Genomic DNA, 57,400 nt, shown 5'->3' with positions numbered 1-57,400 from the left:
GACGCCCGGGCGTGGTGCACCCAGTTCTTCACCTGGTACAACGAAGAGCATCGGCACTCCGGGATCGGCCTGCACACGCCCTACGACGTGCACTTCGGTCTCGCCGAGCAGCTCCGCGAGATGCGTGCCGACGTCCTCCAGACGGTCTACGCGAAGCACCCCGAACGCTTCGTCCGCAAACCACCCGAGCCTCCCAAGCTCCCCGCAGCGGCCTGGATCAACCAGCCGGCACCAGACGGCCCACTGATCCCAGCACAGCGTTAGAACGATCTACCTGCCTTGATCGCTTTGACAGGTTCCGCGACGGGGCTCGCGCCGCAGAGGGCAGCGAAGGACGCCTCACTGGTGAGGCGGTTGTGGTTTTCTCCCGCAGCGATGAGGAGAGCTGCCGCGCTGTCGGGGCCCACTCCGAAGACCTTGAGAAGGTCGGAGTTGAGAGCACGGATCGTGAGAGTGATCTGCTTCTTGAGGGCGGTGATCTGCTCGGACAGGTGGCGGATACGCACCGTCAGGAGCTGCAGGGCCTGGTGCACCACGCCGTGCTCGGGGTTGAGCTCGGCACAGGCGGCGAAGAGCGCCGGGTTGCGCAGCGGTTCCAGCTGTTCACGCAGCTGCGAGTGCTTGGAGTCGAGCCAGGGCAAACTGCTCGCAAGCCGCTGGTCGGCACGCCGCACGTCCACCGTGGCTGTCAGCAATGCGCTCATAGTGCGCTTCCTTTCCATGCAGAGATCTCCATAATGTTCAACACTCAACGTCCACGTTACGTCAGAGTCACATGAATATTCAAGTTATTAGGTGAGTGGGTACGGGGCTTGCCCGTCGACGTCGCCACCGTGGCTCACTCAGGAGGGTCGGACCGCGCCATGGCGCCATCCGGCGCTCCTGAGGCCCTACGTCTGCGGCCTTGTCCGAATCGGTGATCCAGGCATCCAATCGCGACAGGCCAGGCTGGTACGCTCTCGAAATGACCACTCCCGACAAGTCTCAGCAGGTGGACGAGCATGCTGACTTGTGGCTCACGCCGGCCGAACTGGCGTCGTGGATGTCGGTGGTCCGCCTGGTCTCCAGGCTTCCCTGGGCCATCGACGCTCAGCTGCAGCGCGACGCGGAGCTGAGCATGGTCGAATATATGGCCCTGGCCATGCTGGCCGAGGCCTCCGAGTGGACCCTGCGCATGAGCACACTGGCCGAGCACACCAACTCGTCGCTGTCCCGGCTGTCGCACATGGTGAAACGACTGGAAAGTCGTGGCTACGTCAGGCGTGAACCGGACCCGAGCGACGGACGCTTCACCAACGCCATCCTCCTGCCCGACGGTATGAGGAAGTTGGAATCGGCCGCGCCCGGCCATGTGGCCCATGTCCGTCACCTCGTGGTGGACAACCTGTCCAGCGAGCGCCTGCGTCGGCTCGGCCAGGACGCTGAGCGCATCCTGCAGCGCATCGACTCGCCCGCACGCTGAGCGCACCGCGCACACCGCATGCGCCTTCTTTGGGGATTTCGCGGCGGTGGTGCCGACCCGGCGGGAGCGTGCGTGGCCCCCAAGGCGAGGGCCACTGAGGTGCGCCCCATGTCCGCGATCGGCTCGGCCCGGCGGGCGCGTGTGCGGTCAAGCTGCTCAACTCTCCACGTCGACAGTTTTGCGACTCAATCACTTGAGCGTTAAAGTAGTTGAGCGTGAGGAAGCCGCACTCGTCACTCGCGCGAACCAGGAGAGCCCAAAATGCACCGCAGCGAGAACGCGAGCTTCTTCAGTTCTACGTCACCGGCAATGTGGTCATCGTGCAGCTGCGCCCGCAGGGCACTCGCCTTGGCCCGCTGGAGCTCCCCAGTGGCACCATGCCTGCGACCGGGGAGAGCGGTAGCCGTTGTCGTAGTGAGAAGTTCGCCTGCCAGTCGAACCAAGGTTCCCGCCCGGGTGGTCTTCCGGGCCCCGGGCATGAGGGCGGGGCCTCCTGCAAAGCTCACAGGCGCGTGCGTACAGCTGCGGCGACGGGGTTCGTAGGTGCGGATCCATCCGAGCGGCAGGGAGCGTGTGATTGCCTCGCGCATCTGTAGGGGAGCGCCGACGGCCCCAGGCGGGTGGCAGTTGACCTAATTCCCCATCGGCAGCACCGGCTTCCCAAGCGGTACGGTCGGTCGGCAGCGATCCGATCGGCGGCACTGTCTCGTCAAGGATCGCGAACGACCTTCGCGTCTCTGCACGGACAGAGTCAGCCCCGTCCGGGCCAGGACGGCCAGAATCTCCATGGCCTCGGCGACGTATCGGCAAAGCCCGATCAGGCGGAGTCACCGCCTCCGACCTGCGGATTCCAGGGGTCTCCTGCACCACCTGGCGAGACGACACCACGGTCGGACCGTCTGACCGGACCGATACCGCGAAGCAGGGACACGATGGATGCAGAGGTAGCACCCGCTGAGGGAGGGCGCCTCGGGCCCACGGCGAACCGGAGGAGAGACGATGGACGAGCACGTGGCCTTCATCCCAGAGCCCCTCAGATCTCGGCTCTCTCGGATGTCGCGACGAGCGAGGTCGTCGTCCTGGACCGGCAGGTGACGCGCGCCGAGATGGCGGAGTGCGTGCTCGGCCGTGTCCCCGGGGTGGTCTCCGTGGCCGGCCACTCTCTCGGCGGCTGGGTCGCCCAGGAGATCGCCGCCAGGGCCCCCGAGGGCGTGAGCGCTCTCTTCCAGTGGCTTTGAAGGGTCGCGCCAGGAGATGGTGCTCTCACGAGTGAGTCGGCGGGCCATGAGGTCGCTCATGGCGAGGTGGATCATGGGTTCGGAGCGGTGAGGGCGGGTTTCGTCGTAGCGGACCAGACGGCGGTTGAGCATCAGCCGGCCGTAGGTCCGCTCTACCGGCCAGCGTTTCGGGATGGGTGTGAATCCCCTGGGCCCGGGGGTGTGTTGGACGCTCCGCACCCCGGTGCGGTTCACATGCAAGACCGCGTTCATGATCTCGCGCAGCTCGTGTCCGGGCGGCCGTCCGATGTCCAGGGCATGACGGCGCCGCTCGGTCCGCCAGGCCGTGCGGACCGGCTCGGTCAACTCCCCGCGGGCATCGGGTCAGGTCCTCGTACTACGGGCGATGCGATACAGCACGTTGGTACGCAGTGGTCCTGCGGGCGCGGTGGGGTCGTCGAAGTCGTCGGCCGGGTCCCGGGTCATGCCGATCCGGCGCATCACCGCCTGTGAACGGAGGTTGGTGGCCGTGGTCACAGCGAGGATCTCGGGAAGCTCAAGAGTGTCGAAGCCGTGGGCCAGGGCTGTCCGCGCGGCCTCGGTGGCGTAGCCCTGTCCCCAGGCCGAGCGGGCGAGCCTCCAGCCGATCTCCACTCCGGTGAACGGCATGCCGTCATCGACCTGGTCCAAGCCCGCGAAGCCTATGAACTCTCCCGTGGCCTGCACCTCAACCGCCCACCACCCGTATCCTCGCTGGTCGAACTCGGCCTGGAACCGCGCCACGGAGTCATCGCTCTGTTCGCGGGTAAGTAGGTCGCCCAAGTGCTCCCGAACTTCGGGATCGGCATTCATCGCCGCCCATGGTTCAACGTCGGAGTCACGCCATCGGCGGAGGGTGAGTCGATCGGTGCGCAGTTCGGACATGCTGCCCAGCCAACGTGAACTCTGACCTGGAGGCAATCCCTTTTTCCCGCACCCAGGGACGCACCCCTCTCCAGGCGCCCGACCGCCTGAGACCGCGAATCAGCCGGGCGCGGTGCGGTGGGCGGTGTCCCTCGCCGTGACATCCACCACGTCGGGGTCAGCGGCGTCGTGTACACGAGAACGGGCATCAGGTGCACATTGCGTGATGACGGTGCCGGCTTGAGGAGACGGGCCTGCCCCCGAGGAGGAGACCGCTCGGCCTCGGAGGCAGCTCGCGTTACGCGGCGAGTTCCTTGCTGATGCGGTCCAGCATGAACGCCGAGGACTCCCGGGCGCGTTCCTCCCAAGCGAAGACGCAGGCGGTGGCGACGCCGTCGAAGTTCAGTTCGCGGAGCGTGCCGAAGAAGGCGTCCCAGTCGACCTCGCCTTGGCCGATGTCGAGGTGTTGGTGGACGCGGGTTGTGGTGCCGGGCGGGTTGAGGATGTAGCGCAGGCCGGACGATCCCTTGTGGTTGAAAGAGTCCGCGATGTGCACGTGCTGGAGCTTGTCGCCCGCGTGGCGCATCATCGCTGCGACGTCCGCACCACCGTCCGACGCTCCGGAGAGGTGGAAGGAGTGCGGGGCACAGTAGAGGTAGTTCACCCAGGTCTTGTTGACGGCGCGTACGAGGTCGACCGCCGATGTGTTCTCCTCACAGAAGTCGTCCGGGTGCGCCTCCAGGTTGAGGGCGATGCCCTCGCTTTCGAAGACGGGCAGCAGTTCCTCCATGGAACGCCAGAAGGCTGCCTCGCTCTCGGCGGCTCGCTCGGGGCGGCCGTTGAACTCCGAGTTCACCAATGGGCATTCGAGCTCGGCGGTGATCTCGATCATCCGCTTCCAGTAGCGGACGGCAGCCTGCCGCTCGGTCTCGTCGGGTGAGGACCACTTGTAGAGCGGAAGCACGGAGGAGAGCTGGACGCCGTGCCTGCGCAGCGAGTTCTTCAAGTCGGCCACGCGCTCGTCGTCCGCCCGTGGGTGAAGGAAGAACGGCATGAAGTCGTCTCGCGGGGACAGCTCTATGTACTGGTAGCCGAGGTCGGCGACCGTCCGCACCATCTCGTCGAGCGGCAGGGCGCGGAACATGTACGGGTCGAGGGCGATCTTCATGCGGTGCCTCCGTAAAGGGTGGGGCGGGGCTTCATGTCCACGGTGACGACGGCGCCGTCGTATTCCAGGGACCGGACCGCCGCGTCGGTGATGACGGTGGCGGCGTAGCCGTCCCAGGCGGACGGGCCGGTGGGCTCGCCGTCGGTCCCGATGGCCGCGACCCATTCGCGGAACTCGGTGTCGAAGGCATCCGTGAAACGGGCCTTCCAGTCATCCATGACGGCGGTGGTGTGCCGTCCTGCGGTGCGGATGGCGACGGCGGCCGGGTCGGGCAGGCGGGTGAGGCCCCTCTCGCCGACGGTCTCGCACTGAATGTCGTAGCCGTACTGGCAGTTGACGAAGACCTCCAGATCGATTCGGACGCCGTTCGCGGTCTCGAAGAGCATGATCTGAGGGTCCTTCAGGTGCTCGAAGCGGTGGCTCGTGGCGCGTGGGGTGATCACCTGAGCGGAGACGATCTCGTCGTCGAGCAGCCAGCGCAACACGTCGATTTCGTGCACGGCCGTGTCCTGGGCGGCCATGGCGGAGGTGTACGACTCGGGGACGTCGGCGTTGCGGTGGGCGCAGTGCACCATCAACGGGGCACCGAGGGCGCCGGAGGCGATGACCTGCTTCATCTGGCGGTAGCCCGCGTCGAATCGGCGCATGAAGCCGACCTGCACGAGGCGGCGGCCGTGGGCGCGCTCGGCCTCGAGGATGCGCATACAGTCCTCAGCGGTTGTGGCGAGGGGCTTCTCACAGAAGACGGGCTTGCCTGCGGCGAGGGCGTTCAGGACGTGCTCGGCATGGGTTGGACCCCAGGAGGTGACGAGGACGGCGTCCACGTCGGGAGAGTTGGTCAGCTCGGCGCCGGTCGGCAGCGCCATCGCGCCCACACGGGCGGCCACCTCGGCTGCCCGGGCCTGGTCAAGGTCGGTCACGGCGGTGACGGCGGCGCCGGTGACGACCTCGGTGAGCCGTCGTATGTGGTCCTGGCCGATCATTCCGGCGCCGATGACGCCTACCCGTACGGTCATGGTCGTTTTTCCTTCGAGGGTCAGGAGAAGCGTGTGCGGAGTTCGGCTTGGAGGGTTTCGAGGGTGCGGCCCCTGGTTTCGGGGACGTAGAGCTTGACGAAGACGAGGGAGAGGACACCCGCCACGACAAAGAGGAAGAAGGTGTGGGAGATACCGATCCCGGAGACCAGGGACGGGAAGACCAGGCCGATCGCGAAGTTGGTCAGCCACAGCACCACGGCCGCGATGCCCATCCCGAGTCCATGCATCCGCATCGGGAAGATCTCCGACAGCATCAGCCAGGTCACCGGCGAGATCGCGCCCTGTTGGAAGGCGAGGAAGGTGACGGTCATCGCCAGCACGGCGAACGCACGGCCCGTGCCTTCCGGCAACGCCAGCGAGAACACGCCGATCAGCAACAGGGCGCAGGTGGTGCCGACCTGACCGGTCATCAGCATGGGGCGGCGGTTGACGCGACCCAGGAGCCAGATGCCGACGAAGGTGGCCAGCACCGAGATCACACCGTTGGCGATGTTCGCCGTCAGCGCGCTGTCGGCGGTGAAGCCGGCGTCAGTGAGGATCTGGGTGCCGTAGTACATGATCGTGTTGACGCCGGTGATCTGTTGCACGATCGCGATGCCGAAGCCGATGAACATCAGTCGGCGCACCCAGGGAGTGGCCTTCATGTCCCTCCAGCCACCGAGCTTTTCCTGCTCGTCCTTGACGGCGAGCGCGGACACCTCGCTCAGTTCGGCCTGGGCCCGGGCCTCGGACCTGACCTGCCTGAGTACTTCGAAGGCCTCGTTGAAGCGGCTCTGGGAAGCAAGCCAGCGGGGGCTGTCCGGCATGACCAGCATGCCGAACCAGAGCACGACGGCCGGGATCGTGGCGATCGCGAGCATCCAGCGCCAGACACCGCCGGACTCACCACCCACGTCGGCGATGATCGCGTTGGAGGTGAAGGCGAGCAACTGACCGCTGACGACCATGAGTTCGTTGTGGGTGACCAGTGCGCCGCGTCGCTCCGCGGGCGAGATCTCCGCGAGGTAGACGGGTACGGTCACCGACGCGCCGCCGACCGCGAGGCCGAGTACGAACCGCGCGACCACCATGACCGCGGTGGTCGGGGCCAGCGTGCAGCCGAGTGCGCCGACGAAGAACAGCACGGCCAGCGTCAGGATGCTGCGCCGCCTGCCCCGCGCGTCCGAGAGCCGGCCGCCGGCCACGGCCCCGAGGGCGGCGCCCAGCAGCAGCGAGCTGGTGACCATGCCCTCGGTGACCGGGGTCAGTCCCAGGTCGTCGGTCATGTACGGCAAGGCACCGTTGATGACGCCGGTGTCGTAGCCGAAGAGGAGTCCGCCGAAGGTGGCGATGACGGTGATGACCCGGAGCCTTCGTCGTACCGCGGCCGGTGCGTCGTCGGTGATCCGGGGTGGGGTGGTGAGTGCCGTTGCCGTGCCGTCCCTGACATCCATGGCGCCTCCTAGCAGGTGGTCTTCGGTCGTCGGGTTCCGGAGAGGCCGCAACCGGCCAGGTGTTCACGGGTGCGTACGGCGATGGGCAGCGGCACATCGGGAGCGCACGGGTACAGGTCCTGCTCGACGATCACGAACAACTCGGCTTCGAGTTTTGCGAGTTCGGCCACCACATCGGCCGGGCTCGGCACGCCCTCCGGCGGGGACACGCACACCCCGCGTTGTACGGCCTCGCCGAACGAGAGGTTCTCCTTGGCCACCTGGACGAGGACCGCCGGGTCCATCTGCTTGATGTGCACATAGCCGACGCGTTCCCCGAAGCGGCGAATCAGGTCCAGGTTGTCGCCACCGCCGTATGCCACATGGCCGGTGTCCAGGCAGAGATTGGTGTACCGGCTGTCGGACTCGTTCAGCAGCCGCTCGATCTCGGGCTGGGTCTGGATGTGGCTGTCGGCGTGCGGGTGGATCACAAGCCGTACGTCGTAGTCATCGAGCAGGAGTCGGCCGAGACGGTCGGCGGCCCGGCCGAAGCCCGCCCACTGCGCGGCGGTCAGCTCGGGCGGCTCAGTGAACCCGCCGGTCTTCTCGTCCCGGTACATGGGCGGGATCAGGACCAGATGGTGGGCGCCCGCGGCGGCGGTCAGCGTGGCCACTTGCCTTACGTGGGCGAGCATCTCGTCCCAGGCTTCCGGCCGGTGCAGCGCGCCGAAGGCGGTGCCGCCGGAGACCTGGAGCCCACGGGCGTCGAGTTCGGCCTTCAGCCGCTGCGGGTCGGTGGGGAGGAAACCGTAGGGGCCGAGCTCAAGCCACTCGTAGCCGGCCTGCGCGAGTTCGTCGAGGAAGCGCGGGTACGTCACCTGGTGCTCGTCCTCGGGGAACCAGACGCCCCAGGAGTCGGGGGCCGAGCCCAGGCAGAGGTTGCCCGCGGTGGTGCGGAGTGGGGATGGCGCCGTTGCCATGGCGTGTCCTTGGGGGAGAGGGATGGGGACGGGGGATTTTGCGCGGGTCTTCTGTGTGTGGTCGGGGTCCTGCCGGAACATCGGTTGCCGGTTGCCGGTTGCCGGTTGCCGGTTGCCGGTCGAGGCCGAGGCCGAGGCCGAGGTGGAGGTCGAGGTCGGGAGATGGCTTCACCGTCTTCCCGGGGGCCGTCGTCCCCGCCTTCGCCCGAGGCGGGCTCCGCGAGGGTGGCGGAGCGGCTCGGCTCCTCGCTTCACTGTCGTTCCTCTCACTCCGGGGATCCCTGTAAGCGGTGCGGGAAACGGATCTTCTCGCGCGCTCTACTAGCGCGCTCTAGTCCGAGTACGATGGCTCCTGTCCAAATGTCATGTCAATAGCTTGTTGCTGGGAGATTTCGCGACTGCCCGTAGGGTGGGCGCCGTCGAAGGGTGGGTACGCAGGTGGACGCGTCGGGCAAGCAGCGGCCTACGATGACGGACGTCGCTGAGAAGGCGGGTGTCTCCCGTGCGCTGGTCTCGATCATCTTCAGGAATCAGCCCGGCGCGAGTCCGGAGACCCGTGAGCGGGTGCTGCGCGTCGCCGACGAGATCGGCTACCGCCCGGACAGCGCGGCCCGGCTGCTGGCCCGCGGCCGCAGTCGCACGCTAGGCGTGATGTTCACTGTCCACCAGACGTTCCACTCGGACCTGATCGAGGGCATCTACCCCGAGGCCGAACGGCTCGGCTACGACGTCGTCCTCTCCGCGAGCTCCCAGGGCCGCAGTGAGGCCAAGGCCGTGGAGGCTCTGCTCAGCCACCGTTGTGAGGCGCTGATCCTGCTCGGTCCGGAGGCGGAGCCGGCGTACCTGGAGGAACTCGGTCACCGTACGGCGACCGTCTCGGTCAGTCGCCGGGTCCCTCGCGCCCGTGTCGACTTCGTGCACAGCGCCGAGGCGAAGGGCATACGGCAGGCCATGGAACACCTGGTCGAGCAGGGCCACCGCCGTATCGTGCACATCGACGGCGGCCGGGGTCCCGGCTCGGTCGAACGCCGTCGCGCCTACCGGGCCGCGATGCGCCACCATGGGTTGGAGTCGGAGCTGCGGGTGATCCCCGGCGACCACACGGAGCGGTCAGGCATCGAGACCGGCAGGGTGCTCCTGGCGGAGCGCGACGGCGGGCAGCCGCTGCCGACAGCGGTTCTCGCGGGCAACGACCGGTGCGCGATGGGTTTGCTGATGGCTCTGGCGCGGGCAGGCGTCGACGTTCCGCGCGACATGTCCGTCATCGGTTACGACGACAGCCATCTCTCCCACTTGATGCCGATCGGCCTGACGACGGTTCGCCAGAATGCGGTCCTGATGGCCGAGCACGCGGTGCGGTTCGCCGTGGAACGGCTGGAGGACGAGGGCCTGGAGCCTCGAGAGGCGGTGCTGGACCCGAAGCTCGTGGTGCGTGGTACGAGCGGGCCGGTTCCGCCGGAACTGCCCTGAGGGGTAAAGGCGGCGTCGGACCGCGGTGTGATTGCGTCTGCCATGCAGGGTGACCCGGGCGCATGCCGTGGGCTTCGGCGTACGCGGCGGTGCCTCCCTCGCCGCCGAGGACTGACCGATGCGGCGAAGGGAGGCTCGGTCGCTGTGCCCACAGCGCCGGTCGGATGCTGCTATCGCGTGCCGTTCTGAGCGAACTTGGCGACGATGCCGACGTTCTCCTTGGTGACGAAGGCAGGTCCGGTGAGCACGGGCGCGGTGCCGCCTCCGCTGACGTTTCCGTTGGTCTTGTACAGCCACAGGGCGTCGACGGCGAGGTAGCCCTGGAGATACGGCTGCTGGTCGACCGCGAACTCGACCGATCCGCTCTGGACGGCCTTCACCAGGTCCTTGTTGAGGTCGAAGGTGGCGATCTTGGCTTTGCTACCGGCGTCCTGCGCCGACTGCACGGCCGTCAGTGCGAACGGGGCGCCGAGTGTGACCACTTGGTCGATGGAGGAGTCCTGCCGGAGCTTGGCCGTGATCGTCGCCTTCACGGACGGCATGTCGGTGCCGTTGACGTAGAGGGGGTCCGTCTTGCCGGTGAATCCCTTCTTCAGCCCGGCGCAGCGGGCCTCCAACGCGACCTGCCCCTGCTCCTGGATGACACAGAGAGCGTGCTTGGCGCCGAGCCGGCTCAGTCGCCGGCCGAAGGCCTGGCCGGCGATGTTCTCGTCCTGGCCGAAGTACTCGAGCATGTTGAGCCGCTGCCAGTCGTCCAAGCCGGAGTTGAAGCCCACGACCGGTATGCCGGCTGATTCGGCCTTGGCCACCACCGACTTCAGGGCGCCGGGCTTGGCCGCGGTGAGCGCGATGCCGTCGACCTTCTGGTCGATGGCGTTCTGCACGAGGTTGGCCTGGTTGCCCGCGTTGGGGTCGCTGGAGTAGACGAGCTTGACGTTGTCCTTGGCGGCCGCGGCCTGGGCACCCTTGCGGATCAGGTCCCAGAAGGTGTCACCCGGGGCGGCGTGGGTGATCATGGCCACGGTCATGCGTGGGGTGTCGGCCTTGCCCACGGAGGCGGCCGCGCCGCCTTCCTCGGACTTCTTGCCGCCCGAGCTGCTGGAGCAGCCGGCGGCGATGAGCGTGCAGGTGAGAACAACACCGGCCAAGGCGGCTGTTCGGTGGTTTCTGCGCATGTTCGTTGCACCTCTCTGTACGGGGTCAGGGCGGGTTCTGGCTGGGGGCGTCGATGGCCGGCGGCCTGACTCGATGGCTTTCGATGACGAGGAGGGGGCCGGTTCGGTCCTGCTCGGTCCGGCTCGGCGGCCGCGGTTGGTGTGTGTCGGCGGAACGTGGAGCGGTGGGGTGGCGGCGGTCATGGGTGCGGACCGCTGGCCGTTCGCGACTAGAGCGCTTTATTAGCGCGCTCTAGTGGCACGTACTATGGAGCGCTCCTCAAGTCGTGTCAACAGGTTTGTCAGGACGTTCCGACATGTGGCGGGGGCTGGATACGGCGGTGGGTGGCCCTGGGTGGTCGTCGATCTCAAGGGAGCCGCCTCGGAGACCGCAGGTGCGCTTGTTGGCCAAGTGGCCAGTCTGGACCGGGGTTTGAGGGGGTGTGAGATCGAGGTCGTCCGGTTGTCGGCCGGCCTCCGGTGACCGGACGGGCGCCGTCGCGTCCCCACTTCGCTCTTCAGGGGCTCCTCGTAGGTGCGGAACCTTGGCCGGAGCTTGGAGTCGGAGGACCGGCGTCCGCTGTGACCGGCCGGTCGCCGCTCGGCCGTGTCGCCGTCCCGCCCGTCCCGTAGACGGCGGTAGGCCGCACGAACACCACATGGCTTTGGCCAGATTGGACGTCTGACGGGTGTTCGAACCCGGCGATACTCAGGGCTGGGCAATCCGTCCCAATCCCCACATCCACCGGAGGTCTCTCATGCCCCAGACCAGTGTTGCCACCATCGCCGTGCTCGATGCCTGGCTGGCGGGCGCCGAGAGCGCGTACGGCCAGACCAACCCCGCGGGGCCCCTCTACGTCGGCGGCGCCGCCGCCGAGGCCGCGCTCACCGACCCGAGTGACTCCCTCTACGGCTTCTGTTCCAGCCCGAGTGGGTCACACGGCAGCTGGTGTTGCTGAACGCCTGTGGTGACTCCAAGGCCCTTTGTGGAGGGCCTGCCCGGAGTGCCATTTCCGGGGCGCGCTTTTTGACCGACTCTCCTGCGGAGTGTGCCTCTTCCCGGACACCCCTGCGGGGTGCGGTTCATAAAGCAGGAGCGTAGGGAACCGCGCGCCAGGCCACGACGCGTCCGCACCCGGGAACGCGCCGCACCCTGCCGAGCTCGTAGCCGCCCGCCCCTGTGCGCGTCAGGGATGCGGCGGTTTCCCGCTCGGTCGGTTGCTGCCGGGTGCGGATGTGTCCGGGCTGGTCGCACGGTTCCCTGCGCGACTTCGGAACGACCGGAAGAAGCGAGTTCATGGCGGAGCGGGAGGGTGGACGGTGAGTGGATCGGCGCCGGAAAAGCCGGAAAGGCCGGAGAAGAGGGACGAGGCGGAGTGGTTCGCCCAACCCGTACGCACCATCGCCCGCCCGTGGCGGGAACAGCTGGCCCGGCGGCTGGCCGGCGTGGACGCCCTGGGCCGGGAGGAGCGGGAAGTGGTATTGGAAGCCGGCCACACCGCCCTGCTCAAGTCCCTGCACGCGAAGCTGTCCCGGCTGTTCCTGATCGAACTGCACGCGCTGCGCATCGCAGCGGGCGGCGCACGGCACGCCGAAGGCGCGGCGGCGGGATCCGACACGCAGACGTGGACCGCGTTCCTGGAGCGGGCCGCGGAGGAGGGCTATCTCGACCGGCTGGCCGGCCGATACCCGAACGTCGGCCCGAGGATCGCGTCGGTGGCACGGTTGTCGGTGGCGGCGACGGTCGGCTTCGCGGAACGGCTCGCCGCGGACCGCGAACTGCTGCGACCGCTGCTGGGGGGCTCCGCGGGGGAGATGCGGGCCGTCGCGTTCGGGGCGGGCGACACCCATCGGGGCGGCCTGACGGTCAGCCGAGTCGACTTCGCCGGGGGGAGCGTCATGTACAAACCCCGGCCGTCCGAGGCCGACGTGGCGCTCGGCGCGCTGTTGGACGAGCTCTACGCGGACTTCCCCGGTGCCCCGTCGCCGGACGAGCGCATCCGGGTGCCGAGGACGCGAGTGCGCGAGGGCTACGGCTGGGCCGAGTTCGTCCGCCACCGCTACTGCGCGGGAGAGGCCGAACTCGCCGCGTTCTACCGGAACGTCGGTCACTGGCTGGCCGTCCTCCGCTTCACCGGCGGCACCGACATGCACGCCGAGAACATGATCGCCGCGGGCCCGGTGCCGGTGATCGTGGATGCCGAGACGCTCTTCGACGCCCCCGCGCCCTTCCCGCCCAGCGGCCGGGGCGACGCGGTCGACGTGGCCGCGGCGGCCATCCGCCGTACGGTGCTGCGTACCGGACTGCTACCCGTACGCGGGACCGGCTTCGCACTCGGCGGGGTGGACATCTCCGGCGTCGGGTCGCTTCCCGGCCAGCAGCCGCTGATCCCGAACCCGGTCATCGCGGACGGCGGCACCGCGGCAGCCCGTTTCGAGGTGGACCTGGTGGCGATGCCCACCGCGGGCAACCACCCCAGCCCCACTCCTGTGTTGAGCGCGTACTGGGACCGGATCCTGGCCGGCTTCCGCGAGATGACCGCGCACCTGCGCCGGCCCGGGACCGACCCGTACCGGCTGCTGCGCCGCTTCGAAGGCGCCCAGGCGCGGCGGATCCTGCGGCCCACGCAGGCGTACGTCGACATCGGCCGGATGCTGTGGCACCCGGCGTCGCTCCACGACGAGTCGACGGCGGTCGAACGGGCCCGGGACATCCTTCGGCGCAACGCCGAGGTGCTGCCCGGCGCGCCGACCGACCGTGCTGCCATCGACGGCGAGATCGCGGACCTGTTGGCCGGTGACGTGCCGATGTTCACCTTCACCGTGGACGTCGCCGCCGTACGGAACACCGTCGAGGACTGGCGCACAGCCGACCTGGCGCTGGAGGAGTCGGTGATCCAGGACGCGCTGGTGGGCGCGTACCTCAATGAGCGTTCGCTGCCCACGCGGGTGCAGGTCGCCGCCCGCGACCCGCACGCCCGGGACCGGGAGCGGCGCCGACGCGACCTGGCCGCGCAGATGGTACGGCGGCTGTGCGACGGGGCGGTGCGCGGTGAGGACGGTACGGTCACCTGGATCAGCCCTGTCTTCAGCCCCGCGGGATGGTCCATCAGGGTGCTGCCCGCCGACCTCTACACCGGGCAGGGCGGGGTGGCGCTGACGCTCGCGGAGTACGTGACCGAGGTGCGGGCCGGGCGGGCGGACGAGGTGCCGGGCGTCGCCGAGACGTTCGAGGGGGCACTACGAGTCCTGGTCGGCACCGAGGACCGGACGCCGACGCCGTCACCCGGCGCGTTCAGCGGCGCCGCGTCGCAGGTGTGGACGTGGCTGGCGCTGCACCGGGTGCTCGGTGAGGAGTGGCTGCTGGAGCGGGCCGCCGCGAGGGCCCTGCTGCTCGCGGAGGGCCGACTGGTCGAGGACGACATCGAGGTGGACCTCCTCAACGGGGCGGCCGGCGGAGTCGTCCCCCTGCTCAACCTGGCCGCGGCGACCGGACAGGACCGCTGGCTCGGCGCCGCCGCGCACATAGGCCGCCGACTGAGCAGACTGGCCACCATCGACGCCGGCGGCGCCCGCTGGACGACCCGGCTCAACCCCGAGGGCATCGGCGGCTTCGCCCACGGCGCCACCGGCATCGGCTGGGCGCTGACCCGGCTCGCCCTCAGCGACGCGGGTTCCGCGGCCGAACGGCGCGACTGGACCCACCTCGCCGAACGGGCCTTCGCCTATCAGGAGTCCCTCTACCAACCCGAGCACGGCAACTGGCTCGACGTCCGCATCGGCGCAGAGGAGGACTTCTTCACCAGCTGGTGCCACGGCAGCGCGGGGGTCGGCGTCGCCATGCTCGATCTCCACCGGCGCACGGGCGCTCCCGCCCACCTCGACATGGCCCACCGGGCCGCACGCGCCAGCGCAGCCGAGGGCTTCGGCTGGAGCCATACGTTGTGCCACGGCGGCCTGGGCCTCTGGGAGTTCCTCACGTCGCTGAACTTCGGCGACCCCTCCGACCTCGACGCCGAGATCCTCACCGGCCTCGAACAACGCGGCCCGGTCGGCGGCCTGGCCCGCGAAGCGTTCTCACCCAGCCTCATGTCCGGCCTCTCAGGAGTCCTCCACACCCTCCTCCGCATGCACCCCTCGGCCACCCTGCCCAATCCCCTTCTCCTCGACTGACCCGACCAGCCGCGCTCCGTGAACCCGAGCGGCCGGCCGCTCCGTTGACGCCCCGGACGTCGTTGACGTGCGGGGCGCGAGCAGCAGAACCCGCCGAGGCCGGTCGGCTCCCGGAGAACGCTGGGCAAGCCCGCTGGGGTTCTCCTCCCGATCCAGTCGCACCTGCGCCGGCCGCACATCAGACCAACCGTCCCAGCCAGGATCCGAGAACCGCGTAGTCGTGATCAGTCAGACCACGGCGGGGATCGACCCGGTGGAGCAGGGCGTCTGCCGGGTGGTGAGCGGCGACCCAGGCCCGATCGGTGTCGGTTACCTCGTCATCGGCCCAGGCGAACGGGCGCCCCGCCGCCCATTCGACAAGGGTGCGGGTCTTCCAGTGCAGTCCGTTCCGCTCGTCCTCATCATCGACGTCGGACGGTTCTGGCCAGATCACCACAGCCAGCGGCGGCAGACCGAGGCGGGGGGCGATGCACTCGTTCGCGTCAGCCATCCACGTCGTGGCCCAGACCACCTCGCACGGCAGCGCCGCCAGCCGAGGCCCGTGCTCTGGATCGAGGCGGGTCAAGAGCGGATTCGCATCGGCAGCAAGCGGTTCACTGCGGGTGGTATGAACCGGATACTGCTCGGGCGCCGCGCCGAACGGGATGAGCGGTCCGTCGACATCGAGAAACAGCAGTGGACGCTGCGGAGAGCCAGTCACTCCAGCACGATAGCGACAGATCACCACGGGGACCGTCTCGATCACGGCTCATGGTTCGCCGTGACCTTGCAGGACGGTTTGCTCACGGTCAGCAAGGACCGGATCGAAGGAGGAGCCGGGGCGTCGCGGCGCTCGCCGCTTCGGCTGACACGAAGGCGCTGTTCGACGGGATGCGTATCAAGCGGACATCCAGCGCGCCGGTACGTGCCTTCGAGTGCTGCGGCGTCACTGCCACGACGACCGTGCGGCCGTGTCGGACGGCTTGTCGGGATGCGTGAGGGCGTGGCGGGATAGAAGCTCTGTGTTGGTCGAGCTTCGGAGGCTGTGATGATCGTCCCGTTCGGGGTCCGTGATTTTCTGGACCGTGCCGTCGCTGTGTATGCCGACCGGGTCGGCGTCGTTGACGAGCCGGACCAACCGGCCGAGGTCTGGGAAGGGCTGACATACCGGCGGGTGGGCGAGTTGGCGCGGGCTCAGGCTGCCGGGCTGGATGCGCTGGGTGTGCCGCCGGGTGCTCGGGTGGCGGTGGTCTCGCCGAACAGCGCGCGGCTTTTGACGTCGTTCTTCGGTGTGAGCGGGTTCGGAAGGGTGCTCGTCCCGGTCAACTTCCGCCTGACCGCGGACGAGGTGAGCTACATCGTCGCTCACTCAGGGGCTGATGTGCTCCTTGTCGACCCCGAGCTGACGGAGCGTCTGGCCGGTGTCGGTTGCAGGCACCGCTTCACGCTCGGGGCCGTCGCCGACGCCGAGCTGTACCGATTCGACGCTGCCCCGCGGGCCTGGGAGCCGGACGAGAACGCCACCGCGACCATCAACTACACCAGTGGTACGACGGCCCGGCCCAAGGGGGTACAGATCACCCATCGCAACATCTGGGTGAACGCGGTCACTTTCGCGTTGCACGCAGGGGTGACGGACCGGGATGTGTATCTGCACACGTTGCCGATGTTCCATGCCAACGGCTGGGGCATGCCGTTCGCGATGTCGGCCCTGGGCGTGCGGCAGATCGTGCTGCGCAAGGTGGACGGGGCCGAGATCCTGCGCCGGGTGGCCGAGCACGGTGTGACGGTGATGTGCGCGGCGCCCGCGGTGGTGGGGGCGGTGCTGGCAGCCGCCGAGTCCTGGGAGGGGGAGATTCCGGGCCGTGACCGGGTGCGGATCATTGTTGCGGGTGCTCCGCCGCCGACCCGGACGGTCGCACGTGTCGAGTCGGAGCTGGGGTGGGAGTTCATTCAGATCTACGGCCTCACCGAGACCTCGCCGCTGCTCACCGTCAACCGGGCCCGTGCCGAGTGGGACGGCCTCGACACCGCGGAGCGGGCGGAGAAGCTGGTCCGGGCGGGTGCCCCCGCGCTGGGCGTGACGCTCCGCACGGACGACGAGGGGGAGGTGCTCGCACGCTCGAACGTCGTTCTGGAGGGATATTGGGAGCAGCCGGAGGAGTCTGCGCGGGCGTTGTCCGGGGGGTGGTTCCATACGGGGGACGGCGGGTCGATCGGCGAGTACGGCCATCTGACGATCAGTGACCGCAAGAAGGACGTGATCATCACGGGCGGGGAGAACGTCTCGTCGATCGAGGTGGAGGACGTGCTCTTCAGCCATCCGGCGGTTGCCGAGGTCGCGGTGATCGGGGTGCCGGACGAGAAGTGGGGCGAGACCGTCAAGGCGTTGGTGGTCGCTGTTCCCGGCGTGCAGGTGACGCAGGACGAGCTGATCCGGTTCTGCAAGGAGCGTCTGGCCGGTTTCAAGGCGCCGACTTCGGTCGAGTTCCGGGAGGAGTTGGCTCGTACGGCGACCGGCAAGCTCCAGAAGTACAAGTTGCGGGAGCCGTACTGGGAGGGCCGCGAGCGGGGCGTTGGCTGAGCTGTCCGCCAGGTGGGGGCCGATGCCGCTGTCGTGATGGCCAGGGGCGCCGGTGCTGCTGTACTCCTGTGTTGCCGGACGGCGCCGGCCTTCCGGGAACCGAAGACCACGGCCGTTGAGACGTCCAGAGACAGGTGGGCATCGGCAATCGCAGTGGGCCGGTCGCGCGCCGGGGTGGGGATGGCGTCGCCACGGCTCACGCGTCCTTCGCGGACCGGCCTGTGCGTGAGTTCGTGCCTGTACCGGGTCGAACGCAAGGCGCGGCAGGCCCTGTTGAGCGAATCGTCCGGATGACGAGGGGCGGCAGGGCAGTTTCACGGGCGCCCCAGGCCACAACTAGACCCCCGTGCCGGTCGGCAGCACGGCACGGGCGATGCCGGTGAGGTTGCCCTGCAGGATGAGGATCTCCCTCCGGTTCGATCCGTCGAGATCGGCCGCGTAGACGTTCCCGCCCAGGTCGGTCACGTACATGCGGCCGTCGTCCGGATCGAGGGCGAGGCCGATGCCTTCCATGAGGTGGGTCAACAGGATCTCGGGGGTCCGCCGCCCTTCCGGCTGGTCCAACGGCGAGCGGTTCACGCTGTTGCCCCGCGGCGGGTCTCCGCGATCCGTCCAGTACAGCATGCGCTCGCCGAGGTCGAGCTCCAGGTCGATCGGCTCCGGCAGCCCCTCGAACAGCACCTCGATGTCGCCTCGTTCGGCCGCGCTCTCCCCGGCGGGCAGGTCGATTCCGGCCCGCAGGATCTTCCCGAGTCCCGCGTCACTCGGGCCCTTCTGTGTCCAGTAGAGGTGTCCGCCGACCGGGTCGACGGCGACTCCCACGCACCACTTGGTCTCGTCGCGGCGATCTTCCTCTCCCTCTCCCGTCTGCACGAGGGTCTCGACGTTCGAGCCGTCGAGGTCGCAGCGCATCACGCGCATGCCTTCGCGATCACCCCAGTACAACTTCCGGCCGGCGGCCTCGAAGTGGAGCTGCTTCGGCGTGTGCGTGACGCCGCCGGGGACGATCGTCGTCCGGTTACCTCCGTCCAGGTCCACGCGTTCGATCGAGCCGTCGTTCTCCGGGGGAAGGCCCATATTCGTCCAGTAGACGTGCCCGGCCAGGACATCGACGGTGACCCCGTCTGGGATCCTGCACCCGGTGACGACGACCTTCATGTCGGAGCCGTCGGGGTTCACGGAGAACAGACGACCGCCACTGCTGGCCTCGAGCACGAACAGCCTTTCCTGGCGCCGCGTCACGAATCCTCCCTCGCCGGGCGACCCGCCGCGGCGCTTCGCGGGCCGAACGGGTCGTGCTCGGCGCGCACGGCCAGCAGGGCGGACAGCATCGCGTCGCGCCGGGCGGCCAGTTCCTCGACCGAGTGGCCGTCCGCCTCCTCCAGGACGCCGCCCACGATCTTCTCCTTGAGCTCGGGCGTGAACTCGGGGGTGCCCAGTTCGTTCCAGGACGCCACCATCCGCGGCATAAGAGTGTCCATGAAGTGATGGATGCCGCCCTCTCCTCCACCGAGATGCCACAGCAGATGGGGACCCATGACGCCCCATCTGAGCCCCGGCCCCCAGGACACCGCGTCGTCGGAGTCCGCCACGTCGAGCACGCCCTCTTGGACCAGGTATACGACTTCGCGGTACAACGCGGCCTGGATACGGTTGGCGACGTGCCCGGGAAGCTCCTTCTTGAGGTGAATGGGCTTCTTGCCGATCGCGGCGTAGAACGACATGACGTCCCGGATCGTCTCCGGGGCGGTCCTCGTCCCGCCGACGACCTCGACCAGGGGCACGATGTGCGGCGGGTTGAAGGGATGACCGATGACGGTCCGCTCCGGACGCCGGCACTCGGCCTGGATGACGCTCATCGTGATGCCCGACGAACTCGACGCGATGATCGCGTCCGGCGGCGTGGCCTCGTCGATGTCGGCGAACAATTTGACCTTGAGTTCCGGACGCTCCGGCGCGTTCTCCTGTACGAAATCGGCGTCCCCGACGGCCTGACGCAGGTCCGCGGTGAAGCTCAGGCGATCGGGCGAGGCGTCGGGGGCGAGCCCGATCGAAGCAGCCGCGTCCCATGCCGTCTCCACGTACGACCGTAGGGCCGTCTCCGCGGTGGGGGTGGGGTCGGTCGCTGTGACGTCGAAGCCTTGGACGAGATAGTGCGTCGCCCAGCTCGCACCGATCGTGCCGGTGCCGACGATCGCCACGCGGTGGAGGGGTTTGTGTGCGTTCATGACTGCTCACTGCTCCTGAAAGTCGGACACGGGCACCGGGGGTGAGGCGGCTGAGGCGGCCGGCGTCAGCGGCCGTGCCATACGGGGGCGCGTTTCTCGGCGAACGCCCGTGCGCCTTCCCGCGCGTCCTCGCTGGTGGCCAGCCCGCTCGTGAGCTCGTCCTGGCGTCTGAACGCGTCGCTTTCCTTAAGGCCCTGTGTTTCGCGCAGGACCTCCTTGACGGCCGCCAGGGCAAGCGGTGCGTTCCGCGCGACGCAGCCCGCCAGCTCCCGGGCCCCGTCCAGCGCGGCGCCAGGCGGGGTCAGCTCATTGACGAGCCCGTAATCCTTGCCTTCGGCGGCGGTCAGCGGCTCGCCCGTGAGCAGTACGCGCGCGGCGACGTGGTACGGAAGGCGGCGAGGCAGTTTGACCAGTCCGCCCTCTGCCGCCACGAGACCACGCATGACCTCGGGAAACCCGAAGCGGGCGTCCTCCGCGGCGACGATGAGGTCGCAGGCGAGCACCAGCTCGAAGCCACCGCCGAGCGCCCAGCCCTCGACCGCGGCGACCAACGGCTTGCGCACCGACGCGCGGGTGAGCCCGCCCAGGCCCCGGCCGGGCAGCAACGGCAGCTCGCCCTTGGCGAACGCCTTGAGGTCCATGCCCGCGCTGAACACCTCACCCGCGCCCGTGAGCACGCCGACCGACAGCTCCGGGTCCGCGTCGAGCACATCCACCGCCGCCGCGAGCTGTACCGCGACCTCATGGTCTACGGCGTTCTTCCGCGCCGGGCGGTTGATGGTGATGGTCAGCACGCCGCCGTGGCGCTCCTGGAGCACCAAGTCGGCCGCTTCGGGCGCCGCCGTGCTCATCGTGACCCCTCCGCTTCCGGCGGGCCGGGAACCGCTCCCTGGGCGCGCAGCTCGGCGATCTCGGCGGGGCCGAATCCCAACTCGGCGAGGATCTCGTCGTTGTGCTCGCCCAGGTCCGGCGCTCGCTTCGCGGGCACCTTCGGCACCCCTCGGAGGTTGACCGGGCTGCTGATGGTTTCCGCCAGCCCGCTGACTCCTTCCAGCGGCACGACGATGTCGTTCGCGCGCAGCTGTGGGTCCTGCGCGGCCTCCTCCGGCGTCTGAATGAGGCTGTAAGTGACGCGTTCACGGGTCAGGGCGTCCTTCCAGTGGGCGAAGGGCCGCGAGCGGAACTCGGCGTCGAGCAGTTCGCTCAGCGCGGCGGCGTTCTTGACGAAGCCCGCGATGTCCGCGAAACGGGGATCCTCGAGCAGCTCGGGGTGCCCGATGGCTCGCGTCAGTCCCGGCCAGTGCGAGGGTGAGGCGACCAGCATGAACCACTCGTCGTCCGCGGTCCGGTAGGGGTTGATCAGCGGGTTCGCCGGCGCCTTCCGGTCGTGCAGCTCGAACGGCGTGCCGCCGGCGAGCGCGCCGGCCACGAGCGTTCCCGTGGCCCAGACGCCCGCGGCGAGCAGCGACGTCCCGACGCTGGCCCCTTGTCCCGTCCGCTCGCGGCGGTACAGGGCGGTCACGATCGCCGCGTAGATCGCGATCGCCGACATGTAGTCGCCGCTGCCCCAGACCGGGACCGTCGGCGGGGCCCCCGCGTCCCGGGTGGAGGCCAGCAGCCCGCTGCGCGACCAGGCGGCGGTCAGGTCGAAGCCCGGCTGCCCGGCGTCGGGACCGGCATCGCCGAAGCCCGTGATGTCGGCGTAGACGACCCGTGGGTTCCAGCCCGCGACCTCTTCGTAACCCAGGTGCAGCTTCTCGCGCGTGCCGTGCGGGAAGTTGGTGATCACCACGTCGGCCCACTCGACGAGACGTTTGAGGACCTCGACGGACGCCGGTGACTTCAGATCGATCACCATGCCGCGCTTGTTGCGGTTGGCGAGGTGCCAGCTGTAGTTGGCCTCTGCCCGGGGGCTGGGCGGTACGGAGCTCAGCCGCCGCTGGGGGTCGCCCGTGCCCGGTGGCTCGATCTTGATGACGTCCGCTCCGAAGTCGGAGAGCACGGTGGCCGCGGCCGGTCCCGCGATGAAGCTCGACGCGTCGAGGACCTTCAGGCCGGTGAAGACGTATGCGTTGGTCATTGTCGTCACCTCACGAAGGCGCTGAGGCCGCCGGTCACGGCACGTCCGACGATGAGGGTCTGGATCTCCCGGGTGCCTTCGTACGAGTAGATGGCCTCGGCGACGAAGCGGCCGATCTTGTAGTCGAGGACGATGCCGTTGCCTGCCAGCAGTTCCCGCGCCCACCCCACGCTCTCGCGCATCCGCACCGTGCAGTAGGCCTTCGCCAGGGCGGACTGTTCGTCCCGGTACACCCCGGAGTCCTGTAACTGGGCCAGGCGCGTCATCATCCCGCACGAGGCCGTGGCATTGCCGAGCATCTTCACCAGCAGGTCCTGTACGAGCTGGAAGCCTCCGATCGGGCGTCCGAACTGCTCGCGCTCCTTCGCGTACTTCAGGGCGATCTCGTAGGCGCCGAACATCACTCCCACCGCCTGCCACGCCACGCCGCTGCGGGTCTGGCGCAGGATCTTGGCGGTGTCCTTGAACGAGTTCGCGTTCTGCAGCCTGTTGGCCTCCGGAACACGGCAGCCGTCGAGCACGATGTCGGCGTTCTGTACGATCCGCAGCGCCATCTTGTTCTCGATCTTCGTCGCGGTGAACCCGGGGGTGTCCTTCTCCACGACGAAGCCCAGCACGTGCTGCGTCTCGGCATCGCGGGCCCAGACGACGACCAGGTCGGCGAACGTCGCGTTGCCGATCCACCTCCTAATGATGTTGTCAAGCCGCAGCAGTGACGGGGAGGTTGCTTTGGTAGCACTGTCCGTCACGGATGAGAGCCCACAGGACGTTCACGCGTCGTCGGGCCAGGGCGAGGACGGCCTGGATGTGCCGCTTGCCTTCGGCGCGCTTGCGTTCGTAGAAACGACGCGACTGGTCGCAGCTGCGGATGCTGATCAGCGCGGAGGTGTAGAAGACGCGTTGCAGCCCGCGGTGATAGCGCCTGGGCCTGTGCAGGTTGCCACTGATGTTGCCCGAGTCCCGGGGGACCGGAGCGACTCCGGCAAGGCTGGCCAGGCGGTCAGCGGTGCCGTAGCGGCTCATGTCGCCGGCGGTGGCGGCGAGGAACTCCGCGCCCAGCAGTGGGCCGATGCCGGGCATGCTGGAGATTACTTCGGCGAGTTCGTGGTCGCGAAACCGGGCCGCAATGAGCTTGTCGATCTCGGTGATCTGCTCGTTGAGGCTCATCACCTCCTTGGCCAGGGTATGGATCACCTGCGCCGTGATCTTCTCCCCGGGGACGGCGGTGTGCTGGCGCTCAGCCGCTTCCAGGGCGACCTCGGCCAGGGCTTCGGGACTGCGGGTGTTACGGTTCCGCAGCCAGGTCTCCAGGCGCCTGCGGCCAGTTCGACGCAGAGCGGCCGGCGTCTGATAGCCGGTCAGCAGAATCAGCGGCCCGGCGTTGCCCAGGTCGAGGACTCGCTCCAAGGCCGGGAAGATGCTGGTGAGTTGGCCGCGCAGGCGGTTGATCCGGCGGGTGCGGTCGGCGTTCAGGTCGGCCCGACGGCTGGTGAGGATCCGCAGTTCGATGGCGTGCTCGTCGTCCGGCTTCAGGACGGTCAGGTCTCGGCGCATCCGGGCCTGGTCGGCGATGACGGTGGCGTCCTTCGCGTCGGTCTTGCCCATGCCCCGGTATCCGGCCGAAGCCCGGTTAACCGCCAGGCCGGGTATGTAGACGAGGTGCTGGCCGTGGTTGAGCAAGAGGCTGATCCACAGTGCGGCCATGCCGTCGGCAACGTCGACCGCCCAGACCACGTCCTCGTCGAGGGCCAGCACATCGGCGAGCAGGGCCAGCAGCTCCGGCTCGTCGTTCAAGACCCGTCGCGACAGCAACCGTACGCCCTCCGCGTTGAGGACCACGCAGTGGTGATGGGTCTTGCCGATGTCCGTACCCGCCCAGATCTGGGCCACCTGTTCCTCCGGTCGTTCGATGACGCTCTGTTCTCCCGGACGACCTCGCCGGCGTGGTCCTACTCAGCGATCCGCTCGAAGGCGTTCGCAGCTCCTAATCAGCGGCCGAGTCGTCGTGAGACACCGGGCGGCCAGGTGGATGGAACCATCGAGGGCAACCGCTTGGAAGCCATACCCGGTGTCTCTGGGTCTCTGGACCTTACGACGGCCCGTCCAACCCACGAACAAGGTAGGACCGCTTGGCTCCGTCGAGGATCCATCCGTCGCCGTCGCGGCGCGCGGTCGTCTGCAGGCCGCCGGCCACGTCGGAACCACCATGCGGCTCGGTCAACGCGAAGGCGCCGATCTTCTCGAAGCGGCTCATCGTCGGCAGCCACCGCCGCTTCTGTTCGTCGGAGCCGCAGGTGAGGATGGTGCCCATGGCCAGACCGGTGTGCACGCCGGAGAACGTCGCCAAGGACGCGTCGACGTGCGCCAACTCCAGCGCGAGGAATCCCATGAGGAGGTTGCTCGGCCTGGATTCCGGGGAGTCCGGGTCGGCCCAGTCCACAAGACCGAGCCTCCCGAAGCCCTCGACCAGCTGGAAGGGGAACTCGGCCCGGGCCCAGTAGTCGTCGACGATCGGGGCGGCCTGCGTGCGAAGGAACTCGCGGACGGACTCGATCTTCTCCCGATCCTTGTCCGGCAGCAGTTCCTCGTGGGCGTAGAAGTCGGCCGGCAGCAGCCCTTTCTCCAGGTACGGACCGGACGGTGTCGGCAAGGTCGTTGTGCCACTCATTGTTATCTCCCTCAAGCCTGCGGGGCGTGGCCCGGAGATCCGCGCGCCCGTCAGCGCTCTCGGCGCCCGGCGGTGCGGTTCTCTGGCGCGATTAAACGCGGATCTTGGGCTGGTCCCCCGGACCCGCGCCGCGCGGGGGCGCCGTTGTCGCCGCGAGCCACCCCAGTGGCCCGTTGCCGCCCGCTGCGGGAGAGGTGAGGCAGGACTGCGCGGTGGCGGAGAGGGACGCGGGCAAGCCTGCTGGTGAGTGGGAGACGCGCTGTCCGTGGGCACTCCGAGATCGCGGGATCCGCGCGGTGATCCCCGTCCCCGAGGGGATCAGCGCGGCCATCGGCTGAGGCGGGGCTGTCGGAGCGTCAGGCCGCCTTCGACCGCGAGGCATACGGGCAACGCAGGCATCTCCTCGTGGGCGGTCCGGTGGGCTTTCCACCCGTCCGGCAGGTGGATCAGGCGGACGAAGCGCGTCGCACGGTCGACCAGCGTCCCGATCGCTGACCGCTGGCCGCGGCCGATGGTGAGATCTCCTTCCCAATCTCCCGGCCTGGTACGTTCGTTGACAATGGTGGGTCGGTTATGGATCAACGTCATGTTCTTGATCTTGTTGGGTGACGGGACGCCCCGGCGCTGCCTCCTGCGTCGCGTACGCCCGGTCCGCAGCCGGCCCTGGCGCCGCCCCAGGAGCCCGGCGAACAGCCCGCGGTAGATCGTCTCTGGGCAGGCGTGCATCCGTGGCTGGTCGGGGTACTGCCGCCGCAGGTAGCGGGAGATCTGCTGCGGTGACCACCCCTTGTCGAGCTTGTCACGGACCACGGAGCGCAACGGAGCATGTTCCCGGATCTTCTCGGTCTTCGGGCGCTGTCTGCGCAGCAGTGCCTGGTTGTGCGCCCACCAGGGGTCATAGCTGCCGTCGCCCTTCCCGCCCCGGCCGATCTCCCGGTAGACGGTGGACGTGCTCTTCCCGATCGCGGCGGCGATCGCTGCGGGAGCCTTTTCGGCACGCAGGCCGTCGGCGATGGCGATGCGGTCGTCTTGAGTGAGGAAGCGTGGTGCCACGGAGGTATCTGGGATGATCATGCTTCCAGCTTCGATGAACCACTTGGATCCGCAGCTGGTGGATACGCCCACTTGGCGGGCGGCTGCGGCCCCTTTCAGGCCCTGGCGCACCAGTTCGAAGTACCGCTGTCTGGCTGCCGTCGGCTTGCGATTGGCTCCTCCACGAGGCATGCGAACGATCTCCTTCCCGGCCGTTCGCAACCATCGGTGGAAATCAAGCGGTCTACCCCGTGATCTTCATCGACCGCGTGCACGTGAAGGTCCGCGACGGGCAGGTGGCGAACCGGCCGATCTACGTTGCCCTCGCGGTGACCGTGGACGGCACCCGGGACATCCTCGGTCTGTGGGCCGGCGACGGCGGCGAGGGCGCCAAGTACGGGCTCCAGGTTCTGACCGAGATCAAGAACCGCGGCGTCGAGGACGTGTGCATGGTGGTCTGCGACGGCCTGAAGGGCGTGTCCGACTCCTGTCCGACTCCATCTCGGCGGTCTGGCCGCAGGCAGTCACGCAGACCTGTGTCGTCCATTTGATCCGGGCCTCGTTCCGCTACGCGGGCCGCCAGGACTGGGACAAGATCTCCCGCGCGCTCAAGCCGGTCTACACCGCGCCGACGGCAAAGGCCGCCGAGGACCGCTTCCTGGACTTCCAGGAGGAGTGGGGCGCGAAGTATCCGGCGATCGTGCGGCTTTGGGAGAACGCCTGGGCGGAGTTCGTGCCGTTCCTCCAGTTCGACACGGAGATCCGACGCGTTGTCTGCACCACGAATGCGATCGAGAGCGTGAACGCGCGCATACGCAAAGCGGTCCGGGCCCGCGGGCACTTGCCGAACGAGGCCGCGGCTCTCAAGTGCGTCTATCTCGCCGTCATGAGCCTGGACCCCACCGGGCAGGGACGCAAACGCTGGACCATGCGCTGGAAGCCCGCACTCCAGGCCTTCGACATCGCCTTCGACGGCCGACTCTGCGTCGGCCGCCGCTAACTCACACCACCCGAGTTACACCGTTGGCTGGACAGACCCACGCCACACAATCTGAGCGCCTTCGGTCACGGAACATGGCCCAGCTTCTGAGCCTGTGCCTTAGCCTTGATCCACCGGCCGGCGTCTTGTGGATAGCGGCTAGAAAAACGAGGAAGTGCCTTGTGACCTGCGATGATGGGAGTTCTTCAGGCTTCCAGCACGCACGATCGGCAAGGCACTTCCGAGATGAAAGTTTCCCATACATCGGCGGCGGTCTCCGCTGCGTTCGATGACCCGAATCTGATCGCGTATGCCGGGCTGGTCCCGGTGATGCGCCTGGCCGAGCGGGGCGGTCTTTCGCGTCTGGTGGCCGAGAACGTGAAGCTGACCGGCGCGAGCAACAGCGCGGGGGCGGCGGCGGACGCCAAGGTCACCAGCATCGTCGCGGGCATGGCCGCAGGTGCGGACAGCATCGACGACCTGAACGTTCTGCGCCATGGTGCGATGACGGCCGTGTTCGCGGGCATTCGTGCCCCGTCCACGCTGGGCACGTTCCTGCGCTCGTTCACCCACGGTCACGCTCTCCAACTGCACGCCGTTCACCGCCGGTTCCTTGGCGCGCTGGCCGCGCATACCCCGCTGCTGCCCGGCGCCGACGCGATGGCATTCATTGATGTCGACTCCACCCATAAACGGGTCTACGGCCGGGCCAAACAGGGTGCCGAGTACGGCCGGTTCAAGGGCATCCGCACCCTCCACCCCCTGCTCGCCACCATCTGCACGCCCGGCTCCCGCCCGGTGATCGCCGGAGTCCGCATGCGCCGCGGCAAGGCAGCCGACTCCCGCGGCGCCCCGAAGTTCGTCAGCGAAGCCCTGGCCACCGCCCGGGAGGCCGGCTGCACCGGCACCCGCATCCTGCGCGCCGATTCGCAGTTCTACAACGCCGGTGTGATCGCCGCCTGCCGCCGGGCCGGAGCCCACTTCTCGATCACCACCGGCATGAACCCCTCCATCAAACGGGCCGTCCTCGCCATTCCCACCGAAGCATGGCAGCAGATCACCTACCCGACCGCGGTGCCAGACCCCGAGACCGGCGAACTCATTTCGGACGCCGAAGTCGCCGAGATGCCCGCCTACACCGCCTTCGCGAGCCGCAAGAAGAGCGAGCAAGTCACCGCCCGGCTGATCGTCCGCCGGGTCCGTGACCTCGCCAAACCCGCCGTCGTAGGTGAGCAGGGCGAACTGTTCCCCGTCTGGCGTTACCACCCGTTCTTCACCGACAACCCCGCCCCCACCCTCCAGGCCGAGCGGGAACACCGCCACCACGCGGTGGTCGAACAGGTCATCGCCGACAGCAAAGCCTCCGCACTGACCCACCTGCCTTCCGGACACTTCCACGCCAACGCCGCCTGGCTCACCCTGTGGGCCATGACCTACAACCTGCTGCGGGCCACCGGCGCGCTCACCTCCGCCTTCCACGCCAAGGCCACCACCGCCACTCTCCGTGCCCACCTGGTCCAGATTCCGGCCCGGATCGCCCGCTCCGCACGGCGTATCACCCTGCACCTGCCACACAACTGGCCCTGGCAGCACGCCTGGACACATCTTTTCGACACCGCCCACGACCCACCCGGACCCGCCTGACGACCCTGCCCACCCCGCCCGCCAAGGCCCAACCGGAACCGAACAACGTGGAAATGCTGGGCAGACCAGCGGGTGCCACCTGCCCGCCCACAATCACCGCCCCGAAACCGGCTCAGGATCAGTCAGAAGATCATTTTCAGACCACGTCGGTGGATCAAGGCTTAGCCTTGATCCACCGGCCGGCGTCTTGTGGATAGCGGCTAGAAAAACGAGGAAGTGCCTTGTGACCTGCGATGATGGGAGTTCTTCAGGCTTCCAGCACGCACGATCGGCAAGGCACTTCCGAGATGAAAGTTTCCCATACATCGGCGGCGGTCTCCGCTGCGTTCGATGACCCGAATCTGATCGCGTATGCCGGGCTGGTCCCGGTGATGCGCCTGGCCGAGCGGGGCGGTCTTTCGCGTCTGGTGGCCGAGAACGTGAAGCTGACCGGCGCGAGCAACAGCGCGGGGGCGGCGGCGGACGCCAAGGTCACCAGCATCGTCGCGGGCATGGCCGCAGGTGCGGACAGCATCGACGACCTGAACGTTCTGCGCCATGGTGCGATGACGGCCGTGTTCGCGGGCATTCGTGCCCCGTCCACGCTGGGCACGTTCCTGCGCTCGTTCACCCACGGTCACGCTCTCCAACTGCACGCCGTTCACCGCCGGTTCCTTGGCGCGCTGGCCGCGCATACCCCGCTGCTGCCCGGCGCCGACGCGATGGCATTCATTGATGTCGACTCCACCCATAAACGGGTCTACGGCCGGGCCAAACAGGGTGCCGAGTACGGCCGGTTCAAGGGCATCCGCACCCTCCACCCCCTGCTCGCCACCATCTGCACGCCCGGCTCCCGCCCGGTGATCGCCGGAGTCCGCATGCGCCGCGGCAAGGCAGCCGACTCCCGCGGCGCCCCGAAGTTCGTCAGCGAAGCCCTGGCCACCGCCCGGGAGGCCGGCTGCACCGGCACCCGCATCCTGCGCGCCGATTCGCAGTTCTACAACGCCGGTGTGATCGCCGCCTGCCGCCGGGCCGGAGCCCACTTCTCGATCACCACCGGCATGAACCCCTCCATCAAACGGGCCGTCCTCGCCATTCCCACCGAAGCATGGCAGCAGATCACCTACCCGACCGCGGTGCCAGACCCCGAGACCGGCGAACTCATTTCGGACGCCGAAGTCGCCGAGATGCCCGCCTACACCGCCTTCGCGAGCCGCAAGAAGAGCGAGCAAGTCACCGCCCGGCTGATCGTCCGCCGGGTCCGTGACCTCGCCAAACCCGCCGTCGTAGGTGAGCAGGGCGAACTGTTCCCCGTCTGGCGTTACCACCCGTTCTTCACCGACAACCCCGCCCCCACCCTCCAGGCCGAGCGGGAACACCGCCACCACGCGGTGGTCGAACAGGTCATCGCCGACAGCAAAGCCTCCGCACTGACCCACCTGCCTTCCGGACACTTCCACGCCAACGCCGCCTGGCTCACCCTGTGGGCCATGACCTACAACCTGCTGCGGGCCACCGGCGCGCTCACCTCCGCCTTCCACGCCAAGGCCACCACCGCCACTCTCCGTGCCCACCTGGTCCAGATTCCGGCCCGGATCGCCCGCTCCGCACGGCGTATCACCCTGCACCTGCCACACAACTGGCCCTGGCAGCACGCCTGGACACATCTTTTCGACACCGCCCACGACCCACCCGGACCCGCCTGACGACCCTGCCCACCCCGCCCGCCAAGGCCCAACCGGAACCGAACAACGTGGAAATGCTGGGCAGACCAGCGGGTGCCACCTGCCCGCCCACAATCACCGCCCCGAAACCGGCTCAGGATCAGTCAGAAGATCATTTTCAGACCACGTCGGTGGATCAAGGCTTAGCCTTGATCCACCGGCCGGCGTCTTGTGGATAGCGGCTAGAAAAACGAGGAAGTGCCTTGTGACCTGCGATGATGGGAGTTCTTCAGGCTTCCAGCACGCACGATCGGCAAGGCACTTCCGAGATGAAAGTTTCCCATACATCGGCGGCGGTCTCCGCTGCGTTCGATGACCCGAATCTGATCGCGTATGCCGGGCTGGTCCCGGTGATGCGCCTGGCCGAGCGGGGCGGTCTTTCGCGTCTGGTGGCCGAGAACGTGAAGCTGACCGGCGCGAGCAACAGCGCGGGGGCGGCGGCGGACGCCAAGGTCACCAGCATCGTCGCGGGCATGGCCGCAGGTGCGGACAGCATCGACGACCTGAACGTTCTGCGCCATGGTGCGATGACGGCCGTGTTCGCGGGCATTCGTGCCCCGTCCACGCTGGGCACGTTCCTGCGCTCGTTCACCCACGGTCACGCTCTCCAACTGCACGCCGTTCACCGCCGGTTCCTTGGCGCGCTGGCCGCGCATACCCCGCTGCTGCCCGGCGCCGACGCGATGGCATTCATTGATGTCGACTCCACCCATAAACGGGTCTACGGCCGGGCCAAACAGGGTGCCGAGTACGGCCGGTTCAAGGGCATCCGCACCCTCCACCCCCTGCTCGCCACCATCTGCACGCCCGGCTCCCGCCCGGTGATCGCCGGAGTCCGCATGCGCCGCGGCAAGGCAGCCGACTCCCGCGGCGCCCCGAAGTTCGTCAGCGAAGCCCTGGCCACCGCCCGGGAGGCCGGCTGCACCGGCACCCGCATCCTGCGCGCCGATTCGCAGTTCTACAACGCCGGTGTGATCGCCGCCTGCCGCCGGGCCGGAGCCCACTTCTCGATCACCACCGGCATGAACCCCTCCATCAAACGGGCCGTCCTCGCCATTCCCACCGAAGCATGGCAGCAGATCACCTACCCGACCGCGGTGCCAGACCCCGAGACCGGCGAACTCATTTCGGACGCCGAAGTCGCCGAGATGCCCGCCTACACCGCCTTCGCGAGCCGCAAGAAGAGCGAGCAAGTCACCGCCCGGCTGATCGTCCGCCGGGTCCGTGACCTCGCCAAACCCGCCGTCGTAGGTGAGCAGGGCGAACTGTTCCCCGTCTGGCGTTACCACCCGTTCTTCACCGACAACCCCGCCCCCACCCTCCAGGCCGAGCGGGAACACCGCCACCACGCGGTGGTCGAACAGGTCATCGCCGACAGCAAAGCCTCCGCACTGACCCACCTGCCTTCCGGACACTTCCACGCCAACGCCGCCTGGCTCACCCTGTGGGCCATGACCTACAACCTGCTGCGGGCCACCGGCGCGCTCACCTCCGCCTTCCACGCCAAGGCCACCACCGCCACTCTCCGTGCCCACCTGGTCCAGATTCCGGCCCGGATCGCCCGCTCCGCACGGCGTATCACCCTGCACCTGCCACACAACTGGCCCTGGCAGCACGCCTGGACACATCTTTTCGACACCGCCCACGACCCACCCGGACCCGCCTGACGACCCTGCCCACCCCGCCCGCCAAGGCCCAACCGGAACCGAACAACGTGGAAATGCTGGGCAGACCAGCGGGTGCCACCTGCCCGCCCACAATCACCGCCCCGAAACCGGCTCAGGATCAGTCAGAAGATCATTTTCAGACCACGTCGGTGGATCAAGGCTTAGGGTCTCAGCCCCGACCTGTCGTGGTGCGTCAGTGCATCGCACACCCAGTGGCGTCTCGGCTGCCGCAACTGCGGTCATTCAGGAGGTGAGTCATGCGCGGGGCGTCAGTGGTGTCGTCGGCCGGGCCCAGACGCAGGGCGTGCCGGAGCTGGCACCAGGACGTCCGGCCTGCATCCCGGGCGGCGACGAAGGAGTACGGCCAGCCAGGCACGAACTGCTCCGAGGACCGGCCGCTGCGGCCGTAGACGTGGCAGAACAGGCGGTCGGCGCCGGTCGGTGCGTATCCAGTGGCCGCTGTCGACCGCCAGACCGGGCGTCGGTCGGCGGCCTGCGGCAGGGGCAGGCCGGCCGGCACCTGCCGCAGCGGGGGCACATCGACGTTCCCACGGTTCAGTGCGTCGTACATCGAGCCGTGCCCGCGCCGACGCACTGCGTCCCGGCGACGTCCAGGGCCATACAACCGACCAGTACATCGGCGCGCCCTTCGAGTCGGGGTGGCGGCCTGAGCCCCCTGAAGGAGTCCCACTTCCAGATCGACCTACCGCTCGGGGACGCGCGTTTGACCAGGATGGCCCGGCACATCCAGGGCCGGGACGACGCTCCGGGCCAAGACGTCGGAGGGGCATGCGCCAGACTGTCGCTATGAGCATCACGCGACGCCGACTCGGCACGGGCCCGACCGCCACCAGCAGCACGCCGCCCGCGGAGGAGTCGCCACGGCTTCTGCCCGTCGAACGAGTTGGCCTCGGGGGACTCCTGGAGGCTCCCCAGCCGAGCGATCCGGATCCGGAGGTGACGCGGTTGCACCGACGGCCGCTTCGCTCTCCTGCTGTGGAGGACTGACCGACGACTGTCTCGGATGCCTCAGACCACGCCTACGGGGCCGGACGCCTGTAGATCTGCGCGTCCCAACATGTCGGCAAGACGCGTGCCGGTTCGGGCTGCTGCGATTCGACGTGCTCGCAGCTGAGCTCGGGTGCGAGGACGGAACTTGGGTTCCTTGCCGCAGCCGCACGGTTCGCGGCCCTCGTAACGCAGTCCGGCGTTGAGAACCGCAGCCACGACCGTCCATGCCTTGGTGTCGCGGCGCCGTGGTGTCGCGAAGTCGTGACCGGCACAGACCAGCGGCCCTGAGCATCGAGGGCATCGGTGCTCGCCGGGCCTGGGGTGCCGCTTGAACGCGACGCGGCAGGGCACGCACGCGTAATGCAGCTTGTAGGGCTTCTCGGCGTAGTAGCACACGAGGTGAACGTACCCGGCAGAGCGGGCGAGGCCCACACCGACCTGATACCTAGCGCGTGGGGGAAACCCGCACTGCGCCTCAGGCCGCAGGCAGCGGAAGAATTACCCTCGGCCAGGGAGTCCTCAATCTGCTCGATCCATGGGAACGGGTAGGCGCCGTCCGGCAGGCTGCCCTCTGTGTCTTCATCCGCCTCAGTCAGGGGTGATGCGCGTCAGGAAACCTGGCGAAGTGGGGAAGGGCTCATGGAATGGGCCGAGCCACGTCCGTCAGTCGCCCCGCAGGAGTGATGCTCGGAACTGCTCGGTGTCAGCGAGAAGCTCCCGTCGGGAAGGGGTGCTGCGGGTGAACACCGCCTCACGGCAGATTCCCACCGCTTCGTCGAGGAGCGGCAATGCCTCACCTCGACGCCCAAGGGCGTCGAGGGCTACGGCCACGTTGTACAGGGCGGTCGCGGCTGGCGGGTAGGGGGCTGAGCGCTCGGCGGCCAGTCGGCGCCGGAGGTGCAGTATCTCCCTGCTTGTCTGCAGAGCCTTGTCGTCGAAGTCCAGTTCGAAGAGACGGTCGAGCAGAGGGTGCAGCAACTCGGCGAGGGAGACGAGGTCTGGGCGCGGGATCTGCCAGCCTCGGCAGAGTGCGACAGCTTCCGCGGCTGCGACGAGTCCCTCCTCGCGATGACCGGACTTTGCCAGCTGGTCGGAGTATTTTGCGAGGCCAGTCGCGAGCTGCGGGCGGCGACCTGGGCCGAGTGCCGCCTCCGCGCGGCGCAGCGCGACGGACTCCGACGCGCTGACGATGCCTTCTGCCTGCCGCCGCACCTGCAGCAGCATCCGGGCTTGGGTACTCAGGGCAGTTGCAAGGCGCAGCCGGTGGACGGCGGGGCGGGCGGACGCCAGGACACGGAAGTGGCGGACAGCTTCATCGGCTGCCGGGAGGGCTTCCTGGTGCCGACCGAGTTCCGCCAGTTTGTTCGCGTTGTTGTTGAGGGCCATGGCGAAGTGCTCGGTGTGCAGGGCTGCGTTCTGGTCGGCCAGGATGCGGAAGTGTTCCAGTGCTTCCGTGCTGACTGCCAGCGCCTCGGTGTGCTGGTGAGCGAGGGAGAGCCGGTGGGCGAGGTTGTTCAGTGCCTGCGCGAGCGGCAGCCGGTGGCGTTCGGGATCGGTTTCCGACAAGGCCCGGTAGCAGGCGACGGCCTCTTCTGCCGTTTCCGTGGCGCGTGCGGCATGCCTCAGCGCACCAAGGCGCAGGGAGTGACCGTGCAGTGCTGCGGTAAGTTCCGGCCGATGGCTGTCTCCTTGCTCCTGTACCAACTCACGTTGTACTGCGAGGGCTTCGGCTGCTGCCTGTTCTGCGTCCACCCACTCCCGGGTGTTGGCGAGTTGCGCCGCCAGGGTGCGCAACGCGGTGCCGAGAGCGGGCAGATGGGCGCCGCGATTCTCCTCGGCCAGCGCCCGGAAGCGGTCCACGGCTTCTGCCGCTGCCGTTCGGGCCTCCGGATAGCGCCCCACGTTTTTCAGCCGGGTGGCCAGTGAATGCAGGCAGATGGCCAAGTCGGCGCGATGGCCGGCTCCGTTGGAGTCGGCCAGACCACGGAAAATCCCCGTTGCCTCCTCGGCCGCCGCCACTGCCTCACTCGGCGTGGATACGGGTGGCCGGGTCCCGCTCCGCCCCGAGCAGCCGTACCCGCAGAGACGGTGTGGTCCCCGTGATCAGCACGTCGTCGAGGTCCACCCCGAGCCAGGGACTCTGTGGGGTGTCACCGAGCACGGCACTGAGGGAAGGGCTGGTAATCATGGCGAGGTTCTCCAGTGCCTCCGGTGCGGAGGCGAGCGCAAGATGCTTGACCGGCACTGCACGCCATGCGTTGCGGTCACTGTCCGCCTCCACTGGAATTGCGGAGATGGCGGGCACCGTGCCGTCACCGCCCCAGCCGGAGTTGGGAAGCCAGTCGGGATCTTTGTCGCCGACCTCAAGACGGTCGCCCACGACAGCGGCCCTGTGCAGGGTGCCGTGTCCGCGCGCGAACACCGCCGTGACCTTCGGTAGCGCAATCCCGGGTTCGGGGCGCGACCAGAACTCCCGGATCTCCTCGTGCAGTGTGAAGGCGGCCTTCGCCCGTGCGGAAAAGCCAGGCGCCCGTGCCGTGACGGCGGGGCCCAGTTCGTAGGGGTAAAGCGGTGTTCCGCCGGGCTGGGCGATCATGCGGTACCGGGGCAACAGATCGTAGACCGACTGCCACTCCCGCAGCACCGCGCTTGCCCTGCCGAACGGCACCCCGCCGCCCAGCATGCCGTTGACCAGCCAGTCCAGCGCCTTTGGTGCGCCCCGGTGCGGGGCGCCCAGAGTGATCAGCGCCGCACAACGGTCCGCGCCACCGAGCGGCCCCAGCCAGTACCTGGCCACCAGACCGCCCATGGAGTGGCCGATCACCACGACACGTCCCGCCTTCTCCCGCTCGGTGCCGCACATGGCGGCGAGCCGGTCCTCGATCTCGGTGTGCAGCCGCTCGGCGGCGCTGCGCACCCCGAGCCGGAAATCGTAGGGGAACAGCAGCAGATCAGCCCGGGTGTCGGCGAGCGCGGTCGGCCGGTCGGCGGTGTCCACCCGGGCGCCGAAGGCCTTGCTGATCTGCTTGACGCCGCCTGAACGGCGCTCATGCGGTGAGGTCGAGGAAGTCGGCGACGGGCCGGGGGTTGCGGTGGGTTGAGGCAGGTCCGTGCCCGCGTCGAGCAGATCCTCTTGGTGGCGGCCTCAGTGCTGGATCAGGCCGCCGACCGGGACAGGAGCGACGTGGCCGGTTGCCGGATGGGTCTGTGCCAGGGCGATTCCGATGTCGACCAGCGATGACCGGCGAAGCCAGGCGACATCGGGGATCGGAGTCCAGACCGACTCGGCGGTTTTGCCGTTCGGCTCAGGCCGAAGTTGGCCGCCGGTGATACGGACTTGATAGAAGATGCCAATATTCTGGTGCTTTGGTCCGCCGGGGATGGTGCGTTCGGCTGCGGGGATCACCCTTGAGTCCACGCCCAGCAGGCGTTCGACCACCGCCTCGCAGCCGGTCTCCTCAGCGACCTCCCGGATCACCGCATCGAACGGATCCTCCGCGTGCTCGACCCTGCCGCCCGGAAGGGTCCAGTTGGTCTCGCCCTTCGGCGGTACGTGACGGGCGAGCAGCACCTGCCCGTCCTCGATGCACACGGCGTACGCCGCCAGACGGAGACTCATTCCCGCACCTCCCACTGGGCGCTGTCCCAACGCCCAAGGCCTACATGTCCCGGACTTGCAAGTATGCTGATTCGCTGCGGATGGGATACCCCGGGGTCTATCGGTAAGCCCGGCTGTCAGACCTGAGAAATTGGAGCTCCGAAGCCCGCCCGGAATCGGGTGGAGTTCAACGGGCCCATCGTCGGACCCGCACACTGGCTCTCAGACCCGGCTGGCCTTTGGACGCCGTGCAAGGAAAACGAACTCCTTGCCTGGCCGGTCGGGCGCGTCACGAATGCCCTCCACCACATAGCCCTGTGCGACCAGCTGGGCTTCGACCTCCAGCCGCTCACGGAAGCGCAAGGTTGAATCCGACGTCAGCATCTGCCCGTCTGCGCCGAACACGTAGGTCCATCGGAACGTCACCAGCGGCCAACTCACCTCGGTCAACTGGACCCAGCTCTCGACCGCGCCGACGCCCGGGATCTCCGTAACGCCGTAGGAAGTCTCACGGTTCCACTCTTCCCAGGCTCGCCTGGCCGGATCGCGGGTCTCGAACACCAGATGTCCGCCGGGACGCAGTGCTTCATAGGCGCCCCGCAAGGTCTCCTTCCACGCCTGCGGATCGACGATGGCCTGGGCGACGTCCGCCGTCATGGTCGCCAGATCAACCCGCAGCGACGGAAGTGCCGCCGCATCACCGCAGATCCAGCGCACTCGCTCGCTGCCCGGCTTTCCCCGGGCCACATCGATGGACGCGGACGCGGAATCGACACCGATGACCTCGATCCCGCGGTCAGCCAGCAGGAGGGCGAACACACCTGTCCCACATCCAATGTCCAGTACCCGGCGCGCTTTGAACTCCTCCGTCATCCGCACGTAGGCATCGAGATCGGTGCGATCGGGGTCAAGGGGGTCGTAGATCGCGGCGAGCCGTGGATGCCGGAAGCACTCGTCAGCCATGCTGCCGAAGTTATGCGGAGCGGAGGCTGTACGACCAGTCAATATCGCTGCGGAGCGGCTGTGTTGATCAACGACGGCTCACGACGGCCCCGGGGCGCGGCTCACGCTGCTGAGGAGCGCCGACAGGCAATTGGCCGCTGAACACTGGCTGCTGTCGAAACACCGGCCGTACGGATCCCCGGGCGTGTGGTGCTCGCGTTGACCGGCAGTGCGGAGCCGTGGGCAGTCGACGTGTTCCTCGGCCAGGTCCTTGACGGTGGTCCGGTTATCTGCGATCCGCATGGACACCGGTATTACGCGCTGGGGTCCGCCAGCATGCCCACGATGTGGCATCAGACAGCGGAGAAATGGCGGCGGCGCTGGACGTGGATGTCCTCGGCCGTGGGACACACCTGGGAGTGCCGCGGATGGACGCCGTAGAGCCCGCGCCGCAGGGGTGCGTCTCGTACTGGGTGGTGCCCATGTCGTCGGCCCGCTACGCCGTGTGCGCCGCTCGCCGTCGCCAGGCTGATCGCAGCTGGCCACCACAGGATTGCCGTGGGACGACAGGGCGACCGCACAGCGACCCCCTTCGCGATTCCGGTCACGCACCGTCGCAGCCCTCGGCGTCGGTCCCAAGCGGATCGGTACGCGCACGAACAGGTCCGCTCGGCGGTAGCCGCCTCCTTGACGACCGTTGTCGCGTTGCAGGAGTTTCGGGACCGAACATCTGGTGGCGATCCGGTCGGGTGGTGTCTCCACCACGGCACCGGCCACGGCTTCAAGCCGGCCTCGGCACAAGGCTCACAGATCCGCAGCCCTGCCGCCGTCGGGCCGACGCCGTAATTCGGGCTGCCGATCACTCAAATGCCGCCTTCTCTCCCGGTTCTTCCCTCGGGAGGGCCGGGAGAGAAGGCGCGGTCCTGCTCAGGTGTCAGCACACGGGCCAAGCCAGGGGTGGGGCCTCCGCCTGGAGGCTGGAGCGATCACCGCCGTACGATGCCCAGGTCCTGCCCGGCATCCACATCCGGCTCAAGCGGGTGTGCTCTATGCGGTGCCGTCCTTGTAGACGGGGTGGTAATCCGTGCTACCGCTTACTTTGACAACCCACACGCGGACCGGGGTGTCTTCCTTGATGTTGCCGCTCAACCAGTCCGAGCAGTACGGAGAGGCATGCCCGCGGGTACTGATGGTGCGGTCGATATCCCCGTCCCGGTTGATGTCGAGCCGGACCTCGATGCCCCACCCATCCGCCGAGACATCGCAGGCGGCTATGGAGTCGCCGGGCGCATCGGGGCCGCCCTGGGCGATCGGATCGGGCCCCGGGTCGTAGTTCCAGTACCCGTATCCGCCGCCTTCGTAGGCGCCGTAACTTCAGTACGCCGCGTACGCGGAGTTCGCGGTCACGAACGCCAGACCGAACGCACACAGCGTGACGCAGGCAGCCCGCGTCTTGGCCAGTCTCACGCGTCATCCCCTTCCCGCGCCGGCCGGGTCCGCCCCTGTCTCCATCCGTAAAAGGCCGCCCCCGCCCGGCTCCTGATGATCGCAACAGGCTAGCGCATTGGCGATCTTTGCAGTCAATGCGTTTGTCGTAGTGGTGACTGCCTGGCGTGCAGCATGGCGACGGGCCCGAAGCGCAGTTCTGCGCATCCTCGTGCAACCGTCGAGCCGCCTTCCACGGTGGCGTCGGCAGGCCCGTGACGGATGGTCAGGGAAATCCGCGGAGGGGCGAAGGCCATCACCTCGTGGTGATGGACATGGGGATCCGGTAGTGGCCTCCGCGATCCGCTCGTCAGTCCGATCCTCGGTCCGGCCGTCGACCAGCGAGCTGATCGAGGCCCGGCAGTGGCTGACGGTCTTCCGCTTCCCCGCCCAGATGCCCGATCCCAACCCGGCCGAGGGTGTACGGGTACATCTGAAGAACAGCCTGGGCAACCTCGCCCGTGCGGCATCGAGGGACTCGCCGCACTGGCCTGCACCCGCCTGAAACGGGTGCAGTACCAGCTCGGACTGCTCGGCGATTTCATCGCGGAGACCGGATGCATCCCGACCCGACCTCACCACGATGACCCCGATCCGAAAACCTCAGTAGCCTGCCTGACGGCGGCCAACCGCTGCTCGGTCAAGGCGGAAAGAGAGATCCGGAATAGTGGTGGTCACCATGCCTGGGTAACCCGCAGGTGTCGTCGTTCGGCCAACTCCTCCGCGCTGACCACGGTCAGAATCGGGGTACCCGGCCGCGCGAACATGGTCACCACCAGCTCCGACTGCGCGTCCGGAAGGTTGTTGGCGCCCTGGTAGTGGATCACGTCGCCTCCGGGTTCGAACACGGCGTCACCGGCCTTGAGCACCCGGGGCAGTTGCCCCTCCAGCTCGAAGAGGATCTCACCCTGGGTCACGTAGCCGAACAGTGGCCCGGGGTGCCGGTGCGGCGGTGCGCCCAGGTCACCGGGCGGCAGGGTGACCCGGATGGTCCTGGCCTCGGCGCCAGCCGGGATCCGGGACGCCGCCTCCGGCAGGGTAGTGATCACCTCAACGCCTGGGGGCAGGTGTGCGTGCTCAGCGCTCATGTATTCCTCCAAACAGGGACTGTTCATAGTGAGGACAAGGCGGCCTCTCCGTTTGTGACAGCCCTGCGCGGCGCACCTGCCCAGAGCCGCGCCGGGGGATCCGGTCTCCCGAGCGGGTGGGCGCGCTGAGCTCGCCCGTCCGGTGCCAGGTGTTCACCGCCATCCTGAGGATGTGGTGTCAGCGGTGTGAGTGGATTCCGCGATGGCCGCTGCGTGGCGGACCGGGTTGTCCGCTCGGCCTCCAGCGGCCGGGCAGGACGACGAAGTCGGTGCAGAAGACCGGAGATCGGCGAGGGGTACTCATAGGGCCCATGGTCGCCGGACTCGTGGACGTCGGCGTGACCGAGCACGTCAAGCGGCTCGGTGAGTACTCCACGCACGAGCTCGGTATCCAGCCGGAGGCGTACGAGCCGCAGCCGGAGGTGGAGTTCACGTAACTGTGTGCGGAGAACTTGACCTACGAGGGCTTCGCCCAAGCGGCTTGACAAGGCGGTGGGAGGGCCTTGGCGCGTTCATTGGGTCGTGCTGTCTCTCCTCCTTCTTGGCCTGCGGTAGACGGTGTTGGCGCGGCGACAAGAGGACCCGGTCGCGTTCACGATTTCGTAGGCGCTGGTGCTGTTCAACATCTGGCGGCTCCGGTGTCGCCAGGGGGAAGGCGGCAGATCGGCACCGAGATGAGCGGTCGTTGAGGTGTGCGCTCTCCTGTGAGCCGGCTCGGCCGTCAGGCGCAGGACACGCGGATGGCGTCGGTCGCTATCGTCGGCACATCCGCGTGATCTGCTCCGGCCTGCGTCTGGAGAAACCGCGTGCCCACGCCGCGCACGTCCTCTTCCTCCGTGTCGGCCAAGATCGCGGGATTCGGTCACATGGCCCAATATGTCCGGTAAGAATGTTTTGACAGCATAAGGGTGGGGAGCCATCATGGAAACCAAATCAGTTTCTCAAGTTTCCGAGCGTGACGGGCGGCGTGCCGACATGATCGTGGAGGCGGCCGGTCGGCTGTTCTTCGCGTCGGGTTTCGCGCGGGTGAGTATGGACGATCTCGCTCGTGAGCTCGGGATGAGCAAGAAGACGATCTACCGTCATTTCCCCGACAAGCGCAGTCTGCTGGCCGCGGTGCTGGATCGGACGTTCGCCGCGGTGGAGCGCACGCTGGTGGCGGCGGCCGAGGACGCGGACGGGCAGCCGTTCGGTGTGCGGGTCCAGCGGTTTCTGATCGCGGCGGGCAGTGAGCTCGGGCGGATCGGCTCGGCCCAGCTCGCGTCGGGGCGGGGCGATGTGATGCTGCGCGAGTACGTGGAGCAGCGTGTGGACGCGGTGGTCTACCGGCGGCTCGACGAACTGTTCCGGGACGGACACCGGCAGGGACTGCTGTCGGCGCCGCCCGAGCTGCTGAGTGAGATCACCCGTGGGGCGTTGGAGCGGCTGCTCACCTCGCAGTTGCCGCACGAACTCGACTCGACCGCGGCGGATCTGCTGCGGGCGACCGTCGACACCGTGCTCTACGGGGCGATCCGCTCGGCACACACCGGCATCGGCGATGGACAACCCCGGGTGGTCATGCCGACGGCCCGCAATGACGAGCAGGAGGTGGGCTCATGACCGGGACAGCCGGCAGGGTGGCATTGGTGACAGGGGCCAGCAGTGGAATCGGTGCGGCCACCGCGCGCCTGCTGGCCGCGCGGGGGATGCGCGTGGTGGTGAACTACCTCAGCAGCAGCAAGGCGGCCGAGGAGGTCGTCGCCGACATCGAGGCCGCGGGCGGCCAGGCCATGGCCGTACAGGCCGACGTGCGCGAGGTGGCCGCGGTCGAGAACATGGTCGGGCAGGTGCAGGCGGCCTGGGGTGGCGTTGGCGTGCTGGTGCACAACGCGTTGATCCCGTATGCGGTCAAGTCGTTCCAGGACATGACGTGGGAGGAACTGGGGGGCAAGCTCGACGCCGAGATGCATGCGGCGTTCGCCGTCACCAAGGCGGTCCTGCCCGCCATGACCGAACAGGGCTGGGGGCGCATCATCTTTATCAGTACCGGCCTCAGCCGTCGGCCGCGGGAGAACATGATCGCGCTGGGCACGTCCAAGGCGGCGCTGGAGCAGTTCGGCCGGTATCTCGCACAGGAACTGGGCCCGCAGGGCATCACCGTCAACATCGTCGCGGCCGGCCCGGTGGAGGACACCCGTATGGCCCGCATGACGGATGTGTTCGACGAGGAGCACAAGCGGCGGCAGGTGGCCGCCACCCCCCTGGGCCGCCTGGCACACCCCGCCGACGTCGCCCAAGCGGTCGCCTTCTACGCGGGCGAGGACAACGCCTTCATGACCGGCACCACGGCCGCCGTCAACGGCGGAATGACCATGTACTGACATCCCGCTGTCCATCGCGCAGAGGCCATACCGCCCCCGGTTCGGTCGGCGGCCGGACCGTATCCGGCACATCGTCACCTCAGCACCATGGGCCGCAGTGGCCGGACCCGCGGCACGCGCGGGCGCATGACGCTGACTGACACGATCAAGGGAAGCGTTCATGCACACGATCGATCTCGCCTACGTCGGACGGGGCCTGCACGAGGAACTGGCCGCCTACATCGCCGACCAGGAGGACTACTACGCCGAGGAAGGCGTCCACGTCGCACTGCGCGACGGCTGCACCTGGGACGAGGAGCGGCTGCGCCGCGGCGCCACCATCGGACTCGGCCGGGCCCTGCTGTCCCGGCTAAGGGCTCGCAGAGAATCAACATGTTGCCTCCCGTGATTCGGTTCGTTGGCGTGGTATGCGCATCCCCGATGAGATTCGTGTTCAACTCGCGGTGAAGTTTGAGGTGTTGTTCCCTCACCTGGACGAGCGGCAGCAGCGTCTGCTGATGGGAGCCGAGGCCCGTCTCCTGGGCCACGGTGGGATCCGGGCCGTTGCTCGGGCAGCCGACGCCAGCGAGACGACGGTCCGGAAGGGGGTGGATGAGCTGGAGGCGGGAGTAGAGCCGCTGGGGCGGGTCCGCCGGCCCGGTGGCGGCCGGAAGAAGGCCGCTGACCTTGATGCGGGGCTGCGGCCCGCGCTGCTGGCCCTGGTCGAGCCGGACATGCGCGGGGACCCGATGTCGCCGCTGCGGTGGACGACCAAGTCGACCCGGAACCTGGCCGCCGAGCTGACCCGCCAGGGGCACAGGGTCAGCGCCGACACGGTCGGTGACCTGCTGCGGGAGGAGGGCTTCAGCCTGCAGGCCAACTCCAAGACCCTGGAGGGCAAGCAGCACCCGGACCGGGATGCCCAGTTCCACTACATCAACGAGCAGGCCAAGGACCACATCGGCGCCGGGGACCCGGTGGTCAGCGTGGACAGCAAGAAGAAGGAGATGGTCGGCGAGTACAAGAACGCGGGGCGTGAGTGGCAGCCCACGGGCGATCCAGTGAAGGTCAAGACGCATGACTTCCTGGACCGGGAGGGGCCCGGCAAGGCGATCCCGTACGGGATTTACGACATCGCCGGGAACTCCGGCTGGGTCAGTGTCGGCACCGACCACGACACCGCCGCTTTCGCGGTCGCCTCGATCCGCCGCTGGTGGCGCGGGGCCGGACAGGGCGACTACCCTCACGCCCGGCGTCTGCTCATCACCGCCGACGCCGGAGGCTCCAACGGCTACCGCACCCGGGCGTGGAAGACCGAACTTGCCGCCCTGGCCGCCGAGACTGGCCTTGAAATCACCGTCTGTCACCTACCTCCGGGCACGTCGAAGTGGAATCGGATTGAGCACCGGCTGTTCTCCCACATCTCCATGAACTGGCGCGGCAGGCCCCTGACCAGCCATGAAGTCATTCTGCAGTCCATTGCGGCGACCACCACCCGCACCGGACTGACGGTCCGCGCCGAACTCGACACCGGCGCCTACCCCACCGGAGTGAAAGTCGACGACGCCCAGGTCGACGCGCTGGCGATGACCCGCCACCGCTTCCACGGCGACTGGAACTACACGCTCGACGCCCAGCAGCGCGGCCCCACAACCACCGGCACTCCACACGGAGCGGAACCGCGGCAATGGGGTGCCCGCCAGCACGCCCGGCTCACCGACCCGGAACTCACCGGCCTCACCCGCGCACAACTGGACGCCCTGATCAGCAGGTTGGCGCCAATCCAGGCCGCCCAGCGGGAACACCAGCGCCGTCACCGACGCGGCCACGAACGACAGCGGGCCCCGGGGCGGGCCCCAGGCAGGCGTTCACTGACCCCGACCGGATCCTGGCCACCGTCCTCTATCAGCGCGGCTGCTTCACCCACGCCCTCCTCGGCGCACTCTTCGAGACCAGCTCGCAAACCATCACCCGCACAATCCAGGAGACCCAACCCCTCCTGGACCAGCACGAATACACCGTCCCCCGCTCCACAGCACGATTCACCACCCCCGCAGACGTGGCCGCCTACCTCGACGCCTACGGCACCGAATCCCCGGACAACATCAAACACGCATGTTGATTCTCTGCGAGCCCTAACGACGTGGTGCGCGGTAGCTGAAACCCCGGTCTGAGCATGCGAACGGCCGTGCGGGACGATCATGATTGTGACGTCAAGAGGGGCCCGCACGGCCTTGAGCCATCGTATCTGCACCGGGATCCCGCGCCGTCGCCTGGGCAAGCTGGTCGCGGAGTTGGCCGGGCCGTGGGTGGCCGGGCAGGAGTCCCAGCTGCGTGAACGCCGGGGCCATGACCGGCAGCGCGCCGCCGGAGCGGGTCCCGACCACCAACTCGTCTTCACCGACCGGGTCGTCGCCACCCTGGTCATCCTGCGCTTCCAGCTTCCGCATGCCGTCCTCGCCCTGTTCTACGAGGTGGACCGCTCCACGATCACCCGCGCGGTCCACGAGATCCGCCCCCTGCTCGCCGCCCGCGGCTTCGCCGTCCCTGGAAGTCCCGACCTGCGCCTTCGCACCCTGGCCGATGTCTTCGCCTACGCCGCCTCCCACGGAGTGGAACTGCGGATCGACGCCACCGAGGTCCGGGTCCGACGTCCACGGGCGAACAAGCCCGGACGCCGGGCATTCATCTCCGGGAAGATGCGGCAGAACACCAAGAAGGCCACCGTCGTCACCGACGAGAAGGGCCGGACCCTGTGGGCGGGTGCCTTCCGGCCCGGCCGCCAGCACGACCAGACCGCGCTGAAGACCGAGGGCATCTGCGACCTGTTCGAGAGGTTCCCCCAGGTCAAGGCCAAGGTCGACGCCGGCTACCGGGGACTGGCCAAGCAGTTCCCCGCCCAGGTCCAAGCGCCGCCGCTGAAGCCGAAGAAGGATGCCCCGCCCGAGGACCTGGCGGCCTGGGAGGAAGCGCGCAAGCAGCAGTCCTCCGAGCGGATCTGCGTCGAGCACGCCAACGCCGAGCACAAGCAGTGGCGGCCCCTGCAACGCTGGATCGGACGCCGCGAGTACTTCGACCAGACCTACCAGGCCATCGCCGGCCTGGTCTCCGACCGCGCGGCCATGCGGTAATCAACCACCAGCCAACCCGCCAGGCCAACACGGCCCGACCTCAATCGCGCACCCCGTCGTAAGCCCAGCATGTAGGCCGACACGGTCCACTGCAGGTCGGCCGACGTGGCCTTGAGGCCCGTGCCGATGGAAGGCAGCGCGGTGTTCACGATCGAACCGTCGATCATGTCAAGGAGCGCCGCGAGGATCATCACGAACGCGGCCGCCCATCGCTTGGGGTAGGGCATTGCCCCACCGGTGGCGGCTATGTCTCCCGTGTCGGTCGTGGTGGACGACATGGTCACTCCCTTAGGATTACTGGACTTTCATATATCTTGGATGTCAAGCTAGTAGCACCACGAGGCGGAGGTACCTCGAATGTCAAGCCAAAGGGAGCCGGTCCGGTCAAAACTGGGTAAAGTGGTGCAGGCGTACCAGGCTGCCGTCGACGACTTCGACCGGGAGTTGGCCCGGCTGATGGGGGTGAACGAGACCGACCTGCGCTGCCTGGAGATCCTCCTGGCCACAGAGGAGATCGCCCCCCGCGAGCTGAGCACCCGGCTCGGCCTGACCACCGGCAGCGTGACCGCCATGCTCGACCGCCTGGAGAAGCTCGGCTACCTCACCCGCACTCCGCACCCCACCGACCGCCGCAAGACTCTCGTCCGCATCACCCCCGACGCCGCGCAGCGCGCCTACGGCCTGATGGCCCCGTTCCTCGAGGACGCCGGCCAGCAGGTCAACGACCGTTACAGCGCCGAACAGCTGGAACTGGTCGCCGATTTCCTGGCCTTCACCGAGGAGATCCAGCAGGACCACATCCGCCGACTGCGCGAGCTCCCCTCGCCCCGTCCGGGGCGCACCGGCGGCAAGCAGGTCCCCGGCCCCCGCGGCGCCACCGGCTCCCGGGCGTGACCCCGACGCCGGAGTCGAGGAGCAGGGCCTTCCGGCCCGCGTCCTGCCCCGCCTCCGTATCCGGGGTGCAACGCTCACGGTTGACCCGCGCTTGGCGTCGTCTTCCTCGTCGAGGTGGACGGTTGCCAAGAGCCCGCAGGTGTGCGACTGCGGCGTCCAGGTTCAGCAAGGCGTCCCGGATGCGCGGGGGAGTCGCGCAGGCTGCTCCGCACCACCATCTGCCCGATGCCCGCGACCTGGCGGTTCACAGCGTTATACGGCCGTAGGAGTGGGGGACCGCGACCGCTGACACGCTCATGAAACCGCTGGCCCACTCCGAGATCACGCGGTCCCGCGCCGCTGTCCGCTCTCTGCGGAGCCGAAAGGATGTTCCATTTGGGGGAGATGACGGGTTAAGGTCGTGACCTGCGAGATCTTGTACGGAGGTGCCCGGGATGGACAACGACATGCCCGTACGCCGTGGTCGGCCGACGGGCCCCCGCAGCGTCGAAGGGGAACTGACAACACGCCAAGGGGACATTGTCCGGTTCATCACCGACACGGTTCAGCGCCAGGGCTACCCGCCGTCGATGCGGGAGATCGGCCATGCCGTGCAACTCGCCAGCACGTCCTCGGTCGCGTACCAACTGATGGCCCTGGAACGCAAGGGCGTCCTCTACCGCGACCCGCACCGTCCTCGCGCCTACCGGGTACGGCCTTCCTGGGCACCCGACCTGGGCCGCAACAGTGAGGCGCCGGTCGACGTGCCGCTCGTCGGGCGGATCGCCGCCGGTGCGCCGTTGCTCGCGGAGGAGATGGTCGAGGACGTCTACTCCCTGCCTCGCCAGGTCGTGGGCGACGGCGACCTGTTCGCCCTGACAGTCTCCGGCGACAGCATGATCGACGCCGCGATCTGCGACGGTGACATCGTGACCGTGAGGCGGCAGGACAGCGCCGATCACGGCGACATCGTCGCCGCGCTCCTGGAGGACGAGGCCACCGTCAAGGTGCTGCGTCGGCAGGACGGGCGGGTGTGGCTCATGCCCCGCAATCCGGCCTACGAGCCGATCCCCGGCGACCAGGCGCAGATCCTCGGCAAGGTCGTCGGCGTCCTGCGCGTGCTCTGAGATTCCGGCGGGGACCGCGTGCGACATGAGCGCGACACCCGCCAACGATGCTCGCAGCAGCCGAAGGGGAGCGGCGATGGCGAGCGACGGATGCGAGGACCTCTGGATCTGTAGGGCGTGAGGTCCTTGACCTCACAAGTCGCCCGGTTTCAGGGGGTGTTGTCGGCGGCGAGTACGGTCGCCGAGGCGATCTGCGTGGGGGTGCCGGAGATACCGCTCAGATCGAGCCCGGCAACGCCCGTGCCGTCCATGGTGGGTGCGGTGCCGGCGGTGGCGGTGTCCGCTTCCGCGGTACTGCCGGTCAGCGCGCCAGCAGTACCGCGGGTCAGCGGGGCACGGCGGCGAGCGTCGCGGCGACGCGCTGGACGCGCGGGGGATGGGTGACGTCACAGCGGGTATCAAGATCGGCCGGGGGCCCTGTGCGACGGTGCGGGTAAGCGTCCCGCTGTAGGTGGCGCCCCGGGTGGGAGTGGAGGCGACGCCGTCGGCGGTGAGGGTGACGCTGTTGTTCACCTCGTCGATGAAGGCCAGGGAGACGCTTCTCGCGGCCCCGTCGGTGAGCACGATGGCGCCGCGGTGGACGTCGGCGGCGATCGAGGTCGTCCAGCCGTAACGAGCCGTCCAGGACCGACCCGGTCTCCACGCCGCCCACGGTCAGAGGCGGAATGCGGCCCGCAGGCGTGGTGAGGGTGGCGCCTTCGGCCACGACGAGGACGACGAGGACATCGAGCCGGGTGACCTCCGTGGCCTCCCCCGTCTCCGGCGGGCGGCCGCCCTTCTCCGTCCGCCCGCGCCGCGCCCCGTGGGGGACTGCACGACGGCCCCGGAGTGTGGGTCGAGTTCGTCTGCCAGAACGGCGTCGTGTACCGGGACCAGATTCACTACCACACCGTGTACCGCGACCACACTAGCGACTACGGCAGCGAGTTCACCTTCTCATGACCCGACCGCGAACTTGGCTGACCACAGCACTTCGCCTGGTGGCCGGGATCGCGATCGCGGTACCGGCGGCGCTCCTGCTCGGAGCGTCGCCGGCCGCCGCGCATCCGATGCCGCACTCAGTGGTCCAGCTCGACGTGTACAAGGCTTCCGTCACCGCGCGGCTCGAACTGCCGGTCGGCGACTTCTCCACGGCCAGTGGGATCGATCTGACCAGTATCGACTCGGCCGCCCTGCCCGCCAAGGCCAAGGCCATCCGCACCTATCTCGGCCGGCACATCAGCCCGACCACCCTCAAGGGCGAGGCGTGGCAGGTCAGTATCGGCGCGCTGAGCCTCAGCCGCACCCAGCAGACTGCCACCGGCCCGTACCGCGAGCTGGTCGTCAGGGCCGTGCTCACCCCGCCGACCGGCGGCGACGTACGGCAGTCGTGGGCCTTGCGGTGTCGGATCATCCTGGCCTGCGCGGAGGGCGCCTCGAACAAGGACGTGGCGGCTCGACTCGGTTCCACGCCGCATGCGGTGGGCCGTTGGAGGGCCAGGTTCGTGCAGTACCGGATCGCCGGTCTGGGTGAGATGCCACGTTCCGGTGGCCCCAGGACAGTGACGGACGAACAGGTCGCCGCGGTGGTCGCCAAGACGCTGGAATCCACTCCGAAGAACGCAACGCACTGGTCGACGCGGTCGATGGCGAAAGAGATGGGCCTCTCACAGTCATCGGTGTCACGGATCTGGCGGGCGTTCGGCCTGGAGCCGCACCGGTCCGAGACCTTCAAGCTGTCGACCGATCCATACTTCGTCGACAAGGTCCACGATGTCGTCGGCCTCTATCTGGACCCGCCCGAGCGGGCATTGGTGTTCTGTGTGGACGAGAAGTCGCAGATCGTGTGCCACGAACGCTGAAGGAGGCGTTGATGTAACAGCTTCTGGAAGCGGTGCTGTGCAGGAGATGGAGGTAGGTCCTCCGGAGTCGCCCTGCAGGGGGAGGTTCCAAATCACCGCAGGCTGCGTCGGTTAAGTGCCGGTCGTGGTGAGCGCTGCGGAAAAGGCGCGGCAGTGATCGCGTCAGGTGTGGGTCAGGAAGGCGAGCGTGAGCGAACCGCTGATGACGTGTCGTAATCTTTCTCATTGGCGTCGAAACCGGGGCATGATCTGGGCTCCGGGACAAGTCTGGGGGAAGCCTGTTGACTGCCCAGACGGCGTCCGGCATGGAGGCGGCGCGAGCCTGGCCCGGGCTCTTGCGCGGAACGTGGGAACCTGTCGCCCCGATACTGCAGTCGGCCCGGTGGGCCGGCGGCGAGAGGGAGAACCCCAAGCGGACAAAACCGCGAGGGGCCGAGTACCGATGCGGGGCACGGGGGCGGACCGTCTCGTAGTAGCGGCGAAGTCCGGTAATGCGGATGGAGCGAAGGGGACGGATCGTCCGGGTCTGCTTGGTGGCCAACCGGAGTGCCCGGGATGAGCCAGACGAGCGGATCGAAGTCGTTTGAGGTCTCGAAACACCTGGTGTTCGAGGCGTACTTGAGGGTCAAGGCCAACAAGGGTGCGGCGGGCGTCGACGGCGAGTCGATCGAGCAGTTCGAGGCAGACCTGAAGGGCAACCTCTACAAGCTGTGGAATCGCATGTCGTCGGGCTGCTACTTCCCGCCGCCGGTCAAGATGGTGGAGATCGACAAGCCGGGAGGACGCGGAGTCAGGGTCCTCGGCGTGCCCACGGTCGCGGACAGAATCGCGCAGACGGTGGTGGCCATGGTGCTGGAGCCACTGGTGGAACCTGGGTTCCACGCGGACTCCTACGGCTACCGGCCCCGCCGCAGTGCGCTGGATGCGGTCGCGGCATGCCGGGAACGGTGTTGGAAGACGGACTGGGTGATCGATCTGGACATCCGGGGCTTCTTCGACAACCTCGATCATGATCTCGTCCTCAAGGCGGTCGCGCACCACACCGACTTGCGGTGGGTCCAGCTATATGTGGAGCGATGGCTCAAAGCCCCGCTGCAGAGGCCGGACGGCAGCCTGCAAGCCCGGGACCGCGGCAGCCCACAGGGCTCGGCGGTTTCACCCGTGTTGTCCAACCTCTTCATGCACTACGCGTTCGATACGTGGATGGCCCGGGAGTATCCCGGCGTCCGGTTCGAGCGGTACTGCGACGACGTGGTGGTCCACTGCCGCAACGAGGCCCAGGCGCACCAGGTGCGTCAGGCCATCGGCGGGCGGCTGGCCGAGTGCGGTGGTCTGGAGTTGCATCCGGACAAGACCCGCATCGTGTACTGCAAGGACAGGAACAGGCGTGGCTCGGCCGAGCACACCTCGTTCACGTTCCTGGGGTACGGGTTTCGCGTGCGACGACTCCGGACGAAGCGCGGAGATTACTTCTTCGGCTTCAATCCGGCCGTCAGCGACGAGGCCGCCAAGCAAATCCGGATGCAGATTCGCCATTGGCGGCTGCACCTGCGTAGTGACACGACCCTGGAGGAGCTCGCCCGGGAGATCAACCCGGTCGTGCGGGGCTGGATCAACTACTTTGGGCGGTTCCACCCGTCTGCGTTGCTCTCCACCCTCAACCGCATCAACGACTATCTGGTGCGGTGGCTCGTCCGCAAGTACAAGCGGTTCAAGCGGAAGCGAGCGAGAGCGCGAGAGGCCCTGAGCCGTCACGCCAGGCGGTTCCCCGGGCTCTTCGTTCACTGGAAACTCGTCAAGCCGTGACCGTGTACGACTGGATGATGGGAGCCGTGTAAGCCGAGAGGTTTACGCACGGTTCTGAGAGAGCCGGGGAGTGAAATCCTCCCCGGCTACTCACCCAGGCCCTGGACCGGTCCCAGCCGGTGCTGCCGGTGATGCCGGGGGTTGCCGAGAGGGCGACTCACGACTACGTGCGCGCCGGCACCACCACCTTGTTCGCGGCCCTGGAGGTCGCGACCGGCAAAGTGATCGGCTCTCTGCACCGCAGGCATCGGGCCGAGGAGTTCAAGAAGTTCCTGAAGACTCTCGCCATCAAGAAGTGGCTGCTGGCCCACCCCCGGTTCCACCTGCACTTCACACCGACTGGCTCGTCCTGGCTGAACCTCGTCGAGCGATGGTTCGCCGAACTGACCAACAAACAGATACGGCGAGGCGTTCACCGGTCCGTCCAAGCCCTGGAGAAGGACATCCGCAACTGGATCGCCGCATGGAACACCGACCCGAAGCCCTACGTCTGGACGAAGACCGCAGACGAGATCCTCGAACGCCTCGCCAGCTATCTGAACAGGATTCCTGACTCAGGAGACCTAGGGCCGGAGCACGATCTTGCCGTGGGGGTGCCGCCCTTCCAGCTCGCGGAACGCGTCTCGTACCCGCTCCAGCGGATAGGTGCGGGCGATCGGCACCTCCAGCTCCCCGCGCGCGGCAAGCCGGGCCAGCTCGCCGAGCACGACCGCGCATGCCGCCGAACCTTCTCCGTAGGTTCGCGCCCCAACCCGAGCCGCGGCCTGCCAATCGCGGATCGTGTTGATCCGCTCGGGCCGCACGCCCAACTCCACTGCCAGCTCTACGTAGCCGTCGCCGAACGTGTCGATGAACGCGTCGACATTCCCGCCGGAAGCCTTCCGGATCCGTTCGGCCACGTCCTGCCCGTACTCGACCGGGACGACGCCGTGATCCTTCAACCAGGCGTGGTTTCGCTCGCTCGCCATCCCGATCACCGTGGCGCCGCGCCGCCGCGCGAGCTGTACGGCAAGTGACCCGACGCCGCCCGCCGCACCGGACACGACGACCGTGTCGGCCGGTCCGGGGTCCACCGCGAACACGGTGGCGTATGCGGTCGTGCCGGCCACGTACAACGACCCGGCCACGTCCCAGGACAGACCCTCTGGACGTAGGGTCAGGTCCACGTCGTTGACCACGACGAACTCCGCGTGGCTCGCCCTGTGATGGGTGAAGCCGAGGACCTCATCGCCCACCGCGACGCCGCGCACCTGCGGACCGGCCTCCACTACGACGCCGGCCAGATCGCTGCCCTGCCCGGAGGGGAACGTCGCCGGCCAGCGTTCGTGCCGGGCGCCCTTGCGGATCATCACCTCGCCGGGCTGGATCCCGGCCGCGCGGACCTCGACCAGCACCTGCTCCGGGCCGGGCGTGGGCCGCTCCACCTCCTCCACCCGCAGCACATCGATCCCGCCGTACTCGTAGAACCGCACCGCCTTCATCGCGTGATCACCGCTCTTCATCGTCGGGACAGACCTTGGACGGTCGCGCCCTGGGTGGCAGCACATCGACCGCGCCATCGCATTCAACGGCTGGGGAACGGAGTTGTCTTCCCAGGATCAACGATCCGAGGACGTATTTGATGAACGGTGCTGTCACTTCCGGCATGGGGATGCACCGCGACGACCTCGATACCTGCATGCCCTGCCTGCTGGACGGTTCACGGCTTCCGGCGTGATCTGATGGCGAAGGCCACCGCGTGTGCGCGGCAGCGGCTTTCCCCGAACCAAGCTTTGGAGTCGATGACTTGGCCGCTTCGACACGAAGTGAGGCAGGCCGTTGCGGCATCATGGATCTCAAGAGAAAGCCCACTCACAAGGGACCGCTCCATCGGGGCGATCAGCTCTCGGGTTGTCTAGTAGCGTGTCGCTGCTTAGGTATGGGCTGTTTGATTGAGGGGCTTGCGTCTGGCAGATTCCTCTCCCGCTCTGCCGGACAGGACTGGTGCGATGGGTTCGCAGAAGAAGAGGCCGGTGGTGCTGACCGCGCAGGACCGCGAGGAGTTGGTCCGGGTGACCACGACGGGGGTTCATCCGGCCTCGGTAATCAGGCGGGCGAGGGTGCTGCTCGCACTCGACACCTCTGCAGGCGGGATCGGCTCGCAGGAGGTGATCGCGGCCCGGCTCGGCGTCTCCGGTGAGACGTTGCGGCTGGTCGCCAAGCGTTTCACCGAAACCGGTGGCGATGTTCACGCCACCATCGGGCGGAAGAAGCGCGACCTCCCGCCGGTGCCCTCGCCGGTGACCGGTGAGGTCGAAGCCCGGCTGATCGCGATGGCGTGCTCACAGCCACCCCAGGGCTATACCCGGTGGTCGCTGCGGCTGCTGGAGAAGCACGTCGCACTGGTCGAGGACATCCCCGATCTGGACCATTCCACCATCGGCCGGGTCTTAAAAAAACGGAACTGCGTCCTCACCTGAAGAAGTGCTGGACCATCCCACCACGGGCGAACGCGGAGTTCGCGGCCCGGATGGAAGACGTACTGGCCGTCTATGCCCGGCCCTATGACCCGGCATGTCCGGTCGTGTGCATGGACGAGAAGCCCTACCAGCTCCTCGGCCATGTCCGCGACCCGCTCCCGGCCCGCCCAGGTCACGACGCCTGCCAGGACAGCGAGTACATCCGCTGCGGCACGTGCTCGATCTTCGTATGGGTCGAACCCCTGCGCGGGTGGCGTCGAGTTCAGGCACTGTCCCAGAGGACCCGGATCGACTGGGCCGGCCAGGTCAGGCAGCTGCTGAGCGTGGACTACCCCGATGCCGAGACGGTTGTGCTGGTGATGGACAACCTCAACACCCACGGCATCGCCTCACTGTACGAGGCATTCGAACCAGAAGAGGCCTTCGCCCTGGCTCAGCGCCTCGAGATCCACCACACGCCCAAGCACGGGTCATGGCTCAACATCGCCGAGATCGAACTCTCCGCGCTGACCAGGCAATGTCTCGACCGCCGGATCGGCGACCTCGACACCCTCAACACCGAACTCTCAGCCTGGCAGAACGCCACCAACACCGACCAACGTCAGGTGGACTGGCAGTTCACCACCCACGACGCACGCATCAAACTGCGCCACCTCTATCCCAGGAATTAGCTGCGACAGTCTACTAGTGTGATGCGCCCGGAAATCTGGGGGTTAGTTTTGCTCCGTTGTGCGAGGGTCGGTTCCGACTCTGGCCAGGTAGTCGGCAAGGGAGTTGAGGATCTCGTCGGCGGTCTTGGCCCAGGTGAAAGGTCTGGGGTTGTCGTTCCAGGTTGCGATCCATGCCTTGATGTCGTCCTCCAGGGCCTTCACGGAGGTGTGGACGCCGCGGCGGATGAGTTTGTCGGTCAGCAGGCCGAACCACCGCTCGACCTGGTTCATCCAGGAAGAGCCAGTCGGCGTGAAGTGCACGTGGAAACGGGGCCGTTTAGCCAGCCACGCCCTGATCTCGGCCGTGTTGTGGGTGGCGTAGTTGTCGCACACCAGATGGACGTCGAGTTCGGAGGGTACGGCCTTGTCTATGGTGACCAGGAACTTCTTGAACTCGGCGGCGCGGTGGAGTTCGCCGACGACGGTCCCGTCGGCGATGTTGAAGGCGGCGAACAGGCTGGTGATGCCGTGCCGCAGATAGTCGTGGGTACGGCGTTCGGGCATGCCCGGCATCATCGGCAGTACCGGCTGGGACCGATCCAGGGCCTGGATCTGGCTCTTCTCGTCCACGCACAGGACCACCGCCTTCTCCGGCGGGTGGTGGTAGAGGCCAACGACGTCGACGACCTCGTCGACGAACTGCGGGTCGGTGGAGAGTTTGAAGGAGTCCTGCAGGTGCGGCTTGAGGTCGAACCTCTTCCAGATTCGGCCGATCGTCGACTTCGACAGGCCGGTGCGCTGGGCCATTGAGGCCCGTGACCAGTGGGTGTCTTTGCCCGGCGTGGACTCCAGCGTCGCCACGATGACGTCTTCGACCTGGTCGAGGAGGATCGAGGGCGGCCGGCCGGGCCGGGGCTCGTCGTACAGGCCGTCGAGCCGTTTGGCGATGAACCGGGCCCGCCACCGCTCCACCGTCGACTCGTCGACACCGAGATCGGCTGCGGCCTGCTTGTTGGTGCCGCCCTCTGCGCAGCGCAGCAAGATCCTTGCGCGCAGCGCCAGGTACTGGGCGGTCTTCGCGCGCCGGGCCCACCGGGTCAGCTGGGCCTGCTCGGCCTCGTCCAGGACCAAGTCGGCCTTCGGCCGGCCGCCGCGGCCCGCGTCCTCAAGCCCGGCCATCCGCTCCGCGGCAAAGTTGCGACGCCACTTGTAAACCGTCCGGACCGCAACACCGACAGCCCGCGCAGCAGGCGCATTTGACATGCCGTCAGCACACGCCAGAACAACCCTGGCCCGCTCGGCTAGGCGCCGGTCCGGCAACCCCGCCCGCCGCACCAACTCGGCACGCTCACCCTCGGACAGTGTGATCTCCACAGCAGACCGACCCGGATGCGCCATGCCAACAAGGTAGCAACAAACCCCCAGAATTTCGGGCGCATCACGCTAGGTACACTGACGGCATGGCATGCCGCATCAGTGAGCTGGTCATCGACTGCGCCGACCCCGACCGACTCGCCGCATTCTGGAGCGAGGTTCTCGGCTACGTCGAACTCGGCCGGGAGGAGGACGGAAGCATCGAGATCGGGCCGCCCGACGCCGGCTTCGGCGGTCCGCAGCCCACCCTCGTCTTCAGCCCCAGCAGTGACCCGCGGACCGGGAAGCTCCCACTGCACATCGACGTCAGCGCCACCGACCGCGACCAGGAAGCCGAGCTGGAGCGGCTGCTCGCTCTCGGCGCCAGGACCGCCGATGTCGGCCAGACCGGCACCGAGAGCTGGCACTGCCTGGCTGACCCAGAAGGCAACGAATTCTGCCTCCTGCGCACCCGGCTCCAACCCCTCTGACCACGTGCGTACTTGCGCCAAACCGTTCGGCCGTTCGAGCGAGGCCGGGGGTTTGCTCATCGATGTCAGCGCCCGAGTGCGCGCTTGAGTTCCGCCTTGTTCATCGACGAGCGTCCACGGCTGTTGCGGCGGCGGGCCTCGGCGTAGAGCTGGTCGGAGGTGGGGCCGCCGGCCTGGGGGACGGTGGGGACTCCGAGGAAGGTCGGAGACTGCGCGCGCTCCTCCCGCGCGTCGATTTGAGCAGTCTTCTCTTCGGCGGACGCCTGGCTCACCGATAGTCCTTCCACGCAGACCAGCTCTCGCCAGCAGAGTGATGCGGCCCTACCGCAGCGATCGCTTCGTACCACCGGCACCGACCAGCTTCACCACACTACGCCGCACCGAAGACGCCTTGTTGTCCGCGTTGCCCGACGACTTCGAGATTCTTGTGTTTGCCCCAGCCCTGCCTCTGGTAGCGCATTCAGCCGTCGCGACGGTCGGTCCGCGCAAGGTGATCGCAACGGTTCGCGGCAGCGAGGTTGCGGCCGACCCGACGAACGCCTTGGCGCTGGAGGTGTCCCTGCGACGTTCGCTGGTGTGAGCGGCCCAGAGCCTCGTCGGACCGATGCCGGGAGGGCCTGCTGTGTCTGCCTGGGATTGTGGGTGGTCGGGAGTGGGTGCCCTGCTGAATGCCGATGAGGCCGACAGGAAGTGGAGTCCACGCTGACCATGGTCCAGTCGATTCGGGCCTCGACATCGGCCCGAGCCCGGACGGCCCGCAGAATCCTCTCCCGCGTGCCATCCGTTGGCCACCTGCGATGACGGTCGTGGACGGTTTTCCACTTCCCGAAGCGCGACGGCAGTCCGCCACGGGAGATCGGTCCGGCGCTGGAACAGAATCGCGTTGATCACCCGGCGGTGACACTGCCACCGCCCGCCTCGACCCACGCTTCTCGGCCGATGCGGTTCAAGCTGAGCCCATTCCTCATCAGAATGATCTCCCCGCCCCGCGTAGAGCGTAGCGATGGGCCAAGAGGTGAGTCAGTTGGCCTTTCGGACAGAACCTGGTTGGCTTCAAGATCGCCTTCACCTCTCAGAGGTGACAGCGCATCACTTCGATGTACACGGCTGTGCCCGGCCCGCCAGCCGGGACGTTCAGGCTCTCAGGTCTGGCATTGCTTCGTGGATGCGGAAGACCAGCCACTCCAGGCGGCGCCGTCGGCCCGAGCGTGTACTCGGATTTCGACTTTCACTGGGGCGCATACTCGGGTCGTGCTTCCCACTTCGACAGGGCCAATGGCTTCGCCGGCCCTGACGTAGGCGCGACCGGTGCCTACTCTCTCCCAAGAACCACCATCGGGGCGCGAAAATGCCTCGTAAGAGACGTTGAGTCCCTTTGTCCCGGTGTTGCGGGCCTTGATGTACGCCGTCATCTCTCGAGAGGGGAAGGGGCCGACAGATCCCCGCTGGGCGCTGATGCAGCCATTGATGGCCACCCGGCCGGTCGACGTACCTCCGCCACAGGCGATTGCTGCGGCGTGAGCGTTGGCGGGGATCGTCATCATGGTGAGCGCAGCTGCGCCCAGGACCGTTGCGGCACGCCTCAAATGCAATGCCTCATCCCTTCGGTGGGTCCGTTTTCTCTGAAGAGACCATGACTCACCTTCGGGCACGAAAAGCGATT

The 57,400-nt window shown here is 68.0% G+C and carries 48 protein-coding genes and 9 pseudogenes (1 of these 57 only partly in view); 29 read left to right on the top strand and 28 right to left on the bottom strand.

What is annotated here, in order from left to right:
• Positions 1-264, top strand: partial view of an IS3 family transposase gene (locus OG819_RS35845; RefSeq protein ID WP_266623315.1) — the end only. Its footprint begins 798 nt before the window's first position; only the last 264 of its 1,062 coding nucleotides appear in the window; its start codon lies beyond the left edge, outside the window; its stop codon occupies positions 262-264.
• On the opposite strand, the gene OG819_RS35840 is transcribed toward OG819_RS35845, so the two are convergent.
• Positions 261-704, bottom strand: coding sequence for a transposase (locus OG819_RS35840; RefSeq protein ID WP_266653287.1), 444 nt, complete (start codon positions 702-704; stop codon positions 261-263). The genes OG819_RS35845 and OG819_RS35840 overlap by 4 nt on opposite strands.
• Before the next feature lie 260 nt (positions 705-964).
• On the opposite strand from OG819_RS35840, the gene OG819_RS35835 reads away from it, so the two are divergent.
• Complete coding sequence (locus tag OG819_RS35835) at positions 965-1,462, top strand: MarR family transcriptional regulator (RefSeq protein WP_266653285.1); 498 nt, start codon at positions 965-967, stop codon at positions 1,460-1,462.
• Between the two features lie 1,091 nt (positions 1,463-2,553).
• On the top strand, positions 2,554-2,700 hold the full coding sequence (locus OG819_RS35830) for a hypothetical protein (protein ID WP_266655609.1): 147 nt from the start codon (positions 2,554-2,556) through the stop codon (positions 2,698-2,700).
• Between the two features lie 3 nt (positions 2,701-2,703).
• On the opposite strand, the pseudogene OG819_RS35825 reads toward OG819_RS35830, so the two are convergent.
• The 6 genes and pseudogenes from OG819_RS35825 to OG819_RS35800 all read right to left on the bottom strand — a co-directional run.
• A pseudogene (locus OG819_RS35825) lies at positions 2,704-3,045 on the bottom strand (hypothetical protein); the annotation flags it as partial.
• A gap of 18 nt (positions 3,046-3,063) precedes the next feature.
• A complete protein-coding gene (locus OG819_RS35820; RefSeq protein WP_266633775.1) occupies positions 3,064-3,603 on the bottom strand; it encodes a GNAT family N-acetyltransferase in 540 nt (179 codons plus the stop codon).
• Between the two features lie 277 nt (positions 3,604-3,880).
• A complete protein-coding gene (locus tag OG819_RS35815; RefSeq protein WP_266653283.1) occupies positions 3,881-4,750 on the bottom strand; it encodes a sugar phosphate isomerase/epimerase in 870 nt (289 codons plus the stop codon).
• The gene (locus OG819_RS35810) at positions 4,747-5,766 is read right to left on the bottom strand and encodes a Gfo/Idh/MocA family protein (RefSeq protein WP_266633779.1); all 1,020 of its coding nucleotides are present in this window, start codon (positions 5,764-5,766) and stop codon (positions 4,747-4,749) included. Before OG819_RS35810 ends, OG819_RS35815 begins: the two co-directional genes overlap by 4 nt.
• 20 nt (positions 5,767-5,786) lie before the next feature.
• On the bottom strand, positions 5,787-7,220 hold the full coding sequence (locus OG819_RS35805) for a sugar porter family MFS transporter (RefSeq protein WP_266653281.1): 1,434 nt from the start codon (positions 7,218-7,220) through the stop codon (positions 5,787-5,789).
• An 8-nt stretch (positions 7,221-7,228) separates the two neighbouring features.
• Positions 7,229-8,179, bottom strand: coding sequence for a TIM barrel protein (locus tag OG819_RS35800; RefSeq protein ID WP_266653279.1), 951 nt, complete (start codon positions 8,177-8,179; stop codon positions 7,229-7,231).
• 468 nt (positions 8,180-8,647) lie between these two features.
• Here OG819_RS35800 and OG819_RS35795 point away from each other — a divergent pair, with 468 nt between their 5' ends.
• Entirely contained in the window at positions 8,648-9,649 is a 1,002-nt protein-coding gene (locus OG819_RS35795) for a LacI family DNA-binding transcriptional regulator (RefSeq protein WP_266653277.1), read from the top strand.
• 170 nt (positions 9,650-9,819) lie between these two features.
• Here OG819_RS35795 and OG819_RS35790 read toward each other — a convergent pair whose 3' ends face one another.
• Complete coding sequence (locus OG819_RS35790; protein WP_266653276.1) at positions 9,820-10,824, bottom strand: substrate-binding domain-containing protein; 1,005 nt, start codon at positions 10,822-10,824, stop codon at positions 9,820-9,822.
• A 737-nt stretch (positions 10,825-11,561) separates the two neighbouring features.
• Between OG819_RS35790 and OG819_RS35785 the strand changes: the two genes are divergently transcribed.
• Both OG819_RS35785 and OG819_RS35780 read left to right on the top strand, forming a co-directional pair.
• Complete coding sequence (locus tag OG819_RS35785; RefSeq protein ID WP_266633787.1) at positions 11,562-11,762, top strand: DUF6229 family protein; 201 nt, start codon at positions 11,562-11,564, stop codon at positions 11,760-11,762.
• A 361-nt stretch (positions 11,763-12,123) separates the two neighbouring features.
• Positions 12,124-14,976, top strand: coding sequence for a type 2 lanthipeptide synthetase LanM family protein (locus OG819_RS35780; protein WP_266653274.1), 2,853 nt, complete (start codon positions 12,124-12,126; stop codon positions 14,974-14,976).
• A gap of 178 nt (positions 14,977-15,154) precedes the next feature.
• Here the strand turns inward: OG819_RS35780 and OG819_RS35775 are convergent, their stop codons facing one another.
• Positions 15,155-15,676 (bottom strand): HAD domain-containing protein, encoded by a 522-nt coding sequence (locus OG819_RS35775; RefSeq protein ID WP_266635138.1) that lies wholly within the window; start codon positions 15,674-15,676, stop codon positions 15,155-15,157.
• Between the two features lie 327 nt (positions 15,677-16,003).
• Between OG819_RS35775 and OG819_RS35770 the strand changes: the two genes are divergently transcribed.
• Positions 16,004-17,539 carry an AMP-binding protein gene (locus OG819_RS35770; protein ID WP_266653272.1) on the top strand — a complete coding sequence of 512 codons (1,536 nt, stop codon included), beginning with the start codon at positions 16,004-16,006 and terminating at the stop codon, positions 17,537-17,539.
• Positions 17,540-17,875: 336 nt separating this feature from the next.
• Here the strand turns inward: OG819_RS35770 and OG819_RS35765 are convergent, their stop codons facing one another.
• From OG819_RS35765 to OG819_RS35730, 8 genes and pseudogenes are all read right to left on the bottom strand, one after another.
• Entirely contained in the window at positions 17,876-18,781 is a 906-nt protein-coding gene (locus OG819_RS35765) for a 3-hydroxyacyl-CoA dehydrogenase (protein WP_266633793.1), read from the bottom strand.
• Positions 18,778-19,767, bottom strand: coding sequence for a 3-hydroxyacyl-CoA dehydrogenase NAD-binding domain-containing protein (locus OG819_RS35760; RefSeq protein WP_266633795.1), 990 nt, complete (start codon positions 19,765-19,767; stop codon positions 18,778-18,780). The genes OG819_RS35765 and OG819_RS35760 overlap by 4 nt, the downstream gene beginning before the upstream one ends.
• A 65-nt stretch (positions 19,768-19,832) precedes the next feature.
• Positions 19,833-20,618 (bottom strand): crotonase/enoyl-CoA hydratase family protein, encoded by a 786-nt coding sequence (locus OG819_RS35755; RefSeq protein WP_266653270.1) that lies wholly within the window; start codon positions 20,616-20,618, stop codon positions 19,833-19,835.
• Positions 20,615-21,847: a CaiB/BaiF CoA-transferase family protein gene (locus tag OG819_RS35750; protein ID WP_266633799.1), complete on the bottom strand. Its 1,233-nt coding sequence runs from the start codon at positions 21,845-21,847 to the stop codon at positions 20,615-20,617. The genes OG819_RS35755 and OG819_RS35750 overlap by 4 nt, the downstream gene beginning before the upstream one ends.
• A gap of 5 nt (positions 21,848-21,852) precedes the next feature.
• Positions 21,853-22,536: pseudogene (locus tag OG819_RS35745) on the bottom strand (acyl-CoA dehydrogenase family protein); the annotation flags it as partial.
• Positions 22,537-22,546: 10 nt separating this feature from the next.
• Positions 22,547-23,737, bottom strand: a complete 1,191-nt coding sequence (locus OG819_RS35740; RefSeq protein ID WP_266653268.1) for an IS110 family transposase — start codon at positions 23,735-23,737, stop codon at positions 22,547-22,549.
• Between the two features lie 199 nt (positions 23,738-23,936).
• Positions 23,937-24,515, bottom strand: coding sequence for an acyl-CoA dehydrogenase family protein (locus OG819_RS35735; protein WP_266653266.1), 579 nt, complete (start codon positions 24,513-24,515; stop codon positions 23,937-23,939).
• 318 nt (positions 24,516-24,833) lie between these two features.
• Positions 24,834-25,589 (bottom strand): IS30 family transposase, encoded by a 756-nt coding sequence (locus OG819_RS35730; protein WP_266653264.1) that lies wholly within the window; start codon positions 25,587-25,589, stop codon positions 24,834-24,836.
• Between the two features lie 200 nt (positions 25,590-25,789).
• Between OG819_RS35730 and OG819_RS35725 the strand changes: the two are divergent.
• The 4 genes and pseudogenes from OG819_RS35725 to OG819_RS35710 form a co-directional block, all read left to right on the top strand.
• Positions 25,790-26,547 (top strand): annotated as a pseudogene (locus OG819_RS35725) (IS256 family transposase); the annotation flags it as partial.
• A 225-nt stretch (positions 26,548-26,772) separates the two neighbouring features.
• Complete coding sequence (locus OG819_RS35720) at positions 26,773-28,170, top strand: IS1380 family transposase (RefSeq protein WP_266624488.1); 1,398 nt, start codon at positions 26,773-26,775, stop codon at positions 28,168-28,170.
• Between the two features lie 287 nt (positions 28,171-28,457).
• Positions 28,458-29,855: an IS1380 family transposase gene (locus OG819_RS35715; RefSeq protein ID WP_266624488.1), complete on the top strand. Its 1,398-nt coding sequence runs from the start codon at positions 28,458-28,460 to the stop codon at positions 29,853-29,855.
• Positions 29,856-30,142: 287 nt separating this feature from the next.
• A complete protein-coding gene (locus OG819_RS35710; protein WP_266624488.1) occupies positions 30,143-31,540 on the top strand; it encodes an IS1380 family transposase in 1,398 nt (465 codons plus the stop codon).
• 277 nt (positions 31,541-31,817) lie between these two features.
• On the opposite strand, the pseudogene OG819_RS35705 reads toward OG819_RS35710, so the two are convergent.
• The 6 genes and pseudogenes from OG819_RS35705 to OG819_RS35680 form a co-directional block, all read right to left on the bottom strand.
• Positions 31,818-32,129 (bottom strand): annotated as a pseudogene (locus OG819_RS35705) (transposase); the annotation flags it as partial.
• 1,085 nt (positions 32,130-33,214) lie between these two features.
• Entirely contained in the window at positions 33,215-34,495 is a 1,281-nt protein-coding gene (locus OG819_RS35700) for a tetratricopeptide repeat protein (protein WP_266653262.1), read from the bottom strand.
• A gap of 79 nt (positions 34,496-34,574) precedes the next feature.
• On the bottom strand, positions 34,575-35,549 hold the full coding sequence (locus OG819_RS35695) for a hypothetical protein (RefSeq protein WP_266653260.1): 975 nt from the start codon (positions 35,547-35,549) through the stop codon (positions 34,575-34,577).
• A gap of 147 nt (positions 35,550-35,696) precedes the next feature.
• Positions 35,697-36,170 carry an NUDIX hydrolase gene (locus tag OG819_RS35690; RefSeq protein WP_266633809.1) on the bottom strand — a complete coding sequence of 158 codons (474 nt, stop codon included), beginning with the start codon at positions 36,168-36,170 and terminating at the stop codon, positions 35,697-35,699.
• Positions 36,171-36,371: 201 nt separating this feature from the next.
• The gene (locus OG819_RS35685; protein WP_266653258.1) at positions 36,372-37,112 is read right to left on the bottom strand and encodes a class I SAM-dependent methyltransferase; all 741 of its coding nucleotides are present in this window, start codon (positions 37,110-37,112) and stop codon (positions 36,372-36,374) included.
• Between the two features lie 1,026 nt (positions 37,113-38,138).
• A pseudogene (locus OG819_RS35680) lies at positions 38,139-38,378 on the bottom strand (hypothetical protein); the annotation flags it as partial.
• Between the two features lie 487 nt (positions 38,379-38,865).
• Between OG819_RS35680 and OG819_RS35675 the strand changes: the two are divergent.
• Positions 38,866-39,081, top strand: coding sequence for a hypothetical protein (locus OG819_RS35675; protein ID WP_266653256.1), 216 nt, complete (start codon positions 38,866-38,868; stop codon positions 39,079-39,081).
• Between the two features lie 169 nt (positions 39,082-39,250).
• Here OG819_RS35675 and OG819_RS35670 read toward each other — a convergent pair whose 3' ends face one another.
• Positions 39,251-39,664, bottom strand: a complete 414-nt coding sequence (locus tag OG819_RS35670) for a cupin domain-containing protein (protein ID WP_266633813.1) — start codon at positions 39,662-39,664, stop codon at positions 39,251-39,253.
• 311 nt (positions 39,665-39,975) lie between these two features.
• On the opposite strand from OG819_RS35670, the gene OG819_RS35665 reads away from it, so the two are divergent.
• The 6 genes and pseudogenes from OG819_RS35665 to OG819_RS35640 all read left to right on the top strand — a co-directional run bounded on the left by OG819_RS35665 (position 39,976) and on the right by OG819_RS35640 (position 45,137).
• On the top strand, positions 39,976-40,101 hold the full coding sequence (locus OG819_RS35665; protein WP_266633815.1) for a hypothetical protein: 126 nt from the start codon (positions 39,976-39,978) through the stop codon (positions 40,099-40,101).
• A gap of 484 nt (positions 40,102-40,585) precedes the next feature.
• Positions 40,586-41,266 (top strand): TetR/AcrR family transcriptional regulator, encoded by a 681-nt coding sequence (locus tag OG819_RS35660; protein WP_266653254.1) that lies wholly within the window; start codon positions 40,586-40,588, stop codon positions 41,264-41,266.
• Entirely contained in the window at positions 41,263-42,027 is a 765-nt protein-coding gene (locus OG819_RS35655) for an SDR family oxidoreductase (protein ID WP_266653252.1), read from the top strand. The genes OG819_RS35660 and OG819_RS35655 overlap by 4 nt, the downstream gene beginning before the upstream one ends.
• A 160-nt stretch (positions 42,028-42,187) precedes the next feature.
• On the top strand, positions 42,188-42,415 hold the full coding sequence (locus OG819_RS35650; RefSeq protein WP_266653250.1) for a hypothetical protein: 228 nt from the start codon (positions 42,188-42,190) through the stop codon (positions 42,413-42,415).
• 19 nt (positions 42,416-42,434) lie between these two features.
• Positions 42,435-44,128: pseudogene (locus tag OG819_RS35645) on the top strand (ISAzo13 family transposase).
• A gap of 79 nt (positions 44,129-44,207) precedes the next feature.
• The gene (locus OG819_RS35640; RefSeq protein ID WP_266647792.1) at positions 44,208-45,137 is read left to right on the top strand and encodes a transposase; all 930 of its coding nucleotides are present in this window, start codon (positions 44,208-44,210) and stop codon (positions 45,135-45,137) included.
• On the opposite strand, the gene OG819_RS35635 is transcribed toward OG819_RS35640, so the two are convergent.
• A complete protein-coding gene (locus OG819_RS35635) occupies positions 45,089-45,415 on the bottom strand; it encodes a hypothetical protein (protein WP_266653248.1) in 327 nt (108 codons plus the stop codon). The two genes, OG819_RS35640 and OG819_RS35635, sit on opposite strands and share 49 nt — an antisense overlap.
• 121 nt (positions 45,416-45,536) lie before the next feature.
• On the opposite strand from OG819_RS35635, the gene OG819_RS35630 reads away from it, so the two are divergent.
• From OG819_RS35630 to OG819_RS35600, 7 genes and pseudogenes are all read left to right on the top strand, one after another.
• Positions 45,537-46,031 (top strand): MarR family transcriptional regulator, encoded by a 495-nt coding sequence (locus OG819_RS35630; RefSeq protein WP_266653246.1) that lies wholly within the window; start codon positions 45,537-45,539, stop codon positions 46,029-46,031.
• A gap of 434 nt (positions 46,032-46,465) precedes the next feature.
• Positions 46,466-47,137, top strand: coding sequence for a transcriptional repressor LexA (lexA, locus tag OG819_RS35625; protein ID WP_266633834.1), 672 nt, complete (start codon positions 46,466-46,468; stop codon positions 47,135-47,137).
• A 463-nt stretch (positions 47,138-47,600) separates the two neighbouring features.
• Entirely contained in the window at positions 47,601-47,750 is a 150-nt protein-coding gene (locus OG819_RS35620) for a hypothetical protein (protein ID WP_266633835.1), read from the top strand.
• Positions 47,751-47,965: 215 nt separating this feature from the next.
• On the top strand, positions 47,966-48,079 hold the full coding sequence (locus OG819_RS35615) for a DUF3500 domain-containing protein (RefSeq protein WP_266633836.1): 114 nt from the start codon (positions 47,966-47,968) through the stop codon (positions 48,077-48,079).
• Between the two features lie 409 nt (positions 48,080-48,488).
• Positions 48,489-48,960: pseudogene (locus tag OG819_RS35610) on the top strand (IS630 family transposase); the annotation flags it as partial.
• Between the two features lie 573 nt (positions 48,961-49,533).
• Positions 49,534-50,784, top strand: coding sequence for a group II intron reverse transcriptase/maturase (gene ltrA / locus OG819_RS35605; protein ID WP_266653244.1), 1,251 nt, complete (start codon positions 49,534-49,536; stop codon positions 50,782-50,784).
• 95 nt (positions 50,785-50,879) lie between these two features.
• A pseudogene (locus OG819_RS35600) lies at positions 50,880-51,302 on the top strand (IS630 family transposase); the annotation flags it as partial.
• Positions 51,303-51,347: 45 nt separating this feature from the next.
• Here the strand turns inward: OG819_RS35600 and OG819_RS35595 are convergent.
• Positions 51,348-52,265: an NADP-dependent oxidoreductase gene (locus tag OG819_RS35595; RefSeq protein WP_266655432.1), complete on the bottom strand. Its 918-nt coding sequence runs from the start codon at positions 52,263-52,265 to the stop codon at positions 51,348-51,350.
• Positions 52,266-52,772: 507 nt separating this feature from the next.
• Here OG819_RS35595 and OG819_RS35590 point away from each other — a divergent pair.
• Positions 52,773-53,243 (top strand): helix-turn-helix domain-containing protein, encoded by a 471-nt coding sequence (locus tag OG819_RS35590; RefSeq protein ID WP_266653242.1) that lies wholly within the window; start codon positions 52,773-52,775, stop codon positions 53,241-53,243.
• A complete protein-coding gene (locus OG819_RS35585; protein ID WP_266420292.1) occupies positions 53,132-53,914 on the top strand; it encodes an IS630 family transposase in 783 nt (260 codons plus the stop codon). The genes OG819_RS35590 and OG819_RS35585 overlap by 112 nt, the downstream gene beginning before the upstream one ends.
• Before the next feature lie 42 nt (positions 53,915-53,956).
• On the opposite strand, the gene OG819_RS35580 is transcribed toward OG819_RS35585, so the two are convergent.
• Positions 53,957-55,267 (bottom strand): IS630 family transposase, encoded by a 1,311-nt coding sequence (locus tag OG819_RS35580; protein WP_266655430.1) that lies wholly within the window; start codon positions 55,265-55,267, stop codon positions 53,957-53,959.
• Between the two features lie 86 nt (positions 55,268-55,353).
• Between OG819_RS35580 and OG819_RS35575 the strand changes: the two genes are divergently transcribed.
• Positions 55,354-55,737: a VOC family protein gene (locus OG819_RS35575; protein ID WP_266633837.1), complete on the top strand. Its 384-nt coding sequence runs from the start codon at positions 55,354-55,356 to the stop codon at positions 55,735-55,737.
• A 65-nt stretch (positions 55,738-55,802) separates the two neighbouring features.
• Here OG819_RS35575 and OG819_RS35570 read toward each other — a convergent pair.
• Positions 55,803-55,910, bottom strand: a pseudogene (locus OG819_RS35570) (plasmid stabilization protein); the annotation flags it as partial.
• A gap of 140 nt (positions 55,911-56,050) precedes the next feature.
• Here OG819_RS35570 and OG819_RS35565 point away from each other — a divergent pair.
• Positions 56,051-56,317: a hypothetical protein gene (locus tag OG819_RS35565; RefSeq protein ID WP_266633838.1), complete on the top strand. Its 267-nt coding sequence runs from the start codon at positions 56,051-56,053 to the stop codon at positions 56,315-56,317.
• Positions 56,318-57,400 lie beyond the last annotated feature (1,083 nt).

It is taken from the genome of Streptomyces sp. NBC_01549, assembly GCF_026339955.1.
Classification (GTDB): Bacteria; Actinomycetota; Actinomycetes; order Streptomycetales; family Streptomycetaceae; genus Streptomyces.
The sequence above is the reverse complement of the archived record's forward strand: the minus strand, read 5'-3'. Positions and strand labels throughout refer to the sequence as shown.

Excerpts from the sequence above, each read along its gene's own strand:
- OG819_RS35840 (WP_266653287.1), bottom strand. The coding sequence starts at position 704 with ATGAGCGCATTGCTGACAGCCACGGTGGACGTGCGGCGTGCCGACCAG.
- OG819_RS35835 (WP_266653285.1), top strand. The coding sequence starts at position 965 with ATGACCACTCCCGACAAGTCTCAGCAGGTGGACGAGCATGCTGACTTG.
- OG819_RS35820 (WP_266633775.1), bottom strand. The coding sequence starts at position 3,603 with ATGTCCGAACTGCGCACCGATCGACTCACCCTCCGCCGATGGCGTGAC.
- OG819_RS35815 (WP_266653283.1), bottom strand. The coding sequence starts at position 4,750 with ATGAAGATCGCCCTCGACCCGTACATGTTCCGCGCCCTGCCGCTCGAC.
- OG819_RS35810 (WP_266633779.1), bottom strand. The coding sequence starts at position 5,766 with ATGACCGTACGGGTAGGCGTCATCGGCGCCGGAATGATCGGCCAGGAC.
- OG819_RS35805 (WP_266653281.1), bottom strand. The coding sequence starts at position 7,220 with ATGGATGTCAGGGACGGCACGGCAACGGCACTCACCACCCCACCCCGG.
- OG819_RS35800 (WP_266653279.1), bottom strand. The coding sequence starts at position 8,179 with ATGGCAACGGCGCCATCCCCACTCCGCACCACCGCGGGCAACCTCTGC.
- OG819_RS35795 (WP_266653277.1), top strand. The coding sequence starts at position 8,648 with ATGACGGACGTCGCTGAGAAGGCGGGTGTCTCCCGTGCGCTGGTCTCG.
- OG819_RS35790 (WP_266653276.1), bottom strand. The coding sequence starts at position 10,824 with ATGCGCAGAAACCACCGAACAGCCGCCTTGGCCGGTGTTGTTCTCACC.
- OG819_RS35785 (WP_266633787.1), top strand. The coding sequence starts at position 11,562 with ATGCCCCAGACCAGTGTTGCCACCATCGCCGTGCTCGATGCCTGGCTG.
- OG819_RS35770 (WP_266653272.1), top strand. The coding sequence starts at position 16,004 with ATGATCGTCCCGTTCGGGGTCCGTGATTTTCTGGACCGTGCCGTCGCT.
- OG819_RS35760 (WP_266633795.1), bottom strand. The coding sequence starts at position 19,767 with ATGAACGCACACAAACCCCTCCACCGCGTGGCGATCGTCGGCACCGGC.
- OG819_RS35755 (WP_266653270.1), bottom strand. The coding sequence starts at position 20,618 with ATGAGCACGGCGGCGCCCGAAGCGGCCGACTTGGTGCTCCAGGAGCGC.
- OG819_RS35750 (WP_266633799.1), bottom strand. The coding sequence starts at position 21,847 with ATGACCAACGCATACGTCTTCACCGGCCTGAAGGTCCTCGACGCGTCG.
- OG819_RS35735 (WP_266653266.1), bottom strand. The coding sequence starts at position 24,515 with ATGAGTGGCACAACGACCTTGCCGACACCGTCCGGTCCGTACCTGGAG.
- OG819_RS35730 (WP_266653264.1), bottom strand. The coding sequence starts at position 25,589 with ATGATCATCCCAGATACCTCCGTGGCACCACGCTTCCTCACTCAAGAC.
- OG819_RS35720 (WP_266624488.1), top strand. The coding sequence starts at position 26,773 with ATGAAAGTTTCCCATACATCGGCGGCGGTCTCCGCTGCGTTCGATGAC.
- OG819_RS35715 (WP_266624488.1), top strand. The coding sequence starts at position 28,458 with ATGAAAGTTTCCCATACATCGGCGGCGGTCTCCGCTGCGTTCGATGAC.
- OG819_RS35710 (WP_266624488.1), top strand. The coding sequence starts at position 30,143 with ATGAAAGTTTCCCATACATCGGCGGCGGTCTCCGCTGCGTTCGATGAC.
- OG819_RS35690 (WP_266633809.1), bottom strand. The coding sequence starts at position 36,170 with ATGAGTCTCCGTCTGGCGGCGTACGCCGTGTGCATCGAGGACGGGCAG.
- OG819_RS35685 (WP_266653258.1), bottom strand. The coding sequence starts at position 37,112 with ATGGCTGACGAGTGCTTCCGGCATCCACGGCTCGCCGCGATCTACGAC.
- OG819_RS35670 (WP_266633813.1), bottom strand. The coding sequence starts at position 39,664 with ATGAGCGCTGAGCACGCACACCTGCCCCCAGGCGTTGAGGTGATCACT.
- OG819_RS35665 (WP_266633815.1), top strand. The coding sequence starts at position 39,976 with ATGGTCGCCGGACTCGTGGACGTCGGCGTGACCGAGCACGTCAAGCGG.
- OG819_RS35660 (WP_266653254.1), top strand. The coding sequence starts at position 40,586 with ATGGAAACCAAATCAGTTTCTCAAGTTTCCGAGCGTGACGGGCGGCGT.
- OG819_RS35655 (WP_266653252.1), top strand. The coding sequence starts at position 41,263 with ATGACCGGGACAGCCGGCAGGGTGGCATTGGTGACAGGGGCCAGCAGT.
- OG819_RS35650 (WP_266653250.1), top strand. The coding sequence starts at position 42,188 with ATGCACACGATCGATCTCGCCTACGTCGGACGGGGCCTGCACGAGGAA.
- OG819_RS35640 (WP_266647792.1), top strand. The coding sequence starts at position 44,208 with ATGATTGTGACGTCAAGAGGGGCCCGCACGGCCTTGAGCCATCGTATC.
- OG819_RS35635 (WP_266653248.1), bottom strand. The coding sequence starts at position 45,415 with ATGTCGTCCACCACGACCGACACGGGAGACATAGCCGCCACCGGTGGG.
- lexA (WP_266633834.1), top strand. The coding sequence starts at position 46,466 with ATGGACAACGACATGCCCGTACGCCGTGGTCGGCCGACGGGCCCCCGC.
- ltrA (WP_266653244.1), top strand. The coding sequence starts at position 49,534 with ATGAGCCAGACGAGCGGATCGAAGTCGTTTGAGGTCTCGAAACACCTG.
- OG819_RS35595 (WP_266655432.1), bottom strand. The coding sequence starts at position 52,265 with ATGAAGGCGGTGCGGTTCTACGAGTACGGCGGGATCGATGTGCTGCGG.
- OG819_RS35590 (WP_266653242.1), top strand. The coding sequence starts at position 52,773 with ATGGGTTCGCAGAAGAAGAGGCCGGTGGTGCTGACCGCGCAGGACCGC.
- OG819_RS35575 (WP_266633837.1), top strand. The coding sequence starts at position 55,354 with ATGGCATGCCGCATCAGTGAGCTGGTCATCGACTGCGCCGACCCCGAC.
- OG819_RS35565 (WP_266633838.1), top strand. The coding sequence starts at position 56,051 with ATGCGGCCCTACCGCAGCGATCGCTTCGTACCACCGGCACCGACCAGC.